This is a genomic window from Pseudosporangium ferrugineum, from assembly GCF_003002065.1.
Lineage (GTDB): Bacteria > Actinomycetota > Actinomycetes > Mycobacteriales > Micromonosporaceae > Actinoplanes > Actinoplanes ferrugineus_A.
This window is the reverse complement of sequence record NZ_PVZG01000005.1, coordinates 56,226-113,896: the sequence shown is the minus strand read 5'-3', so window position 1 is coordinate 113,896 and position 57,671 is coordinate 56,226. Positions and strand designations below refer to the sequence as shown.

Here is a 57,671-nt window from a genome sequence, read left to right as displayed (position 1 = left end):
CTACGCCCGCCCCGGCGCCACCGACGAGCAGATGTGGGAGGCGCTGCGCGGAGCCCAGGTCGCGGACCTCGTCCGTTCCCTCCCGGACGGCCTGGACACCGTGGTCGGCGAACGCGGCTACCGCTTCTCCGGCGGGGAGAAACAGCGCATCGCGATCGCCCGGCTCCTGCTCAAGCAGCCGTCCATCGTCATCCTCGACGAGGCGACGGCCCACCTCGACAGCGAGTCCGAGGCGGCGGTCCAGCGAGCCCTCGCGGCGGCCCTCACCGGCCGCACCGCCCTGGTGATCGCCCACCGCCTCTCCACGGTCCGCGAGGCCGACCTGATCCTGGTCCTCGACGACGGCCGCATCGTCGAACGAGGCCGCCACCCCGACCTCGTCGCGGCCGGCGGGCTGTACGCGGAGCTCTACCGCACCCAGTTCGCGGACAGCACCCCCCTGACCCCGGACGTGGAACCGGTCATCCTCCCCATCCCCACCCCGATCGAACCCTGACCCCACCCGGCCTGTCCGCGCCCTGGTCTGTTCGTGCCCTGGTCCGTTGGGGTCGGGGTCTGTCCGCGCGTTGGCTCGTCCGCGCGTTGGCTCGTCCGCGCGTTGGCTCGTCCGCGCGTTGGCTCGTCCGCGCGTTGGCTCGTCCGCGCGCCGGCCCGTCTGCGCGCTGGTTCGTCCGCGCTGGTTCGTCCGCCGTGTCGGGCCGTCTGCGCGCTGGTTCGTCCGCGCTGGTTTGTCCGCGCTGGTTCGTCTGTGCGCCGGGCCGTTCGCGCGCCGGGCCGTCCGCAAGGCCGGGGCCGGGGGCCGGGCCGCTCGCCGGGGCGCCGGGTGTGTCGGTGGAGCCGCTGGGCAGGGCGCCGGCGCGAGCGCTGTGCTGGCCGGGCTGAGGGGAGCCGCATGCCGGGCTGTGCCGTCGGGACGTGCCGCCGTGCCGCCGTGCCGCCGTGCCGCCGTGCCGCCGGGCCGTGTCGCCGTGTCGCCGGGCCGTGCCGTCGGGCCTGCCGCCGAGTCGCCGGGCCGTGCCGCCGTGTCGTCGGACCGTGCCGCCGTGCCGCCGTGCCGCGCCGCCGGGCCGGGTCGCCGGGCCGGTCGGGTTGGGGTGTTGGGGGGCCGGCCGCCTCGCCCACCGAGGCGGCCGGTCGCTCGGCGGTCAGGCCGGGAGGCGCTTCTCCGCCCACTTGTAGGTGATGTAGGTGCTGCCGGGGCCGGTCATCGTGCCGTACACCTGCCAGAAGTGGTTGGCGCCGGCCGGGAAGCGGAAGACCTTGTCGCCGGGGCGGTCGTCGGTCCACACGGTCTGGGGGCCGCCGTTGGGGGCCCAGTCGCGTACCTCGATGGTGAAGGTGGAGGTGTCCGGGATGTCGACGCAGACCTGGTAGGTGAAGGCGTCCGGGCCGTTGATGTTGTACTGGCGGCCGTCCACCGCCGGGCGCTGGATGTTGGTGGGGATGTACGTCTCCAGCACCCGCGTGTACTCGGGCGAGTTGCAGTCGACGGCGCCGGCCGCGGAGGCGGGGGCGGTGCCGGTGAGGGTGGCTCCGAGGACGCCGGCGACGGCGGCAAGGACCGGGATCGTGCGCTTCATGTCTCTCCTCATCCGCGAGCGATCCTGCAACCTCTTGGTTGAAGGTTTAACCGATCCTCGGACGGGTGACGGACGGGGGCAAGTCGGGCTGGGGATCTGTGCGCGTTCGCCCGTTTCCGGGCACCCTTTTGTGCTCAGAACGGTCCGGCGGCGTCGCGGAGTTCGGCGAAGGCGGCGGCGAGCGTGTCCACCGTGTAGTGGGCGTTGAGGCCGCTCGGGTTCGGCAGGACCCAGACCGGGACGCCCGCGATCCGGTCCGGCTGGGGGCCCATCGTCGCCTTCGGGCGGGCGAACGCCGTGCGGTAGGCCGTCACGCCGAGCACCGCCAGGTAGCGGGGACGCCAGCGGCCGGCCAGGGACGCCAGGATCTCGCCGCCGGCCACGAGTTCGGCGGGGGAGAGTTCGTCGGCCCGGGCGGTGGCGCGGGCGACCACGTTGGTGATGCCGAGGCCGGATTCGGGGAGGGTCCACTGCTCGGAGGGGTGCAGCAGGCGCGGCGTGAAGCCGGACCGGTGCAGGGCGGGCCAGAAGCGGTTGCCGGGGCGGGCGAAGTGGTGGCCGGTCGCCGCGGAGTAGAGGCTCGGGTTGATGCCCGAGAAGAGCACCCGCAGGCCCGGCCCGCCCACGTCCGGAATGGTCCGGTCCCCGGCCGCCGCGACCTCCGCCCGGCTGGGCCGGACAAGACCGGACCGAGCGGCGGCGGGTGGGGCAGCAGCGGCGGCCGGCGGGACAGCGGCGGCGAACCGGGCAGCGGGCCGGGAGGCGGGAGCGGGCGGCGCGGCGGGTGGGGCCGGGCGGGACGAACGGGCCGGGTCGGGGGCACTAACGGGCACATCCGGTGAGTGGTGACCCGCGGCGGGCGAGGTCGGCGATCCGGGCCGGGAGGTCATTCGCCGAGCCTATCGACCGGAAGCCGGGCGCTCGCCGGGCCCGGGACGGGCGCCCGGGGCTGAGGCGTGGCTGGACGGGCGCTGTGAGACTCGGGCGGACGGTGTGGAGGAGGCAGGGTGAGGGATCTCGTACGTGTGGTCGCCGGCGGGGCGTCGGCGGGCGGCGCGGAAAGCCGGGACGCTGGGGCGGCCGGCCGCCTCGCAGACCAGGAGTTCACGGGATGATCCTGCTGTCCGATCCGCGTGTCGCCGCCGTGCCCTGTGCGGAGGACGGTGAGCCGCTCGTCGACGTGCGGGACGTGCCGGAGCTGCGGCTCGACGACCGTGCCGCCGATGCCGAGGGGGCGTACGCCCGGCTGCGCGCCGAGGTGGCGTCGCGGCTGGTGGACGCGCAGCTCAAGCTGCCGGACGGGCTGCGGGTGCTGGTCGTCGAGGGGTACCGGTCGTACGCGGCCCAGGAGGCGATCTTCAACGGTTACCGGGACCGGTTGCGGGAGTTGCATCCCGGCTGGCCGCCGGCGCGGCTGCTGGTGGAGACGAGCAAGTTCGTGTCCCCGGTCGAGGTGGCGCCGCACAGCACCGGCGGCGCGATCGACCTGACGCTGTGCACTCCCGACGGCATCGAGCTCGACATGGGTACGCCCCTCGACGCCACCCCGGTGGAGAGCGACAACGCCTGCTTCACCGGCGCCCGGAACATCAGCGCGGCGGCGGGGGAGAACCGGCGGTTGCTCATCGATGCGCTCACCGCGGTCGGGCTGGTGAACTACCCGACCGAGTGGTGGCACTGGTCGTACGGCGACCGCTACTGGGCCCTGATGACCGGCGCCTCTCACGCACCGTACGGGCCTCTCTAGTCACGCAAGGTAGCCACGTGCGCGTGGTGGCTAGGGTTCCGGCCATGATTCCCCTGACTCTCGCCGAGATTGCTGCGGCCGTACGCGGAACTGTGTGTGACGGTGACCCGGAGATCACCGTGACCGGTCCGCTGCGTTACGAGACCGCCAAGGTCGAGCCGGGCGGGATGTTCGCCGCTTTCGCCGGAGCCCGCCGCGACGGCCACGAGTTCGCCGCGCGGGTCGTCGCGGACGGTGCCGCCGCCGTGCTGGCGTCCCGGCCCGTCGGCGTCCCGGCCGTGGTCGTCGGCGACGTGCGCGACGCCTGCCAGCGGCTCGCCGCCGAGCTCGTCACGCGGCTGCCCGGGGTGCACCGGATCGGCGTGACCGGCTCGTCCGGCAAGACGTCCACGAAGGACCTGCTCGGGCAGGTCCTGGGCCGGCTGGGGCCGACCGTGGCGCCGCCCGGCAACCGCAACAACGAGCTGGGCGTGCCCGAGACCGTGCTGCTCACCACCGCGGAGACCCGGTTCCTCGTCGCCGAGCTGGGCGCCCGGCACGTGGGTGACATCGCCGCGCTGATGCCGATCGTCCGGCCGCACACCGGGGTGGTGCTCGGCGTCGGCACCGCGCACCTCGGCGAGTTCGGCAGCCGGGAGGCGATCGCGCGGGCGAAGGCCGAGCTGGTGGAGGCGCTGCCCGCGGACGGCCTGGCGGTGCTCAACGCGGACGACCCGGTGGTGGCGGCGATGGCCGGGCGTACGGCGGCGCGGGTGGTGACGTTCGGGCGGCACAGCACGGCCCGGATCCGCGCCGAGCGGGTGATGCTGGACGGGGCCGCGCGGGCGCGGTTCGTGCTGCGGACCCCCGCCGGCTCGGCCGAGGTCTCCCTGCGCCTGCACGGCGAGCACTTCGTCACGGCCGCGCTGGCCGCCGCCGCGGTGGCCCTGGATCACACGCACGACGTGTGGCTGGTCGCCGACGCGCTGAGCGCCGCGACGCCGCGGTCGGAGGGGCGGATGCGGCTCAGCGAGCGCCCCGACGGGGTGACGGTGCTCGACGACGCGTACAACGCCAACCCCGAGTCGATGGTCGCCGGGCTGCGGGCGCTGGTCGCCGTCGCCGCCGGGCGCCGCCGGACGGTCGCCGTGCTCGGGCAGATGAACGAGCTGGGCGAGGGGTCGGCCACCGCGCACGCCGAGGTCGGGCGGGCCGCCGTACGCCTCGGGGTGGACGTCGTGGTGGCCGTGGGCAATCGGGATGCGGCCGGCTACGGCGGGGTGTACGCCCCGGACCGGGAGACGGCCGCCGCCGTGCTGCGGGGGCTGATCGAGCCGGGCGACGTCGTGCTCGTCAAGGCGTCCCACGGCCTGGGGCTCTCGGCGGTGGCCGAGGCCCTGATCGACGCCGATCAGATCGCGCGCAGCGCCCCGCCGTCGACCGGCACCGAGATGCCGGTGAGGTAGCTCGCCGCCGGGGAGAGCAGGAACGCCGCCACCCGCCCGAACTCGTCCGGTTCGCCGAGCCGGCCCAGCGGCACGGACGCCGCGGCCTCCGCCGCCGCCTGCTCCGGGTCGCCGGAGGCCGCGAACAGCTCCCGGTTGCGGTCGGTCAGGACCCGTCCCGGCAGGAGGCTGAGCACGCGTACGCCGCGGGGCCCGAACTGGTCGGCCAGGTCCTTGGCGGCGCCGGCCAGCCCGGGGCGCAGGCCGTTGGACAGGCCCAGGCCCGGGATCGGGGTCCGCGCCGACGTGGACAGGACGAGGGCGACGGCGCCGCCGGAGGGCAGCGCGGCGGCGAACGTGCGGGCCGCCCGTACGGAACCCAGGAAGACCGTCTCGAACGCCTCCCGCCACTGGTCGTCGCCGAGCTGGGCGACGGCGCCGGGGGTCGGGCCGCCCACCGAGATCAGCGCGCCGTCGAGCCGGCCGAACCGCTCGGTCGCGGCGCTGATCAGCAGCTCCGGCGTGCCGGGGTCGGTGAGGTCGGCGACGACCCCGGCGGCCCCGGCGCCGAGCGTGGCGACCGCCGCGTCGACCGCGGACGACGATCGGGACGAGATCACCACCCGGGCGCCGTCGGCCACGAGGGCCCGCGCGGTGGCGAAGCCGAGACCCCGGGAGGCTCCGGTGAGGACGTAGACGCGGTCGGCGAGGCCCAGATCCATGACCACGATCCTGCCACTACCGCGGGTGCGATCCCACGCCGGACGGGTCCGGGTAGGGTGCCCCGGTGCTCGACGAACTCGATGGCGTGGACTGGCCGGCGCTGCATCACGCCCACGGTCCCGCCCACGACGTTCCGGCGATGTTGCGCGAGGCGGCGCTCGACGAGCTCTACGGCAGCATCTTCGCGCGGGGCACGGTGTATCCGGCGACGGCCGCGGCGGTGCCGTTCCTGGTGTCGCTGGGTGAGCAGGGCCGGCCGGACTTCCTGTGGATGGTGGCGCTGCTGGCCGATCCGGCGCAGACCGCCGGCGAGACCGAGTTGGTCCGCGAGGCGGTGCGTGCCGAGACCCGCCGGCTGCTGCCGCTGCTGTCGCACGCCGAGCCCGCGATCCGCGCGGCGGCTGCCTACGCGCTGGCGCAGTGCGACGTCGACCAGGCGGTCCTCTGGGCCCGCTGGGAGGTGGAGACCGACGCCGGCGTGCGCGCGTCGCTGGTCCCGGCGATGCGGCTCACGGCCGCGATCACCGACGCTTCTCCTTCCGTACGCGCGGCAGCGGCGGTGACCCTCGTCCGCGACGGCGGCCCGTTCCCCCGCGACCCGGCGGTGATCGAGGGCCTGGCGGTCGCCGCGGAGGCGGGTGCCGAGGTGCCGTGGCTGCGCTGGGCGCCGGCGGACTGGCTGGACGTGGTCGTGCCGGCGGTCGCCGATCCGGGGCTGCTCACCCGGCTGCTGCGGTCGGCCGTACCGGAGACCCGGCGGGCCGCGATCCGGGCGCTGACCCGCCGCTGCGAGGTCTCCCGGTCGGCGCCCGCGGTGCTCGTGCCGCTGCTCGAGCCGGTGCTGCACGACCCGGACCTCCGCGACGACGCGATCCTCGCGCTGCGCCGGTGCGGCCGGGCGGCGGCCCGCTTCGCCGACGTCCTCAGCGAGGCGGCAGCGGGTCCTCCCGGCGACGCGCGGCCGGCCGCGATCGAGACGTTGATGCTGGTCGGTGACCCGCGCTGGGTCCATCTGGCGACCCGGCCGCCGCGCAGCCTGCTGCCGATACCGTGTACGCCGGAGGTCCTGGAGGCCGTCCGCGGGCGGCTCACGGCCCTGGCCGGTACGCCGGACGGCCTGCCGGCGATCGAGGTGCTGTGCGGGATCATCGCCCGGTGGGAGGCCGCTGCCGGGCCGGCCGTGCCCGAGTTGCTCGCCGTCCTCCCGTACGCGCCCGCGCCGGCGATCCGGGCCCTGCTCGCGGTGGGGCACGCCGCCGCGCCGATGATCCCGGGGCTGCGTACGGCCGCGACCCGGCCCGGCGGCCTGCTCGCCGCCACGACGTTGTTCCGGCTGACCGGCGACCCGGCCCCCGCCCTGCGGGCCCTGCTCACCGCGCGCCCGCCGATCCCGCCGGGGGTCGTGGAGCTGCTCGGCCCGCTGGCGCAGCCGCTGGTGCCGGAGTTCGAGCTGCTGCTGACCGGGGAGGCGGCCGCGACCCCGGCGCAGTGCGCCGCGCAGCTGCTGGCCGCCCGGGTGGTGATCGCCGCGACCGGGGACACGACGGCGGCCCTGCCGACGGTCCACGCCGTCCTCACCGCCGGCGGCCCGCGCGCGGCCCTGGCGGCCACGGCCGTCGCGGAGCTGGCCGGCGACGCGGGCGCCGCCCTGCCGGGGGCCGCCGGGGTCCGGGGCGCGGGCGGATGGCTCGGCGAGATGCGGGTGTGGGAGCCGGAGCTGCGGTCGCTGCTCGGCGATCCCTGGGCGGATGTCGAGGCGGCGGGCGCCCTGTGCCGCCTCGGCGTGCCGGCCGGCGAGCTGGTGCCGGTGGTGCTGGCCGCGATCGGGCGGGGCCGGCGCACGGTGGCCGCGATCGGGTTGCTCCGCGAGCTGGGCGCGCAGGAGGCGCTCACGCGGCTGGCCGGCAGCGACGAGCGGCTGCTCACCGGCGGTGCGGACGACGATGTGGTGCGCACCGACGAGGTGCTGCGCGACATCCTGGTCAGGTAGCGCGCAGGACGCGCACGCGGCCCGCGGCCTGGACGACGATCGTGCCGGCGGCGCGGCGCACGGCCGGTAACCGGCGCGGGCGGGGCGCGGTCGTGCCGTCGTAGCGCATCGTGGCCTCCCGGGTGGCCAGCTCGGCCCCGGCCGCCGGCGGCAGGTCATCGCGCGCGGCCAGCTCCCGGGCCAGGTCCCAGCCGTCGCGCAGGGAGCCGTCCGTGGGGCGGGTCGCGGCCCAGCCGGCCCACACGCCGTGCCATCGCGGACCCAGGGCCGCCGCCAGGCCGGGCCACTGCCGCGCGACCTCACCGGCCCGCTTGCGCAGCAGCGCGACCCGCGCGACCTCGACCCTCCGGGCATCGAACCCCGGGGGTACGGGCGCACCCGAGGTCAGCGCCGCCACCAGCGCCGCCTGCCGCGCGGCCAGCCCGCTCACGCTCACGCTCCTGCTCGTGTGATCGCCGGGTAGCCGGAGGCGGCGGCGATCGCGTCCAGTTCCGCGGTCAGCTCCGCCGCGGGCGGGTAGGAGCCGTCGCGTTCCAGCATCAGCGCGGGCGGGCGGTGCCGGGCGCACAGCTCGGCGACCAGGTTCAGGACCTCCTGCGGCACGGCGTCGGTGTGCGTGTCGTGGTAGACGCCGTCGTGTGCCGAACCGCCCGCCACGTGGCAGTACGCCACCCGCTCGAGGGGGAGCCGGTCGAACAGCGCCGCCGGGTCGGTGCCGCGGTTGCGGGCGTTGGCGTACACGTTGGCCACGTCGAGCAGCAGCAGCGCCTCCGACCGGTCGAGGATCTCGGTCAGGAACGCGGCCTCGTCCAGCTCGTCGTCCGGCCAGTCGAAGAGCGCCGCGATCGGCTCCAGGGCGATCGGGACGTCCAGCTCCTCCCGGGTACGCCGGACGTTGGCCACCACCGCGTCCACGGCCTCGCGGCTGCGCGGGATCGGCAGCAGGTGCCCGGCCTCGACGCCGCCCGCGCGTACGTACGCGATGTGCTCGCTGACCAGCGGCGCCTCCAGCCGCCGGGCCACGGCGGCGAGGTGGGTGACCCGGGCCGGATCGACCGGTTCGGCGCCGCCCAGCGACAGCTTCACCCCGTGCGGCACCACGGCGACGCCGCGTTCCCGCAGGCCGGTCAGCCCCGCCGGGAGGTCGCCGTGCGCGTGCACCGACTCGGCGACCACCTCGGCGAAGCGCAGGCCGGGAAGGGCCGCGACGAAGCCGGCGATCTCGGGGCGCCAGCCGATGCCCACGCCGTACGGGATCATCCGCCGCACCCGCCGCCTCCGCCGCACGAGCTGCCCCCACCGCAGGAACTGCTGCTGCCGCTGCAGCTCGATCCGGAGCCGCCGGAGTCGAAGGTGCTGCCTCCCGCGGTCGCGGTGCGGTGGATCTCGGCCTCGGCGGCGAACGCCGGGTCCATCGAATAGAGCGACGCCGCGCCGAACAGGGCCACGCCCATCGCCGCGCCGCTGACACCGTAGGTCGCGTACGACGGAGACTGGCGGGGCGAGAGGTAGTCGTGGCGGCGGCGCAGGTCCGCCATGCCGTCGACGGCCGCGCGGGTCGCGATGCGGTTGGCCCGCGCCAGGGTGACCGTGACGAAGCCGGCGAAGACCAGCGCGAAGACCAGGAACAGGACCGGCTTGTCGTTGGCGAGGCCGGCGAACAGGCGCGCGATGCCCACGACCAGGAGCGCGAGGGCGGCGAACCCCCAGAGCCGGGCCGTCCGCCGCGTCGCCGCGCCGACGGCGAGACCGTTCGCCTCCAGTCCGCCGCGGAGCTGGTCGAGCGCGGAGCGTACCCACTGGTCGGTGAGGACCTCGCGGGCGCGGATCCGGCGCCCGGCCGCGTTGTAGACCGCGGTGTCCAGTGGCGTGACGCCGCTCGGCAGGGGCCCCGTCTGGGAGAGGGTCTTGTCGCCGGCGGAGCCGATCGCGCCGGCCGCGCGGAGCCCGCCGAGCGAGGAGTACACGGCGAGCCGGTCGCCGCCGTTCAGGTACGCGACCTGCTGCGCACCGAGGTTCTCGACGCGCGCGCCGCGGTCGCCGGCGAACAGCGAACGCCGGTGCAGGGCGGCCGCGACGGCCACCGCCGCGACGGCGCCGAGGTACAGGAAGAGGAAGGTGGGCCCGGGTACGCCCCAGGTGTCGCCCGATGCCGCGAACTCCATGTGACCCTCCCGTTGCCGCAGGCTGATGGCCTCATTGTGCAGGTCGCCGCAACGCCGGGGGTCAGGGCCGTCGTACCGCCGCCTCCACCACGTCCAGAACCCGGCTGAGCTCGCCCGCCGGGCGGCCGGTCGCCAGGTGCAGCACGAGCCCGTCGTACGCGAGCTCCAGGAACTGGGTCAGCACGTCGACCGGCACGTCCTCGCGCAGCACCCCGGCGTCGCGCTGGCGCTCGAGGCGGTCCCGGGTGGCCGCCGCGACCGCCGCCGCCCGCTCGCTCCAGCGCTTGGCGAACTCCGGGTCGGTGCGCAGCCGCCGGGACACCTCGAGCTGGCTGCCGAGCCAGCCGGCCGTGTCGCCGCTCGACCCGGCGCGTTCCAGCAGGTCGCGCATGACCTGGACGAGGCCGTTGCGGGCGACCGTCTCGACCATGGCGGCGGCGTCGTCCTCGGCCACCGCGAGGAAGAGGGAGTCCTTGTCGCGAAAATGGTGGAAAATCGCGCCCCTGGACAGTCCGGTGGCCTCCTCGAGGCGGCGCACCGTGGCGCCCTCGTAGCCGTACCGGGCGAAGCACCCGCGCGCCGCCGCGAGGATCTCGTGGCGGCGGGCTTCTAGCTGGTCCTGGCTTACCCTGGGCACGGATGCGATGGTGTCACGCCGCCGGCGCCGCTTGCAATCCGTACGTACGGCTTGGCAGCCGCCGCGGGAGCCTCCTGATGATGCGAAAAGACCCGACCGGCCGGTGCATTGTTAACACTCTTGGGCTGTTCGCCCCCGTTGTCACTCACGTACAGTGCCCGGGTGCCTCTCGTCTTCCTCGCCCTGGATGACACCCTGCTCGATCGCAGCGGTGCGTTCAAGTTGTGGGCGAAGGGATTCCTCGACGAGATCGCCGCTCCGCACGAGGATCTGGACTGGTTACTGTCCGTCGACGCCGACGGGCTCACCTCCCGGTGGGACCTCGCCGACCTGATCCGCGACCGGTACCAGCTCGACGTGCCGTCCATCGACCTGCTCGAGGAGTTGCACGAGGGGCCGCTGGCGTACGAGCGCCTCGATCCGCTGGTGGCCTGCGCGCTGCAGATCGCCGGAGACGCCGGCTGGGTGCCCGTCGTGGTCACCAACGGGCCCCATGAGCAGCAGGAATCCCGGATCAGGCGGACCGGGCTGGACCGCTACATCGCCGACTGGGTCATCTCCGAGCAGGCCGGCGTGAGCAAGCCGAACCCCCGCATCTTCGCGCTCGCCGCCCAGCGGGTCCGCATGCGTCTGAGCGGCGCCTGGATCGTCGGCGACAGCCCGGAGGCCGACATCGGCGGGGCCGCGGCGATGGGACTACCGAGCGTGTGGCTGCACCGGGGCCGCGAGTGGATCGACAACCGCTTCGCGCCGACCCGCGTGGTGGGCAACGTCATCCAGGGCCTCTCCGCGATCATGGCCACCGGAAAATAGCTTGCGCGTCCCGGGATCCCCCGGGAGAGTGCTCCCGTACGCAATTCCTCGAAGAAGGGGGTGAACCTCATGGCTGTCGCTGTCATTCGCCGTGCCCAGGTTCAGAAACTTCCTTCCTTCTTCTCCGAGGAGATCCTCCAGTGCGAGAGCACGACTCTTTCGGCCCGGCGACCATGCGCCGCGGCCGCCGCAAGTTCGACGACGACGAGCCCGGCTTCCTGAAGCGCGGCGGTCCCGCACCGCAGCTCGCCGAGGACCCCGACCTGCCCGAGACCGGCGACCGCTGGTCCACCTGGGACGGCGCCCTGCACGGTCCGCACCCCCGCCCCGACTGGATCCGCACCGAGTACGGCGCGGTCGACACCGAGCTGGGCATGCTCAAGACCGGCAAGGAAGCCGACGTCTTCCTGGTCCGCCGGGCCGTGCCGGACACCGGAAAGACCAGCATGCTGGCCGCCAAGCGCTACCGCGACGGCGACCACCGCCTGTTCCACCGCGACGCCGGCTACCTCGAGGGCCGCCGGGTACGCCGCTCCCGCGAGATGCGGGCGATGACCAACCGCACCTCGTTCGGCAAGGAACTCATCGCCGGCCAGTGGGCGGCGGCCGAGTTCGGCGCGCTGAGCCGGCTCTGGCAGGCGAGCCAGGAGGGCGGCACGATCGCGGTGCCGTACCCGGTTCAGCTCATCGGCACGGAGCTGATGCTCGAGTTCATCGGCGACTGGGAGACCGGCGAGGCGGCACCCCGGCTCGCCCAGGTCCGTCCCGACCGCGACGGCCTCGAGGACCTCTGGGGCCAGATGGTGGACGCGCTCAGCGTGCTGGCCCGGACGCAGGTCGCGCACGGTGACCTGTCGCCGTACAACACGCTCGTGCACGACGGGCGGCTGGTGATCATCGACCTGCCGCAGGTGGTGGACGTGATCGCGAATCCGCAGGGCGCCGACTTCCTGGCCCGGGACGTGCGCAACGTGGCGGGGTGGTTCACCGCGCGCGGGCTCACGATCGACGTCGAGGAGCTGATCGAGCGGCTCTGCTACGAGGCGGGCCTGCGGTGACGGCGGCGCCGCACGCCGCGGAGGATCGCCGGACCGGCCGGGCCGCGGTGGGTGCTTGCCGGGGCGGCCGGCCCGGTCCGCGGCCGCCGGTCGTCCGGTGGCCGCGTCCGGAACCGCGTCACTGGAGGTAGTTCTCGACCTCGCCGGTGCTGTGGGCCTGCTCGGCGTCCGGGTCGTTGCCCACCTCCCGGGCGGCCCGGCGCCGGCGCAGCAGGTCCCAGCACTGGTCCAGGGCCTCTTCGAGCTCCTTGAGCCGGGCGTGCTCCTCGTCGCTGTTGATCTCGCCCCGGCCCAGCTGCTGGCGCAGCTTGTGCTCCTCGTCGACCAGGCCGTGGATGCGGCCCAGCACAGTCTTGTCATCCATGGCCAGAGCCTAGCCCGCCGCACCCGGCGAGATCGGCGGAGAAATCGTCGTACCCGCGCGGCAGGATCGCCGCATGACCGGACCCGTCGCTCACGGCGCCCTCCTGCTCTCGATCAACTACGGCATGTTCACCTTCCGCGACCGCTGGTGCGACGCCGGCGACGACGACGGGGCACGACAGGCCTCGCGCCGGACGGTGGTCGGCGCGTCCACCTACCAGGTGGTGGCGCAGGCGATGTCGGATCGTGCCCGGCTGACCGTCCGGGTCTGGGCCGTCCGTCCGGCGTCCGCGGAGCCGGGCTGGGACGGCACGCACGAGATGGAACTGCACTGTCCCACCGGGGAGATGGTGGCTGACGAGATCGCCGGGGGCAGCCCCGAGGTCGTCCGCCTGCCGGAGCCGGGGGTCTACGGCCTGCGCGCCCACTGGCGTGACCGCGAGTCGACGCACGAGGAGATCATCCGCGCGATCGGCGACGGCGAGGCGGTCGAGCGTTTGCACGGCAAGGAGCAGTTCCTCTTCGACATGTGGCGGATCGGGCCGCTGCCGCCGGAGGACGACGACGAGGAGTTCCAGGAGGAACTGGCCCACTGGTCCTGACTTCCGGGCGGTGGCGGTGGCGGCGGTGGCTCGTCGTGCATGGGCGGGACGTGGCCGCCGCGGCGGGGGTCGAGGTCGCGGGCGAGCCTGGAGCCCGGCTTCTCCGTCGTCCGACCCGGCCGTCGGCGCCCTCAGAGGGGCAGCAGGTCGCGGGCGAGGTCCCGCTTGATCCGCGCCGCGGGTCTCGCCCACGTGCGGTGCGGGAAACCGCCGTGCGCGAAGACGCGGTTCAGGTACGACACGAACGGCAGGCGCCGGCGGCCGGCGGCGAACACCCCGTCGGCGGCGCCGGACAGCACGATGCCGTACGGGTCGCCGCCGCTGGTGTTCGCCTTGTGGAGCCGGTCCGGGGCCACCGGCAACACGAACGGGCCGGAGCCGGAGTCCTCCCACTCCTCGTGTTCGCCGTCGAAGTAGTCGCGGATCGACTCGCCGGGGTCGTGCGTGCCCTCCAGCTGGATGACGAGCGGATCGCCGGACCCGGAACCGGGCCATCGGGGGTGGGTGCCCACCAGCCAGACGTCGCCGACCAGCCGGATCCAGGACCGCAGCGTCATCGGTACGGGACCGAACCGGGCCTCGAGCCATCTGACGTGCTCCTCGGCCCCCGGGGTCGGCGCGAGGTGGGGCGCCACGGCGAGCTGCTCGTCGTCGTTCGTGTGGAACCGGTATCCGGCGGCGGTGAGCCGTGCGGCGAGGACTTCGACGTTCCGGCGGGCGCGGCGTGCCATCTCGTCGCAGACGAGCTGGGCCTCGTCCGCCAGGTCCGGCCGCTCGTGGACGGCCGGGCCGAGCCCGGCCAGCTCCCGCCACACCTGCCGGCGTTGTCCGGCGCGATACCTGCTGAGCCACGAGGAGGGGGTCACGGCGGTGATTGTGCCGTACCGCCGTACGGCGAACGCCCCGCCGGGTCGACGGGGCGTTCGTGGCGCGTACGCGTCAGCTGGTGAGCATCTTGCGCAGGACGTACTGGAGGATGCCGCCGTGGCGGTAGTAGTCCGCCTCGCCGGGGGTGTCGATGCGGACGTCGGCGTCGAACTCCACGCCGGTGTCGGTGCGGACCTTTACCGTGGACGGGATGCCGCCGTCGTTGAGCGCCGTCACGCCGGTGATCGTGAACGTCTCCGTGCCGGTCAGGCCCAGCGACTCCGCGTCCGTCTTCGGCGGGAACTGCAGCGGCAGGACGCCCATGCCGATCAGGTTGGAGCGGTGGATGCGCTCGTACGACTGGGCGATGACCGCGCGGACGCCGAGGAGCATCGTGCCCTTGGCCGCCCAGTCGCGGGACGAGCCGGAGCCGTACTCCTTGCCGGCCAGGATGACCAGCGGGACGCCGGCCTCCTTGTACGCCACCGAGGCGTCGTAGATGGTGGTCTGCTCGCCGTTCAGGTGGTTGACCGTGAAGCCGCCCTCGACGCCCGGCACGAGCTGGTTGCGCAGCCGGATGTTGGCGAACGTGCCGCGGATCATCACCTCGTGGTTGCCGCGGCGCGACCCGTACGAGTTGAACTCGTGCCGGGGCACGCCGTGCTCGGCGAGGTACCTGCCGGCGGGGGAGTCCGCCTTGATCGAGCTGGCCGGCGAGATGTGGTCGGTGGTGACCGAGTCGCCGAGCTTCGCCAGCACCCGCGCACCCGAGATGTCGGTGACCGGCGCCGGGTCGGCGGCCATGCCCTCGAAGTACGGGGGCTTGCGCACGTAGGTGGACTCCTCGGCCCACTCGAACGTCTTGCCCTCCGGCGTCGGCAGCGACTGCCACTTCTCGTCGCCGGCGAAGACGTCCGAGTACGCGGTGCTGAAGCCCTCGGCGCCGATCGCGTGGGCGATGACGTCGTCGATCTCCTTGGCGCTCGGCCAGATGTCGGCCAGGAAGACCGGCTTGCCGTCCGAGCCGGTGCCCAGCGGCTCGGTGGTGATGTCGATGTCCATCGAGCCGGCCAGCGCGTACGCGACCACCAGCGGCGGCGACGCCAGGTAGTTCATCTTGATGTCGGGGTTGATCCGGCCCTCGAAATTGCGGTTGCCGGAGAGCACGCTCACCGCGGTGAGGTCGGCCTCGTTGACCGCCGCCGAGATCGCCTCGGGCAGCGGGCCGGAGTTGCCGATGCAGGTGGTGCAGCCGTACCCGACGAGGTTGAAACCGATCTTGTCCAGGTACGGCGTGAGGCCGGCCCGGTCGTAGTAGTCCATGACCACCTTGGAGCCCGGCGCCAGGGTCGTCTTCACCCACGGCTTGCGGGTCAGCCCGCGCTCGACGGCGTTCTTCGCCAGCAGCGCCGCGCCGATCATGACCTGCGGGTTCGACGTGTTGGTGCAGGACGTGATCGCGGCGATGCCGACGAACCCGTGGTCCAGCTCGAACTCGGTGCCGTCCTCGCCGACCACCCGGGTGGGCTTGGACGGGCGGCCGTTCGCGCCGGCCGCCGCGCTGAACACGTGAGGCTTGTCGGCGTCGTCGTCGACCGCGTTGGCCGGCGGGTCGCTGGCCGGGAAGGACTCGGCGCTGGCCTCGTCCGCGTGCCCCTCGTTCTGCACGTAGTTGGTGAGCGCGTCGCGGAACATCGGCTTCGCGGCGTTCAGCGGCACGCGGTCCTGCGGGCGCTTCGGTCCGGCCAGCGACGGGACGATCGTCGACAGGTCGAGCTCGAGCCGCTCGGAGAAGTGCGGTTCCGCGGCCGGGTCGAGCCACAGGCCCTGCCGCTTCGCGTACGCCTCCACGAGCTTGACCTGCGCCTCCGAGCGGCCGGTCAGCTTGAGGTACTTGATGGTCTCGTCGTCGATCGGGAAGATCGCGACCGTGGAGCCGTACTCGGGCGACATGTTGCCGATGGTCGCCCGGTTGGCGAGCGGCACGGCGCTGACGCCGGGACCGTAGAACTCGACGAACTTGCTGACCACGCCGTGCTCGCGGAGCATCTCGGTGATCGTCAGCACCAGGTCGGTGGCGGTGGTGCCGGCCGGCATCTCGCCGGAGAGCTTGAAGCCGACGACGCGCGGGATGAGCATGCTGACCGGCTGGCCGAGCATGGCCGCCTCGGCCTCGATGCCGCCGACGCCCCAGCCCAGCACGCCCAGGCCGTTGACCATGGTGGTGTGCGAGTCGGTGCCGACGACGGTGTCCGGGTAGGCCTGGCCGTTGCGCTCCATGATCGTACGGGCCAGGTACTCGATGTTGACCTGGTGCACGATGCCGGTGCCGGGCGGGACGACCTTGAACTCGTTGAACGCGGTCTGGCCCCAGCGCAGGAACTGGTAGCGCTCGCGGTTGCGCTGGTACTCCAGCTCGACGTTGCGGGCGAAGGCGTCCTCGCGGCCGAACAGGTCGGCGATGACCGAGTGGTCGATGACCAGCTCGGCCGGGGCGAGGGGGTTCACCTTGGTCGGGTCGCCGCCCAGCTCCTTGACCGCCTCGCGCATGGTGGCCAGGTCGACGACGCAGGGCACGCCGGTGAAGTCCTGCATAAGGACCCGCGCCGGGGTGAACTGGATCTCCACGCTCGGGTCGGCGGTGGGGTCCCAGCCGCCGAGGGCGCGGATGTGGTCGGCGGTGATGTTCGCGCCGTCCTCCGTGCGGAGCAGGTTCTCCAGGAGGATCTTCAGGGAGTAGGGCAGGCGCTCGTGCCCCTCCACCTTGTCGATCGTGAAAATCTCGTAGCTCGCGTCATCGACGCGCAGCTCGCTCTTCGCACCAAAGGTGTCGAGGCTGGCCACGTCATCTCCTTCACACCCAGCGACCGTGAGTAGTCCTCAGCAGTCTGTCGCACCGGTGACGGGTGCCCGCCAGTTAGGCGTACCTAACTCAGGGTTCACGTCTTCGTTAAACCGTACGTCCGTCTTGTTATTCGCTGCAACCCGCCCCCCGGGTTTACCGCCCGTGATCACAGGGAACACGGAGTTCCGTGCGGACGCCCACGGATCTCGACGATCTCACCGACTTCTTCGACCGGTACGGCTCCGCGCTGACCCGGGGAGACGTCGCGGGAGTGGCGGGCTGCTACGCGCTGCCCGGCATGGTGGTCGCCGACTCGTACAGCTTCACGTTCACCTCGCCCGCGGCCGTCGCGCTGTCCTTCCTCGGGGCGGCCCCGGCGTACCGGGAGCAGCAGATCGTCGCCGCCCACGCCCAGTTGCACGAGGTGCAGCGGCTCAGCGACGCCCTGGCCCTCGTCGCCGTCGAGTGGGAATACCTCGACAGCCAGGGCAACGCGATCCCGGGCGAGCGCTACCGCTACCTGATCCGGGCGGACGTGGACGGGCCGCGGATCACCACGGTCATCGCGGCGCACTGAAAAGTGACACACCCCGGTGCCATCATGGCCAGGTGACCACGATCGAGATCGCTCCACCCGAGGTGCTCACCTCGCCGCACCGGCCGCAATGGCTCGTCGTGCACTATCAGCGCGACGACGCGGCGTACGGCGACTGGTCGCTGCACGCCTGGGGCGACATCGATGCGGCGGCGGTCACCGGGTTCCCGCACGGCCACCCGTTCGCCGGCGAGGACGCGTACGGCCGGTTCGCCTGGGTCCGGCTCCGCGACACCGCTCGCGACGTCGGCTTCCTGGTCGTCGACCGGGCCGGCGGTAAGGACGTCGCCGAGGACCGGCACGTCGACCCCGAGGTCACCCCGGAGATCTGGCTGCGGCCCGGCGACCCCGAGGTGTACGCGAGTGCCGAGGCGGCCGGCTCGCCGGTGCCGCCCGCGCCGGACGACGGCCTCGCCGTGATCCATTACCGCCGGGCGGACGGCGACTACGCGGGCTGGGGCGTGCACGCCTGGGAGGGCACGCCGGTCAAGCCGGTGTGGCACGAGCCGGTGACCCCGAGCGGGTTCGACGCGTTCGGGGCCGTGTTCCGGGTGCCGGTGCGGCACGACGCCGCGGGGCTGCGCTTCGTGCTCCACCGCGGCGACCACAAGGACCTGCCCGACGATCAGCGCCTGGATTTCTCGTGGGGGCGGGAGGTGTGGCTGCTTTCGGGGACGGCTGCGCCCGTACATCCGGATCTTCGGTCCCTGGGTCCTGATCTTGACCCGGCCCGGGCGCTGGCGGTCTTCGTCGACCGCACCACCATCGCCCTGCCCGCCGCGCTCGCCGACCTGGCCGACGCGTTCGCCCTGGTCGCCGCCCCCGACGGCGACCTGCGCCGGGACGGCGACGAGATGGCCGGCGAGCGCTCGATGCTGCCGCTGACGCCGCGGCCCGGCGGGCTGTTCCAGGCGCAGAGCCGCCGGTTCCCGCACCTGCGCGCCTACCGGGCGTTCGCCGTGCCGGAGCTCGGCGACGCGGCCCTCGGTCACCTGCTGCGCGGGCAGCTCGTGGTGGTCGGCCGCGACTATCACGGCCACGTCACCGCCACCACCGCCGTGCAACTCCCCGGCATCCTCGACGATCTGTATGCGGAGGCCGCCCGCGCCGGCCTCGGCGTGACCATGGTGGACGAGAAGCCGGTCCTGGCGGTGTGGGCGCCGACCGCGCGGTCCGTCGCGCTGGAGCTGTTCCGCGGACCGGCCGACGACGAGCCGAAGATCCTGCCGATGGAGCGCGACGCGGGCACCGGCGTCTGGAGCATCACCGGCAAGCGCAAATGGCTCGGCCGCTACTACCGCTACCGCGTGGAGGTCTGGCATCCGGCGGCGCAGCGGGTGGTCACCACGAGCGTCACCGATCCGTACGCGCTGTCGCTGTCGGCGGACTCCACCCACAGCCAGATCGTCGACCTGGACGACCCGGCGCTGAAGCCGCCCGGCTGGGATGCGGCCGCCCGCCCGGCCGCGCTGCCGCCCGCCCGGATGCAGATCTCCGAGCTGCACATCCGCGACTTCTCGATCTTCGACGACACGGTGCCGCCCGCGCACCGGGGCACCTACCTGGCGTTCACCGAGGAGCGGAGCGCGGGCATGCGGCACCTGCTCATGCTCGCGGAAGCCGGGCTCACCCACGTGCACCTGCTGCCCACGTTCGACTTCGCCACCGTCCCCGACCGGCGCGCCGACCAGGCCGTGCCCGCGTGCGACCTGGCGTCGTTCCCGCCCGACTCGCCCGAGCAGCAGCGCGCGGTGGCCGAGGTCGCCGACCGCGACGGCTTCAACTGGGGCTACGACCCACTGCACTACACCACGCCCGAGGGCAGCTACTCGACCGATCCCACCGGCAGCGCGCGCATCCTGGAATTCCGCCGGATGGTCGCCGCGCTGCACGCCGCCGGCCTGCGCGTGATCATGGACGTCGTCTACAACCACACGATGGCCGACGGGCTCGCGCCGTTCAGCGTCCTCGACCGGGTAGTGCCCGGCTACTACCACCGCCTGCTCGACGACGGCACGGTCGCCGAATCCACCTGCTGCTCCAACACCGCGCCCGAGCACACGATGATGGGCCGGCTCGTGATCGACTCGATCGTCACGTGGGCGCGCCACTACCGCATCGACGGCTTCCGCTTCGACCTCATGGGCCACCACCCGCGGGCCAACATCCTGCAGACCCGGGCCGCCCTCGACCGCCTCGAGGGCGGCCGGGACATCTACCTGTACGGCGAGGGCTGGAACTTCGGCGAGGTGGCGTACGACTCCCGCTTCGCCCAGGCCACCCAGGTCAACATGGCCGGCACCGGCGTCGGCACCTTCAACGACCGGCTGCGCGACGCGGTCCGCGGCGGCGGCTCCTTCGGCGACGACCCGTCCGTGCGCGGCTTCGCCACCGGGCTCGGGTCGGCCACCCCGCTCGCCCTGCACGACCGGATCAAGGTGGGGCTGTCGGGGGCGCTGGCCACGTACCGCTTCGTCACCCACACCGGCGCCGAGATGAGCGGCGCCCAGATCGACTACAACGGCTCACCCAGCGGCTACGCGGCCACGCCGGCGGAATGCGTCAACTACGTCGACGCCCACGACAACGAGATCCTGTACGACGCCATGGCCTTCAAGCTCCCGCCCGGCCTGCCCATGCCCGACCGCGCCCGCATGCAGATCCTCGCCCTGTCGATCGTGGTCCTCGGCCAGGGCGTCGGCTTCGTGGCCCTCGGCACCGAACGCCTCCGCTCCAAGTCCCTCGACCGCAACTCGTACAACTCCGGCGACTGGTTCAACCAGATCCGCTGGAACCCCGCCCAGGGCAACGGCTTCGGCGTCGGCCTCCCCCCGGCCGAGGACAACGAGGACAAGTGGCCGTGGGCCCGCCCCCTGCTGGCCGACCCGGCCCTGATTCCGCCCCCGGACATCATCGACCTGACGGCCGCCCGCTACGCCGAACTCCTCCGCATCCGCCGCTCCTCCCCGGTCTTCGGCCTCCCGACCGCCGAGGAGGTGGAACGCCGCCTGACCTTCCCCCGCGGCGGCCCCGACGAGACCCCCGGCGTGATCGTGATGTGCCTCGACGGCACCGGCCTGGACCCCCGCTGGGGCATGCTCACCGTGGTCTTCAACGCCACCGGCACCCCGGCCGTCGAGACCGTGCCGGAGCTGCGCGACTGGGACCTGGACCTCCACCCCGAACTGGTCGCCTCGGCCGACCCCCTGCTCCGCACGGCCACGGCGTCCGCCGGCCGCCTGACGGTCCCCGGCCGATCGGTCGCGGTCTTCGTCGCCGCCCCGCGGTGATCCCCGGCCCTCCCCGGGCCGTCCTTCCGCGCGCGGGCGGCGGGCCGGCTGTCGCGAGCGCGACAGGGATCGAAACGGGTCGTCCTTCCGCGCGCGGGCGGCGGCTTCGCGGGCGGGCCTCGCCCGAGTCTCCGGCCGTTTCCGCACGCGTGGCCGGACGCCCTCCCCGCCATTTTCCGCCGTTTCCTGCGCTGCGCCGCGTCCCTCCCGGTCGGTTCCGGCGCACGACGGCGGCGCCGGGCGGGCTCCCGGCCGTTTTCCTCGTGCGGTGCGGCGGCCGGCGGGTTCCGGCCGGTTTCCTTGCGCGCGGGTGGCGCCGGCCCGGTTGCCCTCTCCGCGCGAGTGGCGGCGCCGCGAGCGTCGCCGGTCTCCGCTCGCTCCTTCGTGCGTGGGCCCGGCCGCCCCTCGGGTTGAACGGCTTCCGCACATCGAGGAACATGTGCTGCCGGCCGTCGTGGCCGCGACCGAGTGTGGGGAGTCGGGAATTGCGATCGTTGCCGCTCGCCGGAGCGCTACTGCTGCTGCTCGCCGGTGGCTGCACCTCGTCCTCGCCGGACCGGAACCCGCAGCCGGGCCCGTCGACGGTCGCCTCGCCGCCCACCTGGACCGAACCGTCCGACTACACGTTCGTGCTGGAACGCCGCTGCGAGGGAAAATCGTCACTCGGCACCTACCGCGTCACCGTGACGAATCGCAAGGTGTCGGCCGCCGACCGCATCGACGGCCGCAAAATCATCGGTGAGGAGGAGATCGAGGTACCAACCCTCGCCGGCCTCCTCCAACTGGCCGACACCGCAGCCGAGGACGGCGGCCGCACATCCACCCGCGCCGACCCCCTCGACGGCCACCCGCTCGAGGTCGCCTTCGACGTCTCGGAAACAGGCGACAACGCCGACAACACCTGCTTCCACATCACGGACTACACCCCGAAAGCCTGACCGCCGTCGACGTCCCAGCCGCCGACGTCTCAGCTCTTGACGTCTCAGCCCTCGATGTCTCAGCCGCCTGCCGACGTCCCGAGCCCTCGACGTCCCAGCCCTCGACGTCCCAGCCCTCGACGTCCCAGCCGCCGACATCGCGGCCGCGGACATTTCAGCTGCTAGTGTCGAGCTGTCCGGCCTTCGACCTGCCAGCGTTGAGCTGCCGGCGTCCTGGCTGCCGGCGTTCTGGCTTCGGCGCTTGAGCTACCTGCTGTTCAGCTGATGGCGCTTCAGCTGCCGATGTCTTGGTTGCTGCCACCTTGTCGCTGGCGCCGAGGTCTTCGAGGGCGTCGTCGCTGATGAGCGAGGCGCGTGTCCCGGGGTGGTGGGCCGGCGACGGGGCTCGTTGCATCCCGCGTGGTGAGCTGGTGGCGGGCAGGCGGTCGGAGCCGTGCGCCCCGGGCGGTGCGGCCAGCGTGGCAGACGCGGGACTGGCTATGGCCCCACGGTGGGGTGGGCTGATAGGCGGGCCGCAGGAGCGGTCGCGGCCACCGCGGCGGGGCCAGCGGGCGTGCGGCTACCGGCGTGGGGCCGTCGGTGTTCGTGCGACCACGGGTGTGGGGCCGTCGGTGTTCGTGCGACCACGGGCGTGGGCCGTCGGCGTTCGTGGGGCTACCGGTAGTGCGGCGCCAATTCGTGAGGCCACTGGTAGTGGGGGCAGGCGGCGGGCCGGCTCGGTGGGCGGCCGGTTGGAGTGCTTGCGGTTGGGCTGCTGGTGGCCCGGGTGGTTGGGGTGGACCGGCAGTGGGACCGCCTCGGGGGCGTCCGAGGCGGTCGGAGTGACCGGGTAGCCGGGGCGGCCGGAATGGCCGGAGTGGCCGGGGCCTCCGAGGCGGCCAGGGTGGCCGGGGGTTGGGTGGGGTTAGTCGGGGAGGCGGGGGCCGGCTTCTCGTTGGGACGCCAGCCAGGTTTCGACGTCGGTGGAGGAGCGGGGGAGGCCGGAGGAGAGGTTCTTGCAGCCGTCCTTGGTGACGAGGACGTCGTCTTCGATGCGGATGCCGAGGCCGCGGAGTTCTTCGGGGACGAGGTCGTCTTCGGGCTGGAAGTAGAGGCCCGGTTCGACGGTGAGGACGTAGCCCTCGCGGAGGTCGCCGTCGCGGTAGTTCTCCTTGCGGGCCGCGGAGCAGTCGTGGACGTCGATGCCCAGCATGTGGCCGAAGCCGTGGAGGGTCCAGCGGCGGTACACGGTGGACTGCTCGGTCATGGCCTCGTCGACGCTGACCGGGAGGAGGCCGAGGTCGTTGAGGCCCTCGGCGAGGACGCGCATGCAGACCAGGTGGATGTCGTGGAACTTGACGCCGGGGCGGATCGCGTCCATGCCGGCCTGCTGGGAGGCGTGGACGATGTCGTACACCTGGCGCTGGAGGGGGGTGAAGGTGCCGGAGACGGGGATCGTGCGGGTCACGTCGGCGGTGTAGAAGGAGCGGGCCTCGACGCCCATGTCCATCAGGAGGAGCTCGCCGGGCTTGGTGACGCCGGTGTTGCGGACCCAGTGCAGGATCGTGGCGTGGGCGCCGGCGCCCACGATGCTGCCGTAGCCGACGTCGTTGCCGTCGGTGCGGGCGCGGAGCGCGAAGATGCCGTCGAGCAGGCGCTCCTTGACGCCGCGGTCGGCGGGCAGGACGCGGGCGACGTCCTCGAAGCCGCGGACGGTCGCGTCGATCGCCTCCTGGAGCTGGGCGATCTCCCACTCGTCCTTGACCAGCTTCAGCTCGGAGATCACGCCGGCGAGGGTGCGGTCGCGGCGGACGCCGGGGTCGGGGTCGTAGGCGAGGATCGCCCGGTCGACCGCCGGGTCCAGCCCGCGCAGCACCCGGGTGCGGGCCGGCGCGCAGTCGGCCAGGGCGCGGCCGAGCTCGCCGTAGGGAGCCGTCTCGATGCCCAGCTCGGTGGACTTCTCGCCGAGGGTGTGCCGGCGCCCGACCCAGAGCTCGCCGTTGCGGCTGCGGAAGAACGCGTCGGTCTCCCGGGAGTTGCGGTCGTGCGTGTAGAGCACCGCGTCGTGACCGGAACCGGTCGGGCGCAGGATGAGCACGCCGTCGGGGTCGCTGTCGCCGGTCAGGTAGACGAAGTCGCTGCCCGGCCGGAACGGGTATTCGGTGTCGTTGGCGCGGACCTTCTCGTTGCCGGTCGGGATGATCAGCGTCTCGCCGGGGAAGGCGTCGGAGATCGCGGCGCGCCGCTTGGCGTAGTTGGGCACCTCGGGCCGGGCGGAGACGTCCAGCCCGTCCTCGCGCCAGCCGCTGCGCATGAAGGTCAGAAACGCCTCGGGGAAGTCGGGGTCGTGCGACTCCGTCTTCGCCGTCGTGCCGTCCTGCTCGGCCATGGTGACCCTCCCGTTCGCTGTGTTGCGTCCTGACGTTACCGCGAGGCACCGACGAAAATCGCGCTCGGAAGGCGCCGGATGAAGGCCGATCGGGGTGACCAACGCCACGGCCCTCCGGTTAGGGCCCGCCGGGCAGGGCGAGGAGCATGGGGTCAACGGCGGGCGCGGACGGGTCAGCCGCGCAAGGTGAGGCAGGCGACGCGCGGACCTGCGGTTCCGGCCTTTCCTGGATCTGTACGGGTGAGCTCCGAGTGGAGGACCAATGAACGCGGTGGGCGTACGGGATCGAGGGTCCAGTTCTGGACGGACGCGACGGTTGCCGCGCCCCGGGGGTCGGTGGTGAAGTCGAGCCAGACCTCGTTGCGCGGGTTGGCGTAGGCCGGATCGACCGAGGGCTTCGAGGGGTCGGTGCGGTGCTGGTAGTGCGGGCCGGCGTCATCGGGCACCGAGGTGCAGGACATGGAGTGCAGGTGGGCACCGTACGCCCGCCTCGCCACCAGTTTCGTTACTGCCAGCCGTACCCGGATGCCCTGGTTCGTGGTGGTGATCGTGACCTGGGCCGTCGCGCCCGGCGGGACCACCGCCGAGTTGTAGGTGATCGCCTGGGTGCCTTCGGGGGCGGGCTGGAAGGTGCCCGAAGCCGTGCCGACCGTCAGCGGGGCCTCGCCGGACGCGGGGATCGAGGCGCTGGGGGAGGCGTCCGGGTCGGGGATGCCGCTGGTGATGATCCACGGGGTGGCGGGCGGTGGCGGCTGGGCGGTGAGGCGCGGGGTGCCGGTGCCGTCGGAGCCGGCGCAACCGGTCAGGGCGGCCACGGCGGCGAGCAGGAGCGGCAGGGTACGGCGCATGTGACGAATTATGTCAAACACGTGCAAAACGGGCGCGGGTGGGAGAGGTGCTAGCTTTCTCGCGCGGCGAGCGGAAGGCTTGCGGCGGGACTGCTACGGGAAGGGACGGCATGGGCGACGAGGGACGCGGCTCGGGCTACGCGGTGGTGCTCGGCGAGGCGCTCGTCGACCTGCTCGAGACCGAGCGTGACGGGGAGCTGATCTACCGTCAGGCGATCGGCGGCGCGCCGTTGAACGTGGCCGTCGGGGCCACCCGGCTCGGCGCGGACGTGCGTTATGTCGGTTCGCTCGGCAGTGACACGCTCGCCGACCGGATCGCCTCGTTCCTCCGGGAGGCCGGGGTCGGCACCACGTCGATCGCCCGGGTGTCCGTGCCAACCACGCTGGCCGTCACCACGTTCGAGGGTGCCGAGCCGACGTTCCAGTTCTACGGCGAGCCCCCGTCGTACTCCCTGGTCCGCCCCGACGACGTCGACGAGGAGATGGTCGCCGGCGCGTCGGTGCTCTACGCCGGGTCGATCGCCCTGATGCGCCAGCCTTTCCAGGCGGCGGCGCGGGCGGCCTGGTCGGTGCCGGGTCCGCTGCGGGTCTTCGATCCCAACGTACGCCCGAAGCTGCTCCCCGACGTCGCCGCGGTGAACGCCCTGCGCGAGCTCGTCGAGGACTATTTCGCCACCGCGGACCTGGTGAAGCTCAGCTCCGCGGACGCCGACGTGCTGTGGAGCGGCGCGACTCCGGAGGCCGCAGCCGACCGCATTCTCGGTCTCGGTGCCCGCGCGGTCGTCGTGACCTGCGGCGCCAAGGGTGCCCTCGTGGCGGTGCCGGACGGCTCGGCGATGCTGCCAGCGCCCAGCGTGGCGGCGATCGACGCTACCGGTGCGGGCGACTCGGTGATGGGGGCGCTGGTCCACCGCCTGCTCGGCGAGGGCATGCCGGCGGACCTGGCGGGCTGGCAGCGGTACGTGACGTTCGCGCTCGCGGTGGCCGGGCTGGTGTGCGAGCGGCGCGGTGGCGCGGTGGCCATGCCGACGCGAGAGGAGCTGACCGCCCGCTGGGGTGCGCTCGACTAGTGCCGGGTGCCGGGTGAGTCCAGGAGGGACAGCTCCAGGGCCAGTTCCATGCAGCGCAGGCGGGCCGGGGAGAAGTCGTAGGGCATCTTGCCGGCGGCTTCGAACGCGCTCATCTGCCGCCCGCCGGGGGCCTCGTCCCCGGCCGGGTGCAGAGTGTCCCAGGCTTCGAAGAGGGCGTCGTCCTCCTTGGCCAGGCCCGACTCCTCGATGACGGTGTCCAGGGCGCTCTCGAAGGCGTGCCGCTCGGCGGCCACCCGGGCCACCCGTGGATCATCGACGGCGACGCTGTCGTCGAGTGCTTCCTCGGCCTGATCGATGCGGTCGGATTCCTGGCGCAGGGCGGGATGCCTGGCCAGGGCGATGAAGCGGGTGGCGTGGACGGCCGCGCCGAGCGCGCCGAAGATCCGCTCGGTGACCAGCAGACTGTCCAGGTCTCCCTGGCGCAGGGAGCCTTCGGGCAGGCTCTTGAGGCGTGCGGTGACGAAGTCGGAGAGCAGGCCCACCCGGCTGCCTTCGGTGCGCATCCGCTGCACGGCGGCCCGTTGCCGGCGCAGTTCCGCCTCCCGCTCGGCGAGGGTTCGCTCCACCCGCTCCAGGATTCCCGCGATGTCGTCCCCGGCTCCCGTGTCGGCGGAGCTATCCGTGTCGGCGGAGTTGTCCGCGTCGGCGGAGCTGCCCGCGCCGGCTGAGCTGCCGGTTGAAGCCGTGCCGGCGGGAGTCGCGCCGGTGGGAGTGGTGGTGACAGCCGCGGTGGTGAGGGTCGGGGTGGTGAGGGTCGGGGTGGTGGGAGTCGGGGTGATGGGAGCCGTGCCGGTGGGAGCGGCGGTGGTGGGAGTGGCGCGGGTGGGAGCTGTGGTGGTGGGAGACGCGGTGGTGAAGGCGTCGCGGATGTCGTCCAGGGCGATGCCGGCGTCGGCCATCTTGCGGATCCACAGGAGGCGGATCAGGTCCTCGTAGCCGTAGCGGCGGCGGTCGTCGGTGCCCCGCTCGGGCTCGGGGAGCAGGCCGATCTCGTGGTAGTGGCGGATCGCCCGGGGGGTGCTGCCGGCGAAGGCCGCCGCGTCACCGATTTTGACCTGGCGGGGTGGCCTGAAGGATGAATGCACGGGCGGGGACCTTTCCTCGAGGGGCAGGTCCACTGGACCATATGCCGTTACGGAAGGTGCAACCCCGCGATCCGGGTCAGGCGTCGCCGAGGGCCTTGGCGATGAAGCGCTGCCGGTCGAGGATGACGCGTTCGACGCGTACCTCGGCCACCAGGTCCTCGCCGTCGCGGACGACGACCTCGAACAGCAGCTTGCGCCCGTCGACCTTGGCCAGGGTGGCCAGCGCGGTGACGCGGCGGCCGACCGGCGTGGGTGCCCGGTGCTCGACCTCGGCACGGGTGCCGACCGTCGTCACGCCGCCCGGGATCTGCCGGGCCGTCGCCGCTACCGTGGCCGCCTCGGCCAGCGCCAGCACCCGGGGCGTGCCGAGCACGGGCACGTCGCCGGAGCCGAGGGACTGGGCGGTGTCGGCATCCGTGACGGTCAACTCCACCCGGGCGCTGAGGCCCACGGCGAACGCCGGAATCTCCATGGGATCAGCTTAGGGTCTCGCGGGGCCGTCGCCAGAACGCATCATCCCCGTCGCCGTCGCCCGGCTCGCCATCACGAGAACCGGCGGCTCCGGCGGGAGCGTCGGCGGCTCCGGTGGGAGGGCTGGCGGCCTCGGCGGGGGAGATGGTGGGAGCGTTGGCGGCTCTGGCGGGAGCGTCGGCGGCCTCGGCGGGAGGGCTGGCGGCTCCGGTGGGAGGGCTGGCGGCTCCGGTGGGAGGGCTGGCGGCCTCGGCGGGGGAGCTAGCGGGAGGGTTGGCGGCCTCGGTGGGAGCGTCGGCGGCCTCGGCGAAAGGACCGGCGGCCTCGGTGGGAGAGCCGGCAGCCCCGAGGGAAGGGCCGCTCCCGGCGGGAGGGGCGCTCCCAGTGGACGTGACGCCGGTGCCCGCGGCCCCGAGGGAGGGGTCGCTCCCGGCGGGAGGGGCGCTCTCAGCGGAAGCGTCGCCCGCGGGCAGAGCGGAAACGTCGCCCGGAGCCCCGGCACCCGGGACCGGCCGGGTGTGGGGGTCGGCGATGGTGGCCGTTCGCAGCGGTGCCGGGCCGCGCGCCGCCCGGGCCCGGCCCGAGAGCTGCTCGGCCAGCCACCAGGCCTCGTGCAGGTCGCGGTCCTCGGCGACGCCGGAGCGGCCGCCGGCCGTGTCCGCGTAGACGCTGGCGAGGCCGAGGAGTCGCTGGATCGGGCCCTGGATCACGCGGACGCTCTGCAGGCGGGCGTACGGCACCAGGGTCATCTCGCGGGTGAGCAGGCCGGACCGGGCGACGAACACCTCGGGCGTCATGCCGATGCCCATGGTGCGGAACGTGAACGGGTGCAGCCACCGGGCGCGGGACGGCGGCGGGACGGTCGCCAGGGTGGCCAGGTCGACGCCGGGGAGGACCTCCCAGACCAGCAGCCGGCCGGCCTCGAACGCGCCGACGGGCAGCAGCCGGTCCGAGCGTTTGCCGTCGCCCGACTGGGGGCCCGCGTAGCCGGCGATGTCCAGGCGCAGGTGCAGCCAGCGCTGGACGCGCCAGAGCAGGGGCCAGGTGACACCGATGGACTGCACGCGGTGCAGGGGCACGATCTGGCTGCGGGTCTCGACCAGGCCGTAGCGGACCGCGAGCCGGCCGTCGGGGTCGCGGGCCAGCCGGAAGTCCCAGTCCTGGAGCACCCGGCGGGCCGGCTGGAGGACCACGCCCGCCATCGCGGTGACCGTGCTGGCGATGCCGACGAACGTCCAGGAGCCCTCGAGGACGAACTGCATGACCACGAACGCGACGCCGATCGGCAGCAGGAAGGCCTGCGGGGTGAGCAGCTGGCTGATCAGCAGGTCGCGGTTGCTGACCCGGAACAGCGGGCGTTCGAGGGCGGGTGCGGCCGCCGCCGGGCCGGCGGCGGCAGGGTCGGATCCGGGGGTACGCCCGGCGAGCGCGAGCAGCCGTTCCCGCAGCGCGGCGGCCTCCCGCACGGTGAGGTACGCCAGGGGCGCCTCCGTCTTGCTGCCGCCGACCACCTCCAGGCGCAGCTCGGCGAGGCCGGTCAGCTGGGCGAGCAGGGGCCGCCGCAGCTCGACGGCCTGGAGCCGGTCGAGGGGGATGGCCCGGTTGCGCCGCCACAGCAGGCCGTCCTGGATCCGCAGCTCCCGCCCGACGACGTGGTAGCCGGTGTTGAGCCAGCCGACCACCGAGAAGATCACGACGGCGACGGCCAGCACGCCCACCACCAGTGCGAACCGTTCGAGGCCCACCTGGGAGAGCGTCTGCCAGCTCAGCGCGGCGACGATGACGGCGATGGACTTGGCGCCGTTGAGGAGAGGGCTGAGCGGGTGCAGGCGCTTGCGCGGCTCGGCGCCGACGGGCTGCTCGGCGGCGGTCACAGGCCCTCGGCCCGGTCCTCGCCCAGCGCGGTCAGGCGGTCGCGCAGCCGGGCCGCCTCGTCCGGTGGCAGGCCGGGGATCTTGGCGTCGCTGGCCGCCGACGCCGTGTGCAGCTGGACGGTGGCGAGATGGAACGCGCGTTCGAGCGGCCCGGCGGTGACGTCGACGAACTGCATGCGGGCGTACGGGACGATCGAGAGGCGGCGGATCACCAGGCCGTGGCGGACGAGGAGGTCGTTGTCGCGCTCGGCGTACCCCCAGGCCTTGACGGCCCGGACCGTCACGATCGAGCGCCACACCGCGAAGATCAGGACCGCCGCCATCGCGGCGGGCCAGGCCCAGAATTCGGTGAGCACCCAGCCGGCCGTGCAGCCGGCGAGCAGGACGACCACCCACGAGGCCCGGTTGATCAGCTCCACAGTGATCAGGCTGCGGGAGACCGGCCGCCATTCGACGGTGTCCGGCCACGGTTCCAGCGCGCTGACCGGTCCGCCGGCCGGGAATCCCGCCGCCGCGGGCGACCCGGCGATGACCGGCGCCCCCGCGGCCACGGAGGCCTCGGCTGCCGCGAAGGGGGTGGGCGGCTCGCCCGCGGGCGTCGGGCTCGCCGGTGCGCTGGACTCGGTCACGGGGGAAAGCCTATGCGGTGGCGCTGAATTCGGTCACCTCGCGCAGGAAACCCCGGACCGAGAGGAAGTCCCCCAGCGTTTCGCGGTGCTGGTCGCAGGCGAGCCAGGTCTTCCGGTACGCGGGCTCGTGCAGCTTGGGATTGTTCCAGCGCAACGCCCATCCGGCGGCCGCACGGCAACCCTTGGCGGAACACTGCGGGGTAAGTTCCTCGACCACACCGGAAGCCTACTCACGAACATTATCCGCGGGCCGTGCCGGAGGGGAGTTGAGCGCCGGGCGACCACGGGGGAAGTCGCCCGGCGACGCGCTGAATGTTACACGCTTCATCGGGTCCTCTGTCTATCCGCTCAGCGCGTCCGTCCGTGCGCATGGCGCAGAAAGATCGACATCTCCGTACCCTTGCGGTCGGCGCGTAATGCGGCTCCGCCCGACCGCTCCCGGCGCCGTCGTGTAAGTCTTGAGCGTCGGCAGCACGCCGACGTGACCGCGAAGAGCGACACGCTGTTGGAGGACCGGTGGCCCAGCCGACCACACCCGAGGGCACGACCAGCGCGACGGAGCCGGCCCGCCCGGTGCCACCCGCGCAGGACGCGACCCAGCTCGAGCGGGCCATGTTCGAGGTCAAGCGGGTGATCGTGGGGCAGGACCGGATGGTCGAGCGGATGTTCGTCGCGTTGCTCGCGCGCGGGCACTGCCTGCTCGAGGGCGTCCCCGGGGTGGCGAAGACGCTCGCCGTGGAGACCCTCGCCCGGGTCGTCGGCGGTTCGTTCTCCCGCGTGCAGTTCACCCCGGACCTGGTGCCGGCGGACATCGTCGGCACCCGGATCTACCGCCAGTCGAGCGAGAAGTTCGACGTCGAGCTGGGCCCGGTGTTCGTCAACTTCCTGCTCGCCGACGAGATCAACCGGGCGCCGGCGAAGGTGCAGTCGGCGCTGCTCGAGGTGATGGCCGAGCACCAGGTGTCGATCGGTGGCGAGACCCATTCGGTGCCGGACCCGTTCCTGGTGATGGCGACGCAGAACCCGATCGAGCAGGAGGGCGTCTATCCGCTTCCCGAGGCGCAGCGGGACCGCTTCCTGATGAAGATCCTCGTCGGGTACCCGACCGACGCCGAGGAGCGCGAGATCGTGTACCGCATGGGAGTCAGCGCGCCGGAGCCGAAGCCGGTCTTCACCTCCGAGGATCTGCTCGCCCTGCAGCGCCGCGCCGACCAGGTCTTCGTGCACAACGCGCTGGTGGACTACACGGTGCGGCTGGTGCTCGCCACCCGCGCCCCGGCCCAGCACGGCATGCCGGACGTCGCCCAGCTGATCCAGTACGGCGCCAGCCCGCGCGCCTCGCTCGGCATCGTCCGGGCCACCCGCGCGCTGGCCCTGCTCCGCGGCCGGGACTACGCCCTGCCCCAGGACGTGCAGGACATAGCGCCGGACATCCTGCGGCACCGGCTCGTGCTCAGCTACGACGCGCTCGCCGACGACATCCCGGCCGACCACATCGTCGCCCGGATCATGTCCAGCGTGCCGATGCCGTCGGTCGCCTCGCGCCAGGACGCCGGGCCGAACGGGCACGGCGCCCCGCCCGCGGGTGGCGTGCCCGCCCCGGCGAGCGGCGTTCCCGCCTTCGGCACGCCGGCGCCGTCGAGCGGGGTACCGGCTTTCGGCACGCCTGCGCCGGGCAGCGGCGGTCCCGCGTACGGCGGCCAGCCGCACCCGCAGCAGCAGCCGTCGGCCTGGCCGGGCCAGCAGTGACGGTCCGAGCGTGACGACAGCCGAGACCCCGTCACCGGCCGCCGAGGGCACGGCCCGGGCCGAGGCCGTCCTCTCCCGCCTGCAGCTGCTGGTCACCCGCAAGCTCGACGGGCTGCTCCAGGGCGACTACGCGGGCCTGCTCCCCGGCCCGGGCAGCGAGGCGGGGGAGAGCCGGGAGTACCGGCCGGGCGACGACGTGCGCCGGATGGACTGGCCGGTCACCGCGCGGACCACGTTGCCGCACGTCCGGCGTACGGTCGCCGACCGCGAGCTGGAGACGTGGATGGCGATCGACCTGTCGGCGAGCCTCGACTTCGGCACCGCGCGCTACCTCAAGCGCGACCTGGTGCTGGCCGCGGCCACCGCGATGGCGCATCTGACCGTGCGGGGCGGCAACCGGATCGGCGCGGTCGTGGGCACCGGGCCGGGCCGGGCGGCGGCCGAGCCCCCGACCGGCTTCCCGTGGCGCCGGCGGCGGCGTCAGCAGCCCGTTCCCGCCGCGGCCCCGGTCGTACGGCTGCCCGCGCGCCCAGGCCGCAAGGAAGCGCAGGGGCTGTTGCGGGCGATCGCGCGTACGGAGATCCGCTCGGGCCGCACCGACCTGGGTGAGCTGATCGACCTGCTGAACCGGCCGCCGCGCCGCCGGGGTGTCGCCGTGGTCATCTCCGACTTCCTGGCGCCGGCGGAGTCCTGGGCCCGCCCGGTCCGCAAGCTCGGGGTCCGCCACGACGTGCTGGCGATCGAGGTCGTCGACCCGCGCGAGCTGGAGCTGCCGGACGTCGGCGTGCTCACCCTCGCCGATCCCGAGACCGGGGCGCTGCACGAGGTGCAGACCGCCGATCCGGCGCTGCGGGCCCGTTACGCGGAGGCGGCGGGGCAGCAGCGCGGGGAGATCGCCCGGGCCCTGCGCGCCGCCGGGGCCGCCCATCTGAGACTGCGTACCGACACCGACTGGCTGCTCGACATCGTCCGCTTCGTGGCGGCCCAACGACACGCTCGCACCCGGGGGACCACCCGATGATCCGTTTCCTGCAGCCGTGGTGGCTGCTCGCCGTGCTCCCCGTCCTGCTGGTGGTGAGCTTCTACGTCTGGCGCCAGTTCCGGAAGCGCCAGTACGCGATGAAGTTCACCAACGTGGACCTGCTGCGCTCGCTGGCGCCGAAGGGACTGGGCTGGCGCCGGCACGCCGCGGCCGCCGCCTCCCTGCTGAGCCTGTTCGTGCTGGCGCTCGCCATGGCCCGCCCGTCGGTGGACCGCGAGGAGCCGCTGGAACGCGCGACGGTGATGCTGGCCATCGACGTGTCGCTGTCGATGGAGGCCGACGACGTGGCCCCGAACCGGATCGAGGCGGCGCAGGAGGCGGCGAAGGCGTTCGTGCAGGAGCTGCCGCCGACGTACAACCTGGGGCTGGTGTCGTTCGCCAAGGCGGCCAACGTGCTGGTGTCGCCGACCAAGGACCGGGCGGCGGTGATCGCCGGCATCGACGGGCTGACCCTGGCCGAGGCGACGGCGACCGGTGAGGCCGTCTTCACCTCGCTCGACGCGATCCGGTCGGTGCCCGCGGACGGCGCCGACGGGGCGCCGCCGGCCCGGATCGTGCTGCTCTCCGACGGCTACCGCACCTCGGGGCGCTCGATCGAGGACGCGGCGGCGGCGTCCGCGGCGGCGAACGTCCCGGTGTCGACCATCGCGTTCGGCACGGACACCGGCATCGTGGACATCCGAGGCGTGCTCCAGCGCGTACCGGTGGACCGGCTGTCGTTGCAGAAGCTGGCGGAGGACACCAAGGGCTACTTCTACGAGGCCGCCTCGGTCAGCGAGCTGAAGCAGGTCTACGAGGACATGGGCAGCTCGATCGGGCACCGGGTGCAACCCCGGGAGATCACGCAATGGTACGCCGGGACAGCCCTGCTCTTCGGGCTCGCGGCGGCGGCGATGAGCCTGCTGTGGACGTCGAGGTTGCCCTGATCCGGGTGCGGGGCGGGCGCAGCCGATAGGGTAGGAGCCGGTGCGCCGGGAAGTCTGGTCGGCAGTGACTCGACCGACCCCGGAAACGGAGCTCCCGTGACGCACAACGTCTTCAGCCGTGGCTCGTGGCCCGAGGCCCGGCGGATCGCCGACATCCTCCGCAAGGAGACGATCGGCGGGGCGCTGCTGCTGGCCGGTGCCCTGATCGCGCTGATCTGGGCGAATTCCCCCTGGGCGGACGGCTACCGGGCGCTGCTGGGCTTCACCGTGGGCCCGGCCGCGCTGCACCTCGACCTGTCCCTGGCCACCTGGGCCGCGGACGGCCTGCTGGCGATCTTCTTCTTCGTGGCCGGCCTGGAGCTCAAGCGCGAGTTCGTCGCCGGCGATCTGCGGGACCCGCGGCGGGCGGCCGTGCCGGTCCTGGCGGCCGTGGGCGGCGTCGTCGTGCCGGCCCTGATCTACGCCGCGGTCAACGCCGGTGGCGCGCTCAAGGGCTGGGCGGTCCCGACCGCGACCGACATCGCGTTCGCCCTGGCCGTGCTCGCGGTGATCGGACGGTTCCTGCCCGCCGCGCTGCGGACCTTCCTGCTCACCCTCGCCGTGGTCGACGACCTGCTGGCCATCGTCATCATCGCGATCTTCTACACCGCCGACCTGTCGGTGTTGCCGCTGCTGGGGGCCCTGCTCGTGCTCGCCCTGTTCACGCTGCTGGTGCAGCGGCGGGTGCGCGCCTGGTGGCTGCTGCTGCCGCTGGCGTTCACCGCGTGGGCGCTGATGCACGCCTCCGGGGTGCACGCCACCGTGGCCGGGGTGCTGCTCGGCTTCGCGGTGCCGGTGCTGCGCCGTGGCGGCGGCGACGGGCCGGGCCTCGCCGAGCACTTCGAGCACCGGTTCCGCCCGCTGTCGGCGGGTGTGGCGGTGCCGATCTTCGCGTTGATGTCGGCCGGCGTCACGGTCGGCGGCCTGAGCGGGCTGGGCGATGCCCTGCGGGATCCGGTCGCCGTCGGCATCATGCTGGGCCTGGTCCTCGGCAAGCCGGTCGGCATCACCGCCGCGACCTGGCTGACCGCCCGCTTCTCCCGGGCTAAGGTGGACTCCGGCCTGTCCTGGGTCGACGTCTTCGGCCTGGGTCTGCTCGGCGGCATCGGCTTCACCGTGTCGCTGCTGATCGGCGAGCTGGCGTTCGGCGCCGGCAGCGAGCGCGACGGCCACGTCAAGGTCGCGGTGCTCGGCGGCTCGCTGATCGCGGCGCTGCTGGCGACCGTCGTCCTGCGCTTCCGCAACCGGGTGTACCGGCGGGTCCACGAGGCGGAGAACGTCGACGCCAACCGCGACGACATCCCCGACGTCTACCAGACCTAGCCGGTGAGCAGGCCGAGGACGCCGGTGATCTGCATCGACCGGCGGATCACGGGGCGGGGGCCGTCGATCCGGAAGGCGGTGCCCGCGGCGGTCGCCAGGGCGTACGCGTCCAGCAGCGCCCCGATGCCGGAGGAATCGCAGAAGGTGACCTCGCGCAGGTCCACGACGAGCGCGTCCGGCCGCTGCGCGAGGGCGGTCCGCACGTGCGCGAGCAGGGGTTCGGCGGTGGCCAGGTCGAGCTCGCCGGCGGGCGTGAGCCGCAGCGCGCCGCGGTCGGCGGTCCGGGAGACCTTCATCGGGCCTCCTCCCGGGTCAGCGCGACCCACACCTGCTTGCCGCCCTGGTGGTCCCGGACGCCCCAGCGTTCGGCCATCGCCTCGATGAGGGCCAGGCCGCGGCCGCCGGTGGAGTCGGGCTCGCGGCGGCGCGGCACGACGGAGGAGCCGTCGGCCACCGACACGATCACCTCGTCGTCGTGGCTCTCGACGCGGAGCTCGACGCAGCCGCCGCCGTGGCGTACCGCGTTGGTCACCAGCTCGCTCACCACCACGGCGGCCTGTTCCAGCCAGGTCTCGTCGCGGTAGCCCCAGCCGGCCAGCACGGCCGTGACGGCCCGCCGGGCCGCTCCGGGGGCGTTCAGGCCCAGGGGTACGTCGAAACGGGCGGTCAATGCGCTCATTCGTTGCTTCGGTCTTTCTCCCCGCCGCCGGTCTGACTGCGCCGGTCGATACCCGGGAGCGACCGGCGGTGAAACATCTTTGCACGGCGCAACAATAGGATGCATCGACGCTTATCCGCGCTGACCGGGGTATATCGACCTAATCTGGGTGGTACGAATCTTCTGGCCGGAGGGCTCCGATGACACTCGCGTGGATCGCCGCGGTGTACCTGCTGGTCTTCCTCTGGGTGTCGGGCAGCTACCTGCGGCACCGCGATCCGCTGCTGATCGACGTCATGCTGATCTTCGGCGCCGTGTCGATGAACCTCGTGCCCAGCCTGATCCGGTTGCTGTGGGGCGAGCCCCCCGAGGCCGTCCTTGCCCTCTCCGACGCGCTCGTGCTCGGGCAGCCCTTCTTCACCCTGCACCTCGTCAGCCGGCTCCGCCGGGTGCCGCCGTGGGCGGTGTGGGGAGCCGCGCTCGCCTCCGCGGCCTGCGTCGCGGCGGTCTTCGTCCTCACGCCCCCGCTGCCCGCGGCGACCGGGTGGCTGATCGTGTCGGTCATGTTCGGCGTCGAGGCGGTCGCGGCGGCACTGCTGGCGAGCGAGGCGCGGCGCCGAGGCGGCGCGGCCCGGACCCGCCTCGGGTTCGCGGCGGCGGGTACGGCCCTGTTCGGCGTGGTGTTCCTGACCGCGGGCGCCCACGAACGCCTCAGGACGGTGCTGCTGACCCTCGCCGGGGTGTCCGCGCTGATGTATCTGCTGGCCTTCGCGCCGCCGCGCTCGCTGCGCCGGCTCTGGTCCTGGGGTGCGGCGTACGCGGTGATCCGGGCACTGGTCACCATGCCCGCCGACCACTCGGCCGAGCAGACCTGGCGGCGCTACTGCGAGGGTGCCCGCGGGGTGCTGGGCGCGGACGCCGTGGCGGTGCTCGTGCCGGGCAAGGACGGCGCCGTACGGGTGATCAGCGAGCCGCGCTCGGCCCTCGACGACGAGTCGTATCCCGCCGGGGAGCTGGACGCGCTGCTGCGGCAGGCCGCGTGCACGATCGACGCGCTGGCCGGCTGGACCCGCCCGCCCCGCCTGGCCGTGGACCTAGCCCACGCCACCGGCACCCGCTTCGTCCGCGCGGCGCCGCGGGCGGTGGACGGCGGCGCCCTGGTGATGCTCCGGCGCTACCGCACCCTCTTCGCCGACGACGACGTCACCCTCTTCTCCGAGCTCGGCGGGCAGGCCGCCGTCCTGGCCGACCGCGCCGAGGTGCTCGAGGAGCAGCAGCGGCTGGTGACGCTCGTCGAGTCGTCCGACGACGCGATCATCGGCAAGACCCCGGACGGCATCGTCACCAGCTGGAACGGCGGTGCCCGGCAGCTCTACGGGTACGCCGCGGAGGAGGTGATCGGCCGCCACGCCGCCATGCTGTTCCCCGCCGGGCAGGAGCAGACCGAGACGCGGATCCTGGAGCGGGTCGGCCGCGGCGAGCGGATCATCCAGTACGAGACCGAGCAGCGGCGCAAGGACGGCGGCACGACGACGGTCTCGCTCACCTCCTCGCTCGTCCGCGACGTGGCCGGGAACCCGCTCGGTGTCGCCTGCGTGGCGCGGGACATCAGCGAGCGCCTGCGCGCCGAGGCGATGTTCCGCGGGCTGCTGGAGGCCGCACCGGACGCGATGCTGGGGGTCACCGAGGACGGCAGGATCACCCTGATCAACCGCGAGGCGGAGCGGATGTTCGGCTATCCGCGTGACGAACTGCTGGGCCAGTCGATCGGGATCCTCGTGCCGCCCCGCGCGAGGCCGCGCGACTTCCAGCGCTGGCGCGACTACTTCCTCCGGGCGCGGCGTCGTCCCGGGGGGCCGGGCAAGACGCTGCACGCCGTGTGCAAGGACGGTGTCGAGTTCCCCGTCGAGGTCAATCTCTCCACGCTGGAGACCGACGAGGGCGTCACCGTCTGCGTGGCGGTCCGGGACGTGACCGACCGGGTGCAGGCGCAGGCGGAGCGGGAGCGCCTGGCCGCGCAGGCGGAACGCGACGCGGCCGAGCGGCGGCTCCAGCACACCCGGCGGCTGGAGAGTCTGGGTCAGCTCGCCGGGGGCGTGGCGCACGACTTCAACAACATCCTCGCGGTGATCGCCAGCTACACCGAGCTGCTGCTGGAGACCCTGAGTGAGCCGGTGCCGGCCCCCGCGGACCTGGCGGCGGCCCGCACCGACCTGGGTCAGATCAGCCGGGCCACCGAGCGCGCGACCCGGCTGACCAAGCAGCTGCTCGCGTTCGGGCGGCGCGAGATCACCAACGCCCAGGTGCTCATCCTCAACCACGTCGTCGGCGACGTCGAGCAGATGCTGCGCCGCACGCTGGGCGAGCACATCCACCTGATCACGCACCTCGACCGGGACCTGTGGCCGACGTTCGTCGATCCCGGTCAGTTCGAGCAGATCCTGGTCAATCTGGCGGTCAACGCGCGCGATGCGATGCCGTCCGGGGGCACGCTCTCGATCGACACCGCCAACACCCGGCTCGACGACGCGGACGTCGCCGAGCAGCCCAGCCTGGAACCCGGCCGGTACGTGCGCGTACGGGTCAGCGACACCGGTTGCGGGATGCCCCCCGAGGTCGCCGAGCGCGCCTTCGAGCCGTTCTTCACCACCAAGCCGCAGGGCGCCGGCACGGGCCTCGGCCTGGCCACGGTGTACGGCATCGCCACGGCGGCCGGCGGGCACGTCCGGATCCTCTCCGAACCGGGGATCGGCACCACGGTCACCATCGTGCTGCCGGCGAGCGACGCCGAGCCGGTCGCCGCCCGCGCCGAAGGTCCGGCGGCGGGGACCGTACCCGCACCGGAGGCGCCGCGCGAGACGATCCTGCTGGTGGAGGACGAGGACGCGCTGCGCGAGGCGACCGGCCGTACGCTCACCCGCGCCGGCTACCGGGTGCTGGTGGCCAACGGCGGCCCCGCGGCGCTGCGGCTGGTGGAGGAGCATTCCGGTCCCATCGATCTGCTGCTCACCGACGTGCTCATGCCGGTCATGATGGGCAACGAGGTGGCCGCCCGGGTCGGGGCGCTGCGGCCGGGCATTGCGGTGCTCTACATGTCGGGCTACGCGCAGCCGGTGCTGACCGAGAACGGCACCCTCCCGGCCGGGGTGGAGATCGTCGAGAAGCCGTTCACCCGCGACGCCCTGCTCGAGCGGGTGCGGGCCCGGCTGCACCGGATCCGGCCGCAGGAGCGGACCGCCGTCCAGCCTGGCGCGTGAGCTGCGAAATCTGCCCGAAATACGGTTCGGGCCCATTCCGGCGGCCGCACTTTCGGGGATAGCACCTTTACTTCTGTCGATGGAGTGCATAGGTTGCTGTCAATCGACAAAAGTCGACGCTCATCGATCAATACCTTCAGCCGTGCCGCCGCCATCCTCTCCCGCGGCGCACGGAGATGTCGCGTGCTTTCTTTCCGGTGCTGACACCCGCTCGTCGGGGATGGAGATCGTATGGACGACAACGTTGTCGGCCGGGCTGTGTCCCGCCGCTCGCTGCTCACCGCCACCGCCGCCGGCATCGCCGCCCCCGCGGCCGTCGTCGCCGGCACGTCCCTCGCCGCCAGCGCCGCCTCCGGCGTGACCCGCAAGATCACCATTTACGCCGAAGCGCTCCCCGGCGGCCTCTACGGGTACGGCCTGGCACCCGGGCAGGCCACCGTGCCGGGCCCGGTGCTGGAGATGTGGGAGGGCGACACCCTCGAGATCACCCTGGTCAACCGCACGGACCAGCGGCTGAGCATTCACCCGCACGGCGTGGACTACCGCACCGACTCCGACGGCAGCCCGTTCAACGCCTCCTTCAACGCGCCCGGCGAGACCCGGACGTACGTGTGGGCCTCGCACGAGATGGTGGCCGCCGAGGGCCGGCGCTTCCTGCCCGGCAGCGCGGGTTACTGGCACTACCACGACCACGCGATGGGCACCGACCACGGCACCGCCGGGCTCGCCAGGGGCCTCTACGGCGCGCTGGTCGTGCGGCGCCGCGGCGACCAGCTCCCGGACAAGCAGTTCACCGTCGTGTTCAACGACATGATGATCAACAACAAGACCGCGCCGCAGACGCCGATGTTCGAGGCGAACCTCGGGCAGCGGGTCGAGTGGCTCGTCATCGGCCACGGCGGCACGTTCCACACCTTCCACCTGCACGCCCACCGGTGGGCGGACAACCGTACCGGCCTGCTCGAGGGGCCCTCGGACCCCAGTCAGGTCATCGACAACAAGGACCTCAACCCGGGCAGCTCGTTCGGGTTCCAGGTGTTGGCCGGCGATCACGTCGGCCCGGGAGCGTGGATGTACCACTGCCACGTCCAGTTCCACTCCGACGGCGGAATGGCCGGAATCTTCCTGGTGCGCAACGCCGACGGCAGCATGCCGCCGGGCGCCGAGGACGCCATCCGCCGCTTCCAAGGACACGTGCACGGCGCTGCGGCGCACGCCCAGCACCACGACGAGGGGGTCCAGGGATGAGACATCGAATCGGGCTAGCCGCCACGGCGGTGATCGCCCTGCTGGTGAGCGCGCCACCGGTGGTGGCTTCCGCGGCACCCGCACAGGCACCGGCCGCCGCGGCGGATCCGTTGCGGGTGCTGGTGTTCCACGGTCCCACCGCGGACCAGCTCGACCCGGTCGAGCGGGCGGTCAGCACCATCCAGGAGCTGGGCCGCGCCGACAACGTCGCGGTGACCGCCTCCAGTGACCCGGCCGTGTTCACCGCGGCGGGGCTGTCGGCGTACCGGGCGGTGGTCTTCCTGTCGGCGGCCGGCGCCGCGCTCAGCCGTGAGCAGGAGACGGCGCTGCAGTCCTACGTCCGGGCCGGCGGCGGCTTCCTCGGCATCGCCGACGCCGCGAAGGCGCAGCTGGACTCGTCGTGGTTCACCGGGCTGATCGGCACCCGGCCGGCGGGCGCCGTGCCGGTGGTGGAGCCGGTGTCGAAGGTGACCGCGAACGCGGAGAACCCGCCGAACGAGACCAAGGAGAAGCTCACCGACGGTGACCCGAACACCAAGTGGCTCGCGTTCACCCGGACCGGCTGGGTCACCTACGAGCTGACGAAGCCGACCGCGATCACCGGTTACGCGCTCACCTCGGCGAACGACGTCGAGGGCCGCGACCCCCGGGACTGGACGCTGCAGGGCTCCACCGACGGTACGAACTGGACGGACCTCGACCGGCGCACCGGCGAGACGTTCCAGGAGCGCGCCCAGCTCCGCCGGTTCACCGTGGCGAGCCCGCGCGAGTTCCCGATCTACCGGCTGAACATCACGGCGAACGGCGGAGAGCCGATCGTCCAGCTCGCCGACCTGCGCCTCTACACCGGCGCGCAGACCGAGCCCCCGCCGCCGGCGGTGAACAAGGCCGTCGTCGACGTGCTCGACCGCCGGCACCCGGCGACGAAGGCCCTGCCGATGACGGTGGAACGCTCGGACCGCTGGACCAACTGGGACCCCAACCCGATCGGTACGGTGCACACCCTCGCCCAGGTCGAGGAGCGCTTCTACGACCCGGGCGCGACCGCGAACGGCCCGTTCCACCCGGTGTCGTGGTGCCGTGACTACGACGGCGGCCGCTCCTTCTACACCGGCATGGGCCACACCGAGGGCAGCTACGGCGAGGACGCGTTCCGCAAGCACCTGACCGGCGCCCTGCGCTGGACCACCGGCATCCAGCGGGGCGACTGCCAGGCCACCATCGCCGCCAACTACAAGACGGAACGGCTCACCGCCGCCAACAAGAGCGGGCAGCTCGACCAGATCGGCGAGCCGCACGGGCTCACCATCGCGCCCGACGGCACCGCCTTCTACGTCGGCAAGGCCGCCTGCCCGACCGGCCCGGTCGTCGACTGGTCCGACCCGAACGTGGGCCTCGGCTGCGGCACGATCCACTCGTACGACCCGCGCACCAAGCAGGTCAAGCTGCTCACCACGCTGCGCGTCATGGGCAACCGGGGCAGCGGCTCCGAGCTGATCAAGAACGAGGAGGGCTTGCTCGGCATCGTGCCCGACCCGGCCTTCGCCACCAACGGCTGGCTCTACGTCTACTGGATGCCGCACGAGTCGATCGACCGGGAGAAGCGCACCGGCGAGCGGACCGTCTCGCGGTTCACCTACGACCGGGCCACCGCGACCATCGACCAGGCCACCCGCAAGGACCTGCTGAAGTTCCCGGTGCAGATCCACAGCTGCTGCCACGCGGGCGGGGGCATGGCCTTCGACGCCAAGGGCAACCTCTACATCGGCTCGGGCGACAACAACTCCTCCGAGGGGTCCAGCGGCTACTCCGGCAACAACTGGACGGCCGAGTACCAGGGCATCTCGTTCCAGGACGCCCGGCGCACCTCCGGCAACTCCAACGACCTCGCCGGCAAGATCATCCGCATCCACCCGGAGGCGGACGGCACGTACACGATCCCGGAGGGCAACCTCTTCCCGCCGGGCACCGCCAAGACGCGGCCGGAGATCTACGTGATGGGCGTACGCAACATCGCCCGCCTCGCGATCGACCCGGTGCACCAGTGGCTCACCGCCGGCTGGGTCGGCCCGGACGCCTCGGCGCCCAGCCCCACCCTCGGCCCGGCCAAGTACGAGACGGCCACCATCATCACCTCGGCCGGCAACCAGGGCTGGCCGTACTGCATGGGCAACCGGCAGCCGTACCGCGACCGCAGCAACACCGACGCGACCGTGCTCACCGGCTGGTACGACTGCAACAACCTGAAGAACAACTCGCCGCGCAACACCGGGCTGGTGGACATCCCGCCGGCGCGCGACAACATGATCTGGTACGCGCCCGGTGGCGGCGGGCCGGTCTTCCCCACCCGTACGGACGGCAGCGGCCTGCCCACGTACAACGCCGCGGACGCCACCTACACCCAGCCGTACCTGAAGGGCGGCGGCCAGGCCATCATGTCCGGCCCGACCTACCACCGCGAGCTGGTGGACACCAACAGCGGGGCGGCGTGGCCGGAGTACTGGAACGACAAGTGGTTCATCGGCGACGAGACGAACTCGCAGAACCGCGTCGCCGTCACCGTCGACCCGGCCGGGGTGCCGCGCCAGGCCCCGCCGGTCTTCGGCGAGTCGCTGCGGGCCATCATCCCCGGCGGCAACGGCGACACCCGGCTGCAGAGCTGGATGGACGCCAAGTTCGGCCCGGACGGCGCGCTCTACCTGCTCGACTACGGCGGCGGCTTCTTCAGCCTGCACCCCAACCAGAAGCTGATCCGGATCTCGTACACCGGCGGCGCCCCGACGCCCGCGCCGGCTGCCTCCTCGGTGGCGGTGCAGAACAAGCCGTTGACGATCGCGTTCACCGGCTCGCGCTCGGGCGGGGTGTCGTACCGCTGGGAGTTCGGTGACGGCGGCACCTCGACCGAGGCCGACCCGCGGCACGCGTACGCCCGCACCGGCACCTACACGGCCAAGCTCACCATCACGTACGCCGACGGCGAGACGGCCACCACGCAGACCACCGTCACCGTGGGCTGCACGACGCCGGACACCCGCAACACGGTGTGGATCGGCGACGCGGACACCGGCGTGGCCAACAAGCCGGCCGGCGGCGGCTGCACGATCAACGACCTGATCGACGACGAGAGCACCTGGCCGGACCACGACAGCTTCGTCCGGCACGTCACCAAGGTCGCCGACACGCTGCAGCGCGACGGCGTGATCAACGGGCGGGAGGCCGGGACGCTCACGCGTACCGCCGCCGGCTCGCCGGTCGGTCGGCCGGGCCAGAAGGGCTACGAACCGCTCTTCGACGGCACCGCGGAATCGCTGCTGCCCTGGGAGCAGGCGCCGGGCGGGGCCTTCGTGCTCCAGCCGGACGGCTCCCTGCGCTCCACCGGCGGGCTCGGCATGCTCTGGTACGCCAAGCGCCCCTACGCCAACTTCTCGCTCAAGCTGAAGTTCCGCGACGGGGCACCGGGCACCGCACGGGCCAACAGCGGCGTCTTCGCCCGCTTCCCCGACCCGCGCACCCCGCTGGAGCAGCGGCCACCCTGCGGCCAGACCGGTTCCGCGCGGACGTCGCAGGCCTGGGTCGCCATCTACTGCGGGCACGAGATCCAGCTCTACGACGGTGACACCGGTGAGCCGCAGAAGACCGGCTCGATCTACAACTTCGACCCGGTGCCGCTCGCCGACGCGGGGATCACCCCGAAGAACGTGTGGAACGACTACGAGGTCCGGGTCGTCGGCCAGCACTACACCATCGTGCGCAACGGCGTGGTGATCAACGAGTTCGACAACACCCCCGGCAAGCAGTCCTCGCGCGCCGGTGACCCGCCGACCGACCTGCGGCAGTTCACCGAGGGCTTCCTCGGCCTGCAGAACCACAGCGACACCGACCTCATGGAATTCCGGAACATCCGGGTCCGCGAGCTCTAGCCCCGGCAGGAGGTGCCATGTCCGTACGCGCAATGCTCAGCACGCTGCTTCTCGTCCTGACCGCCGCCCTGGTCGCCCCGGCCGCCCCGGCCGTCGCCGCCCAGACCCTCACCTGGACCGCGGACGACGACATCACCCGCTACAAGTCGACGCCCGCCCAGGCGGTGGCGGGCGCCACGACGATCATCTGGGAGAACAGCGCGGCCACCGGCAACACGACCGGGATGCCGCACACCCTCACCTTCGACACCACCACCGACGGTTACAACCACGACGTCACGGTCAACGTCCTGGCCAGCCCGTTCGACACGAACAACGGCCGGCACCAGCTGACCGTGACCCTCACTCCGGGCCGCTACCGCTACTTCTGCTCGATCCCCGGGCACAGCCAGATGGTCGGGGAGCTCGTGGTCACCGACGGCGGCGGCGGTCAGGACACGACGCCGCCGACGGTCTCCGCCGTCGTCACGGGGGAGAAGAACGCGGCCGGTGAGTACGTCGGCCCGGCCACCGTGACGGTCAGCGCGTCCGATGCCGGGTCCGGCGTGGACCGCGTCGAGTACCAGATCGACGACACCGGGTTCGAGCCGTACACGGGGCCGGTATCCGTCTCCGCGATCGGCGACCACTCGGTGCAGTTCCGGGCCACCGACAGGGCCGGCAACGTCAGCACCACGGGCTCGGTCCGCTTCCGCATCGTCGAGCCCACCGACGAGGACACCACGCCACCGACGGTCACCGGCCAGGTGACCGGCTCCCGCGACCCGTCCGGCAACTACATCGGTACGGCCACCGTCACCCTGACCGCCACCGACGCCGGCTCCGGCGTGGCCCGGGTGGAGTACAACGTCGACGGCGGGGCGTTCACGGCGTACACCGCACCCGTGGTGATCAGCACCGTGGGCGCGCACATGGTGCACTTCCGCGCCACCGACGTCGCCGGCAACACCTCGGCGGAACAGATGGTGAGCTTCACCGTCGTCCCGCCGCCGGTCCAGGACACCACCGCGCCGGCGACTTCGGCGACGGTGTCCGGGGAACGCGACGCCGACGGCGCCTACCGGGGCACGGCCACCGTGACGGTCACCGCCACGGACGCCGGATCCGGGGTCGCCACGATCCAGTACGCCCTGGACGCGGGCGCGTGGACGACGTACACGGCCCCGGTGGTCGTGTCGGCGACCGGCGCGCACACGGTCCGCTACCGGGCCACCGACGTGGCGGGCAACACCGCCGCCGACAAGTCGGTCACCTTCACGGTGGTGCCGCCCGGCACGGACGCCTGCCCCGCCTCCGACACCCGCGCCACGGTGGTCATCGGCACGGAGGACACCGGCGTACCGAACGCGGACACGGGCAACGGCTGCACGATCAACGACCTGATCGCGGAGCACGCCGCGTACCCGGATCACGGCAGTTTCGTCCGCCACGTCGAGGCGGTCACCGATCCGCTGGTCGCCGGCGGCACGCTCACGCCCCGCCAGCAGGGCGTCATAGTCCGGGCGGCGGCCCGCTCGGACATCGGAAACCACTCTCGCCTCAAAGGAGTAGCGCAATGAGACGTACCGTCGCCTCGCTGGCCCTGGTGAGCACCGCCGTGCTCTTCTCCACGCTGGTCGCCGCCCCCGGCGCGCGCGCCGACCTGGTCACCCACTGCGTCGGCACCGGCGGCGCGGTCACCGTCCCCAACGACCTGTTCGTGCCCGCCGGCCAGTCGTGCGCCCTCACCGGCACGACGGTCACCGGCAACATCAGCGTCGCCGCCGGCGCCAACCTGGTCGTCACCGGCGGCCGGTTCAGCGGCGAGGTCCAGGTCGCCGCGGACGGCTACCTCGACGCCACCGACACGACCGTGGGCGGCGGGATCGAGCTGGCCTCCGGCGGCTACGGGGTGTTCCTCAAGAACGCCCGCTCGGGCGCGGTGACGGTCCGGGCCAAGGGTTCCTCCACCATCGACAGCTTCCTCTACACCGAACGCGCCACGATCGACGGCACGGTGACCGCCGGCGCCGGCGAGGTCCGCCTCGACGACACGACCCAGGTCACCGGCAACGTGAGCAGCACGGGCACGTACTACACGGACGTGCACGACTCGTTCGTCGACGGCACCCTGTCGGTGCTCAACAGCGCCACCGGCAGCGTCGTCTGCGGCAGCGCCGTCCGCGGCCGGGCCACCTTCTCCGGCAACCTCGGCGGCGTGCAGCTCGGCCCGAACGGCAGCCTCGACAGCTGCGCGTCGGGCGGCTACTGGGGGCGGGAGGTCGCCATCTCCAACACCACGGGCGGCGTACGGGTCGACGACAACATCATCGACGGCCAGCTGACCCTCACCGCGAACAACCCGGTGGCGCGGGTCGCCGCGAACAACCGGATCCGCGGCGGGGTCGTCGGCGACCAGGCACCGCCCAGCGCCGCCAAGTCCGCGGCCACGCTCGGCAAGGCGGCGAAGGCCCACGACGCCGGTGACAGCCGCGCGCAGGAGCGCCGGACGGACGCGGTGCAGGAGGCCAAGGCCGCCGGCGACGCGGGTCTGGGCTAGGCACACATATCGGGACCGGCAACCGGGTACCCCTCCGGCGGCACACGATGCCGTCGGAGGGGGCCAGTCGTGTCGGCGTACCGGATCGGTCGGGTTCTTCTTGTCCTTGTCCTCGCCCTGTCGGGTTGCGCGGTGCGCTGGGAGACGCCGCGGGACCCCGGGCCGGCTCCGCGCGGCTCGGGCGGCGACGTCGCCACCCCCGCGCTGCGCGACGTCGAACGGTTCTGGTCGGCGGCGTACCCCGGGCTCAGCGGCGGGCAGCCGTTCGCGCCGGTCAGTGGGGGCTATCACCCGTACACCCGCCGGGATCTGCCGCCGCCGTGCGGCGACGAACGGCCGGCCTACCAGCCGAACGCCTTCTACTGCCCGGCCGGCGACTTCATCGCCTGGGACGCCGAGACGCTCGTCCCGCAGCTCGAGGAGGGCTTCGGGCCGTTGCTCGTCGGCGTCGTGATGGCCCACGAGTACGGCCACGCGGTGCAGAGCCGGCTGAAGCTCACCGAGCAGCCCACGGTCGTCCTCGAACAGCAGGCGGACTGCTTCGCCGGGGCGTGGACGGCGGACGTGCTCGCCGGCCGCTCGACCGCCTTCACCGGCGTGACCCCCGCCCAGCTCGACAACACGGTCGCCGGCCTGCTGCTCCTGCGTGACGAGCCGGGCACGTCGGCGCGCAACCCGCAGGCGCACGGCAACGCGTTCGACCGGATCCGGGCCCTCCAGGACGGCGTCGAGAAGGGTGCCGGGCTCTGCGCCGGATACCGGGCCGGGAACGTGCCGGTCACCGAGGTGCCCTTCAGCACGGCCGAGGAGGCGGCAACCGGCGGGGACCTTCCGTACGCGGAAGCGATCGACGCCCTCAGCCGGGACGCGCAGGCGTACTGGGGCAGGGCCTACCCGCGCCTGACCGGCCAGCCCTGGCAGCCGCTGCGGATCGAGCCGTTCCGGGCCGGCTCGCCGCCGGAGTGCCCGGCGCCGGACGCCTCAGCCGGCGGTTCGGCGTTCTACTGTCCCGGCGCGGACTTCATCGCCTTCGACACCGCCCGGCTGGCCCCGGCGCTGTACGGGCGCATCGGCGACAACGCGGTCGGCATGCTGCTCGGCGACCTGTTCGCGCGGGCGGCGCAGGCCCGCCGCGGCGCCGGCACGCAGGACCGCAAGGGCCAGCTCGCGGTCGACTGCCTGGCCGGCTCGTGGACGTCCGACCTGCTCACCCGCGAGGCGGGCACCGGCATCCGGCTGTCGCCGGGCGACCTCGACGAGGCGGTGGCGGCGCTGCTCGCCTTCGGCCGGGCCGGCGAGGGCTCCGGGACCAGCGCCTTCGACCGGATCGGTGCCTACCGCGACGGCGTCCTTCAGGGGCTGGACGGCTGCATGGGCTGAGCCACCCTGGCCGCCTCCGCCGCCTCGGCGCCCCCGTCGTCGTCGCCGTCCGGGGCGATGGCGGCCATGGCGGGCAGGGTGAACCAGAGGACGCTGCCGCCTCCCGGCGCCGCCTCGACGCCGGTGCGCCCGTGGTGCCGTTCGACGATCCGCGCCACGATGGCCAGCCCCAGCCCGGTGCCCGGATAGTCCTCGCTGCCGCGGGCGCGGGCGAAGGCGGTGAAGACGTTCGCCCGGTCCTCCTCCGGGATGCCGATGCCGTTGTCCGTGACGTCGATGCGCCACTGGTCGTTGCCGTCCGGCCGGCACCCGACCCGCACCATCGGCCGTACGCCCGGAGCCGTGTACTTGATCGCGTTCCCGATGAGGTTGTCGAGCACCTGGCGCAGCATGGTGGGGTCGCCCTCGACCACCGGCAGGCGGGTGACCGTCACCTCGCCGTCGCCGGCCTGCTCCCGCGCGACCTCGCCGGCCAGCCGCTGGAGGTCCACGGGCACCCGGGCGATCCTGCGGTTGTCGGCGGTCGCGTAGTCGAGCAGGTCGTCGATGAGGGCCTGCATCCGCTGGGCGCCGCCGTGCAGCCGGTCCAGGAACACCCGATGCTCCGGGTCGAGGCGGTCGGCGGCCTCGTCGCGCAGGAAGTCGGCGTACCCGAGCACCCGGGCCAGCGGGCTGCGCAGGTCATGGGCCACGATGCCGGCGAAGCCGACCAGCTCCGCCTCCCGGCGCCGCAGCTGCTGCTCGACCTCCTCGCGCCGCGCGATGTCCGTACGCAGCGCCGACGTGGCCGCGTCCACCCGCCGCAGCGCCCGGTCCCGCGAGCCGATGACGGTCGCGGTGAGAGCGGCCAGCAGCGCCGTGATCACGATCCCCGTCACCCAGGCCCCGGCCTCCAGGTGCAGATCGTCGTCGCCCGCCAGCAGCCGGCGGGTGGCCTGCACGGTCAGGGCCCAGCTGCGCTGCGGCACGGCCACGGGCACCTGCCGGCTGCCGACGGCGTTGTCCATCGGCACCCGCGGCTCCCACGACGCCACGGGCAGCGGATCGCCGGACGTCACGTCGGAGAGCGTGACGGCGACGGTGTCCTTGGCGGCGGCCCCGATCGCCTCGTGCAGGAAGTCCCGCCCCCGCAGGCCCATCGTGACCCAGCCCCGCAGCTGCCCGGTGTCGGCGGCGTCCGGCGACGTCGAATACACCGGCGCCGCCAGCACGAACGACAGCTGCCGCTGCTCCGGCGGCAGGGAGGCGTCCTTGAGCAGACGGTACGTCCGGCTGGTGGCGACCCCGTGGCTCTCCTCGGCGATCCTCATGGCCTCGGTCGCCTCGACGGAGGCGGCCAGGTCCAGCCCCAGCGGCGGCTCGGTGCCGTCGATGGAATGGCTGAGCACGAGGAACCGGTGCGAGCCGAGCGCGGCGGGGGAGGGCCGCAGGGTCACCGGCACCCCCCGGGCCCGCCAGTACGCCTGCGTCTCGGCGACCCGGTCGGCGGGCGTCGGCACGACGAATCCGACCCCGCTGGCGCCGGGCAACCGCTGCCGGTCGACGGGAGCGGTGATCGCGGTGAACTCGGGAGCCTCCAGCCGGGACTGGGCACCGATCGCGGCGGCGAGGTCGGACAGGCTGGTGCTGTACCGCCGCATCTCCCCGGTGACGACCTGCCCCACCATGCCGGTCTGCTGGCTCAGCGCCCGCGCCCGCCGGTCCTGCTCGGCATGCCGCAACGCGACGGCGGCCAGCACGGTGCCGATCAGCCCCAGTGCGACCACGAGGGCGAGCACCAGCACCGAGCGCCGCTTCCGACCGGCGTTTCCGCGGCTCATGCTGGTGACGCTACGCCGCGCCGCGGCTTTTCTCCCCCGCTTCCGGAGACCCTGACCGTCGGTACGGCCTTCCGGGCCTTTCGCCCGATATAGCCTATCTCTATCGATCGTCCTCGGGTGCAGCGCCTGCTCGGAGCCGGGCCGCGGATCGCGGCCCGGCAGGCGGCTGTGCTGTTCGCCCTGGCCGGCCTGCTCGCCCTGGTCGGCATCACCAACGATCCCACCCGCGCCCGCGACCTCCTGCTGATCGCCGCCGCCGACCTCAGCCTCGCCCTGGTCGGCGCCGCCCTTCCGTGGCAGCGGTGGCACCCGCGGCGGCCGGCACTGCTGGCGCTGCCCGGCTTCGCCGTCCTCGGCTTCTCCACCTGGGCGTTCGGCGGCGTCGCGACCGGCACCGGCCCGTTCCTCGTCCTGCTGTACACCTGGGCGGCGCTGCACTTCTCCCGCGGCATCCTGCTCGCCCTGCTGCCGGCCGCGGCGGTGGCGTACGTGGTCCCGCTGATCGTCACGGACCAGCCGCCGGCGGTGCTGGGCAGCGCCCTGATCCTGCTGCCGGTCGCCCTCGCCGTGGCCCTGCTGGTCGAGGCCCAGGCCCGCCACCTCCGCGACGACCGCGAACGCCTCTCCCGCATCGAACGCTGGCGCGCGGCGATGATCGGCACGCTCGCCCACGACGTACGCTCCCCCCTCACCACGGTCCAGATGACCCTCGAGGAACTCCAGGACGGCGCCACCGGCCACACGGCCCGCATGCTGGCGGCGGCGCTGCGCCAGACCTCCCGCATCGACCGCCTCGCCACCGGCCTGCTGGACCTGAACAGGATCGACACCACCGGCCAGCTCCACCTGGACCGCGCCCTCACCCCGGCCCGCGACGCCGTGACGGCGGCGCTGTCGTACGTGAGCTCGGCCGACGTACGCGTCCAGGTCGACGGGGACCTCCGGCTGTGGGTCGACCCGGAACGCTTCGAACAGATCCTGATCAACCTGGTCGGCAACGCCCTCCGCTACGGCGACCCCCCGGTGACGGTCCGCATCACGACGACGAACGGCACCGACCGCCTCGAAGTCCGCGACCACGGCCCCGGCGTCCCGGAAAACCTCCGCCCCCGCCTCTTCACCCGCTTCGGCGTCGGCGACCCCCGAGGCGTCGGCCTCGGCCTCTGGATCGTCCGCGAACTCGCCCACGCCCACGGCGGCGAGGCCTCCTACGAACCGGCCCACCCCGGCGCCCGCATGATCGTGACGTTCCCCGCGGCCAGCCCGCACGAGCGCACCCGGCCCACCGCAGCGGCCGGCCCGGCCCGCTGACCACCGCCCGCCGTCACCGCCCGCCGTCACCGCCACACCCGGTGCAGGGCCGGCCGCCGGATGCCGGGTGCCGGGTGCCGGCGGACACCACCCGGCCGGACCGACCTCCTGCTCACCGCCGAGTCCGACCCGAATTGTCCGCCGGCGAGCCCGTGCCCAAGCCGGCCGGCTCGCCGTGTCGCGGCCGGCGGTCCGGTCCGCGAATGCTCATCCGCTCGCGCGGCCGGTCGCGTCGACCACTCGGCCGGTCGCTCGTGGGCGGCCCAAGGGTGGTGGCCGGCGTGCGCGCGGGCTGGCGTGCGGTGCAGGCCGTGTGGTGCACGGCCTGCGGTCCAGGGCCTGCGGTCCAGGCCGTGCGGTGCAGGGCGTGCGGTGCAGGGCGTGCGGTGCAGGGCGTGCGGTGCAGGGCTGGGCTGGGTCGGGCCGAGGTGGGGGCGGACCGGGCGGGGTTCCGCTCCGGCCCGCCCGGGTGGGGTCAGCGGACGGTGCAGAGGGCGTGGTCGATGATCGTGCGGGTGATGTCGCCCTGGGGGGCGGGGACGCCCGGGGCGCGCTTGAACGAGTCGGTGTTGATCGAGACGATGATGCTGCGGGTGCCGTCCGGGGTGACGCCGTTGCGGGTCTGGAAGCCCATGATGTCGCCGCCGTGGGCCCACGAGCCGCCGCAGGAGTTGGGCACCCACATGAGGCCGAGGCCGTAGCGGGCGCCGGGCCAGTTGCTGCGGAAGCCGTCGTTGGTCGGCACCGTGCGCGTCATCTCGGCCAGCTCGGCCGGGCGGAGCACCTTGCCGCTGAGCAGCGCCTGGAGGAAGCGGTTGCCGTCGTCCGTGGTGCTGATGATCTCGCCGGCGGCGCCGCCCCACGACGGGTTCTGCCGGGTCGCGTCGATCGGCTCGCCGTACTTCGGGTCGTCCTCGGTGGCGTCCGGGCCGGGGAAGCGCTCGTAGCCGACGGCGTGCGGCCGGGGGATCTCCGGCGAGGTGCCCGGAGCGGACGTGTCGCGCAGGCCGAGCGGCGCGATGATGCGGCGCTGCACCTCGTCCTGCCAGCGGTGGCCGGTGACGCGCTCGATGATCATGCCGGCCAGCACGTAGTTGGTGTTGGAGTAGTCCCACTCGGCGCCGGGCGCGAACTGCGGCTTGAACGTCATCGCCAGCTCGACGGCCTGCTTCGACGTCACCGTGTCGAACCGGGCCTTCTGGAAGCCCTCCTCGCTGAACAGCTGGGGCATGCCGGTCAGGTAGTCGGTGAGCCCGCTGGTGTGCTGCAACAGCTGGCGTACGGTGATCTTGCGTCCGTCGTTGCCGTTGCCGTGCACCACGCCCGGCAGCACCTTCTCGACGGAGTCGTCGAGCTTGAGCCGGCCCTCGCCGACCAGCTGGAGCAGGGTCGCGGACACGAACGTCTTCGTGTAGCTGCCGATGCGGAACTTCGCGTTCCACGGCACCGGCGTCCCCTTCTCGACGTTGCCGAAGCCGCTGCGAACCTTCGTGTCGCCGTGCGCGGTGTCCAGCTCGACGAGGACGCCGGGCGCGCCGTACTTCAGCAGGGCGTCGGCGTCCTGCTGGAGGACGGCACGCAGCCCGGCGGGATGGGCGGAAGCCTCGGCCGAGGTGCGCGACGCCGCCTGGGCGACGGGCACCGAGGAAGCGGCGGCTGCCACGGCGACGGTCACGGTCAGGAATGTCTTCGAGATCCTCATGGCCTCCACGCTAGGGAGAACGGCGTGGAGGATCGATCCAGTGCGCTGCCCCTTGCCGGTGGTGCAGGCACTACCCCGGGACTATGGCCTGCCGGTCAGAACCCGGGCTCGTCGCAGGGACGCGCCACCACGCCGGCCGCCGCGCCCGCCGAGGGAGAAGCCCCGGACGCTGACGCGGAAGCGGCCGGGTGGGAAAGGCCGGAAGAGGCCGGGTGGGGTGAGGAGACGCCGCGGAGCCGGTGGTGGGGCACGCCCGCCGCGGTGAGCTGGCCGGCGACCGCGGCCGAGGAGTTGTCGAGGAAGACCGCGACCTTGTGGTCGTCGCCGAGGTGGCAGGCGGCGGCCAGGGTGCCCACGTTGATCGGGTCCAGGCCCTGGACGTCGTGCAGGTCGAGGATCAGCCGCAGCGGCCGCACGTGGCGCACCGCGTCGACCAGGGCGCGGCGCAGCTCGACCGCGTCGTCGGCGCCCAGGATGCCGTGCGGCTGGATGATGAGACTGCCGTCGGGACCGGTTTCGACGCCGACCGTGGCTTCGGTCATCGTGCTGCCTTCCGTTACCCGCTGTTCTCCGGGCAGTCAGAGTAGAGCGATGCCGATGCCGCGGTCGACCGTCCGAAGGAAGAATTCATCCGGTCACGGCAAGGTCACGACGGTCCGCGCGGTTCAGCCGGTCCGCACCGGCGCCTCCCCGGTCGCCCCCGGTTGATCGGCCGGCGCGGCGGGGGACGGCGGCTGATCGGCCGGGGTCGCGGGCCCGCCGAGCGACGTGTCCGCCGGCGGCGGCTCCGACGGGTCCGCGCGGCGCTCCGCCTCCGTACGCCGGTCCTCCGCCTCGTCCTCGTCGTCGTCGGTGGGTTCGGTGCCCGGTGGTTCCCGGTCCGGGGTGGGTTCGCCCTGCGGATGCCGCACCAGGTAACGGATCGCGGTGTTGAGCACGGCCAGCAGCGGCACCGCGATCAGCCCGCCGATGATGCCCGCGACCACGATGCCGGCGGCGATCGCCAGGATGACCGCCAGCGGGTGCAGCGCCACCGCCCGGCCCATGATGAGCGGCTGGAGGATGTGGCCCTCGAGCTGCTGTACGGCGATGACGATGGCCAGCACGATGAGCGCCGTCACCGGGTCCTTGGTGACCAGGGCGACCAGGACGGCGACCGCGCCGGTGACGGTGGCGCCGACGACCGGGATGAACGCGCCGAGGAAGACCAGCGCGGCCAGCGGCAGCGCGAGCGGCACGCGCAGGATCAGCAGGCCGACGCCGATGCCGACCGCGTCGACGAACGCGACGAGCACGGTGGCGTGCACGTACGAGACGAGGGTGTGCCAGGAGTAGTGGCCGGCGCGGGCCGTCGGCACCCGGGCCTCGCGGGGGAGCAGCCGGCACAGGAAGGACCAGATCTGGCCGCCGTCGCGGAGCAGGAAGAAGAGCGTGAACAGCACCAGGAAGAAGCCGGTGACGACCTCGCCGAGGGTGGTGGCCGTGCTGAGGGCGCCGGAGGTGAGCGCGCCCTGGTTGTTGCTGATCGTGTCCTGCAGGCGCTCCACGTACTGGCCGAGCTGGGCGTCCGAGATGTGCAGCGGGCCGTTGGCGAGCCAGGTCTGCACCTCGTCGATGCCCGCGCTGACCCGCGTCGACAGCGTGTCGATCTGGGAGATGAAGGTCTGGATGATGTAGCCGAGCCCGCCGAAGACGACCACCAGCCCGGTGATCAGCACCAGCGCGGCGGCGGGGGAGCGTTTCATGCCACGCCGGACCAGCGCCGCGGCGGCCGGCTGGAGCAGGGCGGCGAGCAGCACCGCGACCACGACCGGGATGATCACCACGCGCAGCAGCGACACGACCCGCAGGAACAGGTACGCCGCGGCGACGAAGAGGATGAACCGCCACGCCCACGCACCGGCCGTCCGCACCCCGCGGGGCAGGACGTCGTCGGCGTCCGGCTGGCGGTGCACGACCACGACGGGCGCCGGCGCCTCCTGGAATTCCGGTCCGGCGGTGAACGGCGGCGGCGCGTTGCGGGCGGCGGCCTCGGCGAGCCGGGCACGGGTGCGTTCCCGTACCGTCCGCGCCCACGTCATCGGGCACCCGCCCGTACGGTGTGCGTGCCTGTCATCGGAGCCTCCCGGATCGCGCCTCGTCGCGGCGCACCCGGCCGGACCCTGTCCGAGTGCCCGGTTCCGCCGGGCTTCATGCCATCCGGACGACATTCAGGTGCCGCGCAGCACCTGCGAAGACTCCCGTGGGCGTGCGCTCCCGCTGTGGCGCACCTGAGGGCACGGTCCGGCCGTCAGCCGGGGCCCTTCAGACCGCGCGCCGGACCGTGTGCAGGATGCGGTTGACCGCGGCCGTCCCGCATCGGCACGGCGACGGCGTCGATGGTCAGGCCGTTCACCGGTGGAGCATCCAGCGCGTGAAGGTGACGTAGTTGAGGGCGAACTCCTCCGGCGTGGCGGAGTCCTCGACCCTCTTCGACAGCTCGGTGACCCTGGCGTAGTGCGGGATCCGGTCGTCCTGGTACGCGGCGAGCGCGGCGGCGGGGTCCCCGGCCGACGCGAGCAGCCGGGCCAGCAGCAGCGCGTCCTCGACGCCGAGCGAGGCGCCCGCGGTGATGTGCGGCGAGAGCGCGTGCGCCGAGTCGCCGGCGAGGACCACCCGCCCGGACGCCCACCGCGGCAACGGCGGCACCAGCATGATCTGGTTGCACAGCACCTCGTCCTCGGGCGTCGAGGCGATCAGGTCGAGCAGCGCGGGGTTCCAGCCGGTCGTGTCCAGCAGGGCCGCCCGCAGCGCCGCCTGCTCCTTGCGGGTGCCCTCCAGCTCGCCCGAGTCGAACTGGTTGACCAGCCAGTACACGGTGCCGTCGGCGGTGGGCACGTACCCGCCCCGGGCGCGCCGCTCGCCCACCACGACGACGCCCTCGCGGATGGTGACGCCCTCGGGCGGCTCCACCACCGAACGCCAGGCGTAGTGGCCCTCGTGCGCGACCGCGTCGATGCCGGGCAGCAGCCCGGAACGCACCCGGGAGTAGGCGCCGTCCGCGCCGACGAGGACGTCCGCCTCCAGGCTGGAGCCGTCCTCCAGCCGGGCGACCACCGCGGAGTCGCTCTCGTCGAAGCCGGCGACCCGCGCGTTGAGGCGGATGTTCTCCTTGCCCACCTCCTCGGCCAGCAGCTCGTTCAGCCGGGCGCGGTGCACGAGCAGGTAGCGGTGGTCCTCCTCGCCGAAGCCGGGCGTCTCGAGGAGGCCCCCGGCCGGGCCGCGGAAGCGCATCTCGGCCGGCCGGCCGATGGCCCGCAGCTCCGCGCCGATCCCGAGCTCGTCGAAGACCGCCAGGGCGTTCGCCCAGAGGCCCAGCCCCGCGCCCACCGCCCGGATCTCCGGGGCCTGCTCGCAGACCACGGCGTCGATGCCCTGCCGGCGCAGGGCGATCGCGCTGGTGAGGCCCACGATGCCGCCTCCGGCCACTACTGCACGCACGGGTAGTACCTCCTGTTGTCGTGGAGAAAGAAGTGGTCGAGCGGGGTTCCTCGGCTCATGCCGGAAACGCTAGGCGCGGCCCCGTGGTTGATGCCAGTGCAAGCTCGTTAAGCGAAGGTTTACCCGAAAGCAATGGGCCGGCCGCTCCGGTGACCTTCGGTAAAGCTCCGGGTTTACCGCCGTGCAAGGCCGGGGCGGATGATGGCCGGATGGTCGCGCAGCTCCCGGGTCCCCTGATCGTCGCGCCGATGGCCGGCGGCCCCTCCACGACGGCCCTCGTCCGGGCCGCCGCGTCCGCGGGTGCCCTCGGCTTCCTCGCCGCCGGGTACAAGGCGCCGGACGCCGTCGCGCGGGAGGTGGGCGAGCTGCGTCGGAGCGGGCTCGCGTACGGGCTGAACATCTTCCTGCCCACCGCGCCGGCCGACCCGGAGCGGGTCGAGGCGTACCGCCGGGTGCTGCTGCCCGAGGCCGAGCGGTACGGCGTCGAGCTGCCCGATCCGCCCCTCGACGACGACGATCACTTCGCGGCGAAGGTGGGCATCGCCGTGCGGGCCGCCGTGCCGTGGGTCAGCTTCACGTTCGGCGTACCCGATGCGGGGGTCGTCTCGGAATTGCGGGGTGCCGGGTGCCGCGTTCTGGTGACGGTGACCGGCGCCGGCGAGGCGCGGCGGGCGGCGGCGGCCGGGGCGGACCTGCTGGTGGTGCAGGCGGGCAGCGCCGGCGGACATTCGGCGACGACCGATCCGGACGGTTACGACGGGTCGTCGACGGCGCCGGAGTCGCTGCGGGAGGTCGCGTCCGCCGTGGAGCTTCCGCTGATCGCCGCCGGGGGCACCGGCACGGCCGCCGACGTGCGGGCCCTGCTGGCCGCGGGCGCGGTCGCGGTGCAGGCCGGCACGGCGTTCCTGCTCGCGGACGAGGCCGGGACCCGGCCGGCGCAGCGGGAGGCGATGCTCTCCGGGCGCTACGCCGGCACCGCGGTGACCCGGGCCTTCACCGGGCGGCCCGCGCGCGGACTGCGGAACCGCTTCATCGAGGCGTACTCGGCACGGGCCCCGATCGGGTATCCCGCCGTGCACCACCTGACCGCGCCGATCCGGGCCGCGGCCGCGCGGCAGGGCGACCCCGAAGCCCTCAACCTGTGGGCCGGCACCGCCTTCGCCGAGGCGCGGACCGGGCCCGCGGCGGCGATCGCGGCGCGGTTGAGCGGCGCCGGCGATTGAGCAGATAGTGACCTTTCAAGTGAGCAGAAGATGCTGGCAGCCTGCTCAGGT

At 73.3% G+C, this 57,671-nt stretch carries 45 protein-coding genes and 2 pseudogenes (1 of these 47 only partly in view); 23 read left to right on the top strand and 24 right to left on the bottom strand.

Annotated features, from left to right (window positions below):
* Window positions 1–496: the final stretch of an ABC transporter ATP-binding protein gene (locus CLV70_RS12485; protein WP_106126619.1), read on the top strand. 1,433 nt of this gene lie to the left of the window's left edge; 496 of the gene's 1,929 nt are visible here — the last part of the coding sequence; its start codon lies off the left edge, out of view; its stop codon occupies window positions 494–496.
* Between the two features lie 649 nt (window positions 497–1,145).
* On the opposite strand, the gene CLV70_RS12475 is transcribed toward CLV70_RS12485, so the two are convergent.
* Together CLV70_RS12475 and mug are read right to left on the bottom strand one after the other, a co-directional pair.
* Complete coding sequence (locus CLV70_RS12475; RefSeq protein ID WP_106126618.1) at window positions 1,146–1,580, bottom strand: hypothetical protein; 435 nt, start codon at window positions 1,578–1,580, stop codon at window positions 1,146–1,148.
* Window positions 1,581–1,714: 134 nt separating this feature from the next.
* Entirely contained in the window at window positions 1,715–2,215 is a 501-nt protein-coding gene (gene mug / locus CLV70_RS12470) for a G/U mismatch-specific DNA glycosylase (protein ID WP_106126920.1), read from the bottom strand.
* 476 nt (window positions 2,216–2,691) lie between these two features.
* Between mug and CLV70_RS12465 the strand changes: the two genes are divergently transcribed.
* Complete coding sequence (locus tag CLV70_RS12465) at window positions 2,692–3,327, top strand: M15 family metallopeptidase (protein ID WP_106126617.1); 636 nt, start codon at window positions 2,692–2,694, stop codon at window positions 3,325–3,327.
* Window positions 3,328–3,371: 44 nt separating this feature from the next.
* Window positions 3,372–4,772 (top strand): UDP-N-acetylmuramoyl-tripeptide--D-alanyl-D-alanine ligase, encoded by a 1,401-nt coding sequence (locus tag CLV70_RS12460; RefSeq protein WP_106126616.1) that lies wholly within the window; start codon window positions 3,372–3,374, stop codon window positions 4,770–4,772.
* Here CLV70_RS12460 and CLV70_RS12455 read toward each other — a convergent pair.
* The gene (locus tag CLV70_RS12455) at window positions 4,718–5,473 is read right to left on the bottom strand and encodes an SDR family oxidoreductase (protein WP_106126615.1); all 756 of its coding nucleotides are present in this window, start codon (window positions 5,471–5,473) and stop codon (window positions 4,718–4,720) included. The two genes, CLV70_RS12460 and CLV70_RS12455, sit on opposite strands and share 55 nt — an antisense overlap.
* 65 nt (window positions 5,474–5,538) lie before the next feature.
* On the opposite strand from CLV70_RS12455, the gene CLV70_RS12450 reads away from it, so the two are divergent.
* The gene (locus tag CLV70_RS12450) at window positions 5,539–7,464 is read left to right on the top strand and encodes a HEAT repeat domain-containing protein (protein WP_106126614.1); all 1,926 of its coding nucleotides are present in this window, start codon (window positions 5,539–5,541) and stop codon (window positions 7,462–7,464) included.
* Here the strand turns inward: CLV70_RS12450 and CLV70_RS12445 are convergent.
* The 4 genes from CLV70_RS12445 to CLV70_RS12430 form a co-directional block, all read right to left on the bottom strand.
* Complete coding sequence (locus tag CLV70_RS12445; RefSeq protein ID WP_106126613.1) at window positions 7,457–7,894, bottom strand: SCO6045 C-terminal-like domain-containing protein; 438 nt, start codon at window positions 7,892–7,894, stop codon at window positions 7,457–7,459. The genes CLV70_RS12450 and CLV70_RS12445 overlap by 8 nt on opposite strands.
* 2 nt (window positions 7,895–7,896) lie before the next feature.
* Window positions 7,897–8,724 (bottom strand): MbnB/TglH/ChrH family RiPP precursor modification enzyme, encoded by an 828-nt coding sequence (locus tag CLV70_RS12440; protein ID WP_106126919.1) that lies wholly within the window; start codon window positions 8,722–8,724, stop codon window positions 7,897–7,899.
* Entirely contained in the window at window positions 8,721–9,629 is a 909-nt protein-coding gene (locus CLV70_RS12435) for a TIGR04222 domain-containing membrane protein (protein ID WP_106126612.1), read from the bottom strand. Before CLV70_RS12435 ends, CLV70_RS12440 begins: the two co-directional genes overlap by 4 nt.
* Before the next feature lie 61 nt (window positions 9,630–9,690).
* Window positions 9,691–10,266, bottom strand: a complete 576-nt coding sequence (locus tag CLV70_RS12430) for a TetR/AcrR family transcriptional regulator (protein ID WP_106126611.1) — start codon at window positions 10,264–10,266, stop codon at window positions 9,691–9,693.
* A gap of 162 nt (window positions 10,267–10,428) precedes the next feature.
* Here CLV70_RS12430 and CLV70_RS12425 point away from each other — a divergent pair, with 162 nt between their 5' ends.
* Together CLV70_RS12425 and CLV70_RS12420 are read left to right on the top strand one after the other, a co-directional pair.
* Window positions 10,429–11,079, top strand: a complete 651-nt coding sequence (locus CLV70_RS12425) for an HAD family hydrolase (RefSeq protein WP_106126610.1) — start codon at window positions 10,429–10,431, stop codon at window positions 11,077–11,079.
* 140 nt (window positions 11,080–11,219) lie between these two features.
* Complete coding sequence (locus CLV70_RS12420; RefSeq protein ID WP_425440143.1) at window positions 11,220–12,137, top strand: serine protein kinase RIO; 918 nt, start codon at window positions 11,220–11,222, stop codon at window positions 12,135–12,137.
* 118 nt (window positions 12,138–12,255) lie between these two features.
* Here the strand turns inward: CLV70_RS12420 and CLV70_RS12415 are convergent, their stop codons facing one another.
* On the bottom strand, window positions 12,256–12,501 hold the full coding sequence (locus tag CLV70_RS12415) for a DUF2630 family protein (protein ID WP_106126608.1): 246 nt from the start codon (window positions 12,499–12,501) through the stop codon (window positions 12,256–12,258).
* 73 nt (window positions 12,502–12,574) lie between these two features.
* Here CLV70_RS12415 and CLV70_RS12410 point away from each other — a divergent pair, with 73 nt between their 5' ends.
* Complete coding sequence (locus CLV70_RS12410; protein ID WP_106126607.1) at window positions 12,575–13,102, top strand: hypothetical protein; 528 nt, start codon at window positions 12,575–12,577, stop codon at window positions 13,100–13,102.
* Between the two features lie 131 nt (window positions 13,103–13,233).
* On the opposite strand, the gene CLV70_RS12405 is transcribed toward CLV70_RS12410, so the two are convergent.
* Both CLV70_RS12405 and acnA read right to left on the bottom strand, forming a co-directional pair.
* Entirely contained in the window at window positions 13,234–13,968 is a 735-nt protein-coding gene (locus CLV70_RS12405; protein ID WP_158277760.1) for a DUF3632 domain-containing protein, read from the bottom strand.
* 73 nt (window positions 13,969–14,041) lie between these two features.
* Window positions 14,042–16,813, bottom strand: coding sequence for an aconitate hydratase AcnA (acnA, locus tag CLV70_RS12400; protein WP_106126605.1), 2,772 nt, complete (start codon window positions 16,811–16,813; stop codon window positions 14,042–14,044).
* A gap of 188 nt (window positions 16,814–17,001) precedes the next feature.
* Between acnA and CLV70_RS12395 the strand changes: the two genes are divergently transcribed.
* The 3 genes and pseudogenes from CLV70_RS12395 (at window position 17,002) to CLV70_RS12385 (ending at window position 21,637) form a co-directional block, all read left to right on the top strand.
* Entirely contained in the window at window positions 17,002–17,391 is a 390-nt protein-coding gene (locus CLV70_RS12395) for a hypothetical protein (protein WP_106126604.1), read from the top strand.
* Window positions 17,392–17,477: 86 nt separating this feature from the next.
* Window positions 17,478–20,699: pseudogene (pulA, locus tag CLV70_RS12390) on the top strand (pullulanase-type alpha-1,6-glucosidase); the annotation flags it as partial.
* A 485-nt stretch (window positions 20,700–21,184) separates the two neighbouring features.
* Window positions 21,185–21,637 carry a DUF6174 domain-containing protein gene (locus CLV70_RS12385; protein ID WP_146164047.1) on the top strand — a complete coding sequence of 151 codons (453 nt, stop codon included), beginning with the start codon at window positions 21,185–21,187 and terminating at the stop codon, window positions 21,635–21,637.
* 904 nt (window positions 21,638–22,541) lie between these two features.
* On the opposite strand, the gene CLV70_RS12380 is transcribed toward CLV70_RS12385, so the two are convergent.
* Both CLV70_RS12380 and CLV70_RS12375 read right to left on the bottom strand, forming a co-directional pair.
* Window positions 22,542–24,005: an aminopeptidase P family protein gene (locus CLV70_RS12380; RefSeq protein ID WP_106126601.1), complete on the bottom strand. Its 1,464-nt coding sequence runs from the start codon at window positions 24,003–24,005 to the stop codon at window positions 22,542–22,544.
* A gap of 173 nt (window positions 24,006–24,178) precedes the next feature.
* A complete protein-coding gene (locus CLV70_RS12375) occupies window positions 24,179–24,853 on the bottom strand; it encodes a superoxide dismutase family protein (RefSeq protein ID WP_106126600.1) in 675 nt (224 codons plus the stop codon).
* Between the two features lie 110 nt (window positions 24,854–24,963).
* Between CLV70_RS12375 and CLV70_RS12370 the strand changes: the two genes are divergently transcribed.
* On the top strand, window positions 24,964–25,923 hold the full coding sequence (locus CLV70_RS12370; protein WP_106126599.1) for a carbohydrate kinase family protein: 960 nt from the start codon (window positions 24,964–24,966) through the stop codon (window positions 25,921–25,923).
* Here CLV70_RS12370 and CLV70_RS41005 read toward each other — a convergent pair.
* The 5 genes and pseudogenes from CLV70_RS41005 to CLV70_RS12335 form a co-directional block, all read right to left on the bottom strand.
* Window positions 25,920–27,029, bottom strand: coding sequence for a MerR family transcriptional regulator (locus CLV70_RS41005; RefSeq protein ID WP_245908191.1), 1,110 nt, complete (start codon window positions 27,027–27,029; stop codon window positions 25,920–25,922). The two genes, CLV70_RS12370 and CLV70_RS41005, sit on opposite strands and share 4 nt — an antisense overlap.
* Before the next feature lie 76 nt (window positions 27,030–27,105).
* Window positions 27,106–27,501 (bottom strand): thioesterase family protein, encoded by a 396-nt coding sequence (locus CLV70_RS12355; RefSeq protein WP_106126598.1) that lies wholly within the window; start codon window positions 27,499–27,501, stop codon window positions 27,106–27,108.
* A gap of 541 nt (window positions 27,502–28,042) precedes the next feature.
* A pseudogene (locus CLV70_RS12345) lies at window positions 28,043–29,374 on the bottom strand (PH domain-containing protein); the annotation flags it as partial.
* Window positions 29,371–29,904, bottom strand: a complete 534-nt coding sequence (locus CLV70_RS12340; RefSeq protein ID WP_106126918.1) for a PH domain-containing protein — start codon at window positions 29,902–29,904, stop codon at window positions 29,371–29,373. The gene CLV70_RS12340 and the pseudogene CLV70_RS12345, both read right to left, overlap by 4 nt.
* A 109-nt stretch (window positions 29,905–30,013) precedes the next feature.
* Window positions 30,014–30,220 carry a hypothetical protein gene (locus CLV70_RS12335; protein ID WP_106126597.1) on the bottom strand — a complete coding sequence of 69 codons (207 nt, stop codon included), beginning with the start codon at window positions 30,218–30,220 and terminating at the stop codon, window positions 30,014–30,016.
* Window positions 30,221–30,519: 299 nt separating this feature from the next.
* On the opposite strand from CLV70_RS12335, the gene CLV70_RS12330 reads away from it, so the two are divergent.
* The 4 genes from CLV70_RS12330 to nhaA all read left to right on the top strand — a co-directional run bounded on the left by CLV70_RS12330 (window position 30,520) and on the right by nhaA (window position 35,082).
* Window positions 30,520–31,752, top strand: a complete 1,233-nt coding sequence (locus tag CLV70_RS12330) for an AAA family ATPase (protein ID WP_106126596.1) — start codon at window positions 30,520–30,522, stop codon at window positions 31,750–31,752.
* A gap of 10 nt (window positions 31,753–31,762) precedes the next feature.
* Window positions 31,763–32,773, top strand: coding sequence for a DUF58 domain-containing protein (locus CLV70_RS12325; RefSeq protein WP_106126595.1), 1,011 nt, complete (start codon window positions 31,763–31,765; stop codon window positions 32,771–32,773).
* On the top strand, window positions 32,770–33,720 hold the full coding sequence (locus tag CLV70_RS12320; RefSeq protein ID WP_106126594.1) for a VWA domain-containing protein: 951 nt from the start codon (window positions 32,770–32,772) through the stop codon (window positions 33,718–33,720). Before CLV70_RS12325 ends, CLV70_RS12320 begins: the two co-directional genes overlap by 4 nt.
* A 96-nt stretch (window positions 33,721–33,816) precedes the next feature.
* Complete coding sequence (nhaA, locus tag CLV70_RS12315) at window positions 33,817–35,082, top strand: Na+/H+ antiporter NhaA (RefSeq protein WP_211303749.1); 1,266 nt, start codon at window positions 33,817–33,819, stop codon at window positions 35,080–35,082.
* Here the strand turns inward: nhaA and CLV70_RS12310 are convergent.
* Together CLV70_RS12310 and CLV70_RS12305 are read right to left on the bottom strand one after the other, a co-directional pair.
* The gene (locus tag CLV70_RS12310) at window positions 35,079–35,378 is read right to left on the bottom strand and encodes an STAS domain-containing protein (RefSeq protein WP_106126592.1); all 300 of its coding nucleotides are present in this window, start codon (window positions 35,376–35,378) and stop codon (window positions 35,079–35,081) included. The genes nhaA and CLV70_RS12310 overlap by 4 nt on opposite strands.
* The gene (locus CLV70_RS12305; protein WP_106126591.1) at window positions 35,375–35,761 is read right to left on the bottom strand and encodes an ATP-binding protein; all 387 of its coding nucleotides are present in this window, start codon (window positions 35,759–35,761) and stop codon (window positions 35,375–35,377) included. The genes CLV70_RS12310 and CLV70_RS12305 overlap by 4 nt, the downstream gene beginning before the upstream one ends.
* Before the next feature lie 179 nt (window positions 35,762–35,940).
* Here CLV70_RS12305 and CLV70_RS12300 point away from each other — a divergent pair, with 179 nt between their 5' ends.
* From CLV70_RS12300 to CLV70_RS12275, 6 genes are all read left to right on the top strand, one after another.
* On the top strand, window positions 35,941–38,997 hold the full coding sequence (locus CLV70_RS12300; RefSeq protein ID WP_245908190.1) for a PAS domain-containing hybrid sensor histidine kinase/response regulator: 3,057 nt from the start codon (window positions 35,941–35,943) through the stop codon (window positions 38,995–38,997).
* Between the two features lie 231 nt (window positions 38,998–39,228).
* Window positions 39,229–40,245, top strand: a complete 1,017-nt coding sequence (locus CLV70_RS12295; RefSeq protein WP_106126590.1) for a multicopper oxidase domain-containing protein — start codon at window positions 39,229–39,231, stop codon at window positions 40,243–40,245.
* Complete coding sequence (locus tag CLV70_RS12290; protein ID WP_106126589.1) at window positions 40,242–44,165, top strand: ThuA domain-containing protein; 3,924 nt, start codon at window positions 40,242–40,244, stop codon at window positions 44,163–44,165. Before CLV70_RS12295 ends, CLV70_RS12290 begins: the two co-directional genes overlap by 4 nt.
* A 32-nt stretch (window positions 44,166–44,197) precedes the next feature.
* The gene (locus CLV70_RS12285) at window positions 44,198–45,724 is read left to right on the top strand and encodes a cupredoxin domain-containing protein (protein ID WP_425440152.1); all 1,527 of its coding nucleotides are present in this window, start codon (window positions 44,198–44,200) and stop codon (window positions 45,722–45,724) included.
* A complete protein-coding gene (locus CLV70_RS12280; protein ID WP_106126587.1) occupies window positions 45,721–46,704 on the top strand; it encodes a hypothetical protein in 984 nt (327 codons plus the stop codon). The genes CLV70_RS12285 and CLV70_RS12280 overlap by 4 nt, the downstream gene beginning before the upstream one ends.
* 132 nt (window positions 46,705–46,836) lie before the next feature.
* Window positions 46,837–48,084, top strand: a complete 1,248-nt coding sequence (locus CLV70_RS12275; protein WP_245908189.1) for a neutral zinc metallopeptidase — start codon at window positions 46,837–46,839, stop codon at window positions 48,082–48,084.
* Here CLV70_RS12275 and CLV70_RS12270 read toward each other — a convergent pair.
* On the bottom strand, window positions 48,057–49,904 hold the full coding sequence (locus tag CLV70_RS12270; RefSeq protein WP_106126585.1) for a sensor histidine kinase: 1,848 nt from the start codon (window positions 49,902–49,904) through the stop codon (window positions 48,057–48,059). The two genes, CLV70_RS12275 and CLV70_RS12270, sit on opposite strands and share 28 nt — an antisense overlap.
* Window positions 49,905–50,021: 117 nt before the next feature.
* Between CLV70_RS12270 and CLV70_RS12265 the strand changes: the two genes are divergently transcribed.
* On the top strand, window positions 50,022–51,215 hold the full coding sequence (locus tag CLV70_RS12265; RefSeq protein WP_245908188.1) for a sensor histidine kinase: 1,194 nt from the start codon (window positions 50,022–50,024) through the stop codon (window positions 51,213–51,215).
* 475 nt (window positions 51,216–51,690) lie between these two features.
* Here the strand turns inward: CLV70_RS12265 and CLV70_RS12260 are convergent, their stop codons facing one another.
* The 4 genes from CLV70_RS12260 to CLV70_RS12245 all read right to left on the bottom strand — a co-directional run bounded on the left by CLV70_RS12260 (window position 51,691) and on the right by CLV70_RS12245 (window position 56,397).
* Entirely contained in the window at window positions 51,691–52,917 is a 1,227-nt protein-coding gene (locus tag CLV70_RS12260) for a serine hydrolase domain-containing protein (RefSeq protein WP_106126584.1), read from the bottom strand.
* A 95-nt stretch (window positions 52,918–53,012) separates the two neighbouring features.
* On the bottom strand, window positions 53,013–53,459 hold the full coding sequence (locus tag CLV70_RS12255) for an STAS domain-containing protein (protein ID WP_245908187.1): 447 nt from the start codon (window positions 53,457–53,459) through the stop codon (window positions 53,013–53,015).
* A gap of 123 nt (window positions 53,460–53,582) precedes the next feature.
* A complete protein-coding gene (locus CLV70_RS12250; RefSeq protein ID WP_106126583.1) occupies window positions 53,583–54,998 on the bottom strand; it encodes an AI-2E family transporter in 1,416 nt (471 codons plus the stop codon).
* 310 nt (window positions 54,999–55,308) lie between these two features.
* Complete coding sequence (locus tag CLV70_RS12245; RefSeq protein WP_106126582.1) at window positions 55,309–56,397, bottom strand: FAD-dependent oxidoreductase; 1,089 nt, start codon at window positions 56,395–56,397, stop codon at window positions 55,309–55,311.
* 209 nt (window positions 56,398–56,606) lie between these two features.
* On the opposite strand from CLV70_RS12245, the gene CLV70_RS12240 reads away from it, so the two are divergent.
* Window positions 56,607–57,620, top strand: coding sequence for a nitronate monooxygenase (locus CLV70_RS12240; protein WP_106126581.1), 1,014 nt, complete (start codon window positions 56,607–56,609; stop codon window positions 57,618–57,620).
* Window positions 57,621–57,671 lie beyond the last annotated feature (51 nt).

What these genes read in the sequence shown, in the direction of transcription:
- CLV70_RS12380 (WP_106126601.1), bottom strand. Translation starts at nt 24,005, where the DNA reads ATGGCCGAGCAGGACGGCACGACGGCGAAGACGGAGTCGCACGACCCC.
- CLV70_RS12440 (WP_106126919.1), bottom strand. Translation starts at nt 8,724, where the DNA reads ATGATCCCGTACGGCGTGGGCATCGGCTGGCGCCCCGAGATCGCCGGC.
- CLV70_RS12370 (WP_106126599.1), top strand. Translation starts at nt 24,964, where the DNA reads ATGGGCGACGAGGGACGCGGCTCGGGCTACGCGGTGGTGCTCGGCGAG.
- CLV70_RS12290 (WP_106126589.1), top strand. Translation starts at nt 40,242, where the DNA reads ATGAGACATCGAATCGGGCTAGCCGCCACGGCGGTGATCGCCCTGCTG.
- CLV70_RS12305 (WP_106126591.1), bottom strand. Translation starts at nt 35,761, where the DNA reads ATGAGCGCATTGACCGCCCGTTTCGACGTACCCCTGGGCCTGAACGCC.
- CLV70_RS12355 (WP_106126598.1), bottom strand. Translation starts at nt 27,501, where the DNA reads ATGGAGATTCCGGCGTTCGCCGTGGGCCTCAGCGCCCGGGTGGAGTTG.
- CLV70_RS12410 (WP_106126607.1), top strand. Translation starts at nt 12,575, where the DNA reads ATGACCGGACCCGTCGCTCACGGCGCCCTCCTGCTCTCGATCAACTAC.
- CLV70_RS12375 (WP_106126600.1), bottom strand. Translation starts at nt 24,853, where the DNA reads ATGCGCCGTACCCTGCCGCTCCTGCTCGCCGCCGTGGCCGCCCTGACC.
- CLV70_RS12240 (WP_106126581.1), top strand. Translation starts at nt 56,607, where the DNA reads ATGGTCGCGCAGCTCCCGGGTCCCCTGATCGTCGCGCCGATGGCCGGC.
- CLV70_RS12260 (WP_106126584.1), bottom strand. Translation starts at nt 52,917, where the DNA reads ATGAGGATCTCGAAGACATTCCTGACCGTGACCGTCGCCGTGGCAGCC.
- CLV70_RS12465 (WP_106126617.1), top strand. Translation starts at nt 2,692, where the DNA reads ATGATCCTGCTGTCCGATCCGCGTGTCGCCGCCGTGCCCTGTGCGGAG.
- CLV70_RS12295 (WP_106126590.1), top strand. Translation starts at nt 39,229, where the DNA reads ATGGACGACAACGTTGTCGGCCGGGCTGTGTCCCGCCGCTCGCTGCTC.
- CLV70_RS12460 (WP_106126616.1), top strand. Translation starts at nt 3,372, where the DNA reads ATGATTCCCCTGACTCTCGCCGAGATTGCTGCGGCCGTACGCGGAACT.
- CLV70_RS12280 (WP_106126587.1), top strand. Translation starts at nt 45,721, where the DNA reads ATGAGACGTACCGTCGCCTCGCTGGCCCTGGTGAGCACCGCCGTGCTC.
- CLV70_RS12300 (WP_245908190.1), top strand. Translation starts at nt 35,941, where the DNA reads ATGACACTCGCGTGGATCGCCGCGGTGTACCTGCTGGTCTTCCTCTGG.
- CLV70_RS12250 (WP_106126583.1), bottom strand. Translation starts at nt 54,998, where the DNA reads ATGACGTGGGCGCGGACGGTACGGGAACGCACCCGTGCCCGGCTCGCC.
- CLV70_RS12255 (WP_245908187.1), bottom strand. Translation starts at nt 53,459, where the DNA reads ATGACCGAAGCCACGGTCGGCGTCGAAACCGGTCCCGACGGCAGTCTC.
- CLV70_RS12435 (WP_106126612.1), bottom strand. Translation starts at nt 9,629, where the DNA reads ATGGAGTTCGCGGCATCGGGCGACACCTGGGGCGTACCCGGGCCCACC.
- CLV70_RS12320 (WP_106126594.1), top strand. Translation starts at nt 32,770, where the DNA reads ATGATCCGTTTCCTGCAGCCGTGGTGGCTGCTCGCCGTGCTCCCCGTC.
- CLV70_RS12475 (WP_106126618.1), bottom strand. Translation starts at nt 1,580, where the DNA reads ATGAAGCGCACGATCCCGGTCCTTGCCGCCGTCGCCGGCGTCCTCGGA.
- CLV70_RS12285 (WP_425440152.1), top strand. Translation starts at nt 44,198, where the DNA reads ATGCTCAGCACGCTGCTTCTCGTCCTGACCGCCGCCCTGGTCGCCCCG.
- CLV70_RS12415 (WP_106126608.1), bottom strand. Translation starts at nt 12,501, where the DNA reads ATGGATGACAAGACTGTGCTGGGCCGCATCCACGGCCTGGTCGACGAG.
- CLV70_RS12270 (WP_106126585.1), bottom strand. Translation starts at nt 49,904, where the DNA reads ATGAGCCGCGGAAACGCCGGTCGGAAGCGGCGCTCGGTGCTGGTGCTC.
- CLV70_RS12455 (WP_106126615.1), bottom strand. Translation starts at nt 5,473, where the DNA reads ATGGATCTGGGCCTCGCCGACCGCGTCTACGTCCTCACCGGAGCCTCC.
- CLV70_RS12310 (WP_106126592.1), bottom strand. Translation starts at nt 35,378, where the DNA reads ATGAAGGTCTCCCGGACCGCCGACCGCGGCGCGCTGCGGCTCACGCCC.